The 44,757-nt window shown below is 35.6% G+C and carries 44 protein-coding genes and 1 tRNA gene; 10 read left to right on the top strand and 35 right to left on the bottom strand.

Going from position 1 to position 44,757, the window contains the following annotated elements; all coding sequences use genetic code 11:
* Nucleotides 1-383: 383 nt before the first annotated feature.
* Nucleotides 384-3,041, bottom strand: coding sequence for an ATP-dependent Clp protease ATP-binding subunit (locus tag KBF89_06335; GenBank protein MBP9115948.1), 2,658 nt, complete (start codon nucleotides 3,039-3,041; stop codon nucleotides 384-386).
* A gap of 232 nt (nucleotides 3,042-3,273) precedes the next feature.
* Here KBF89_06335 and KBF89_06330 point away from each other — a divergent pair, with 232 nt between their 5' ends.
* From KBF89_06330 to KBF89_06320, 3 genes are read left to right on the top strand one after another with little or no spacing between them, the layout of a single operon-like run.
* Nucleotides 3,274-4,311 carry a hypothetical protein gene (locus tag KBF89_06330; GenBank protein ID MBP9115947.1) on the top strand — a complete coding sequence of 346 codons (1,038 nt, stop codon included), beginning with the start codon at nucleotides 3,274-3,276 and terminating at the stop codon, nucleotides 4,309-4,311.
* A 56-nt stretch (nucleotides 4,312-4,367) separates the two neighbouring features.
* On the top strand, nucleotides 4,368-5,327 hold the full coding sequence (locus KBF89_06325; protein ID MBP9115946.1) for a polyprenyl synthetase family protein: 960 nt from the start codon (nucleotides 4,368-4,370) through the stop codon (nucleotides 5,325-5,327).
* 18 nt (nucleotides 5,328-5,345) lie between these two features.
* A complete protein-coding gene (locus tag KBF89_06320) occupies nucleotides 5,346-5,840 on the top strand; it encodes a DUF2505 family protein (GenBank protein ID MBP9115945.1) in 495 nt (164 codons plus the stop codon).
* Here the strand turns inward: KBF89_06320 and KBF89_06315 are convergent.
* From KBF89_06315 to folK, 5 genes are read right to left on the bottom strand one after another with little or no spacing between them, the layout of a single operon-like run.
* Nucleotides 5,833-6,573: a type III pantothenate kinase gene (locus tag KBF89_06315; protein MBP9115944.1), complete on the bottom strand. Its 741-nt coding sequence runs from the start codon at nucleotides 6,571-6,573 to the stop codon at nucleotides 5,833-5,835. The genes KBF89_06320 and KBF89_06315 overlap by 8 nt on opposite strands.
* Nucleotides 6,570-7,397 carry a carboxylating nicotinate-nucleotide diphosphorylase gene (gene nadC / locus KBF89_06310; GenBank protein MBP9115943.1) on the bottom strand — a complete coding sequence of 276 codons (828 nt, stop codon included), beginning with the start codon at nucleotides 7,395-7,397 and terminating at the stop codon, nucleotides 6,570-6,572. Before nadC ends, KBF89_06315 begins: the two co-directional genes overlap by 4 nt.
* Nucleotides 7,394-9,049 (bottom strand): L-aspartate oxidase, encoded by a 1,656-nt coding sequence (gene nadB, locus KBF89_06305; protein MBP9115942.1) that lies wholly within the window; start codon nucleotides 9,047-9,049, stop codon nucleotides 7,394-7,396. Before nadB ends, nadC begins: the two co-directional genes overlap by 4 nt.
* Nucleotides 9,046-9,951, bottom strand: a complete 906-nt coding sequence (gene panC / locus KBF89_06300; protein MBP9115941.1) for a pantoate--beta-alanine ligase — start codon at nucleotides 9,949-9,951, stop codon at nucleotides 9,046-9,048. Before panC ends, nadB begins: the two co-directional genes overlap by 4 nt.
* Nucleotides 9,948-10,508: a 2-amino-4-hydroxy-6-hydroxymethyldihydropteridine diphosphokinase gene (gene folK / locus KBF89_06295; GenBank protein MBP9115940.1), complete on the bottom strand. Its 561-nt coding sequence runs from the start codon at nucleotides 10,506-10,508 to the stop codon at nucleotides 9,948-9,950. Before folK ends, panC begins: the two co-directional genes overlap by 4 nt.
* A gap of 88 nt (nucleotides 10,509-10,596) precedes the next feature.
* Here folK and pyk point away from each other — a divergent pair, with 88 nt between their 5' ends.
* Nucleotides 10,597-12,000: a pyruvate kinase gene (pyk, locus tag KBF89_06290; GenBank protein ID MBP9115939.1), complete on the top strand. Its 1,404-nt coding sequence runs from the start codon at nucleotides 10,597-10,599 to the stop codon at nucleotides 11,998-12,000.
* 56 nt (nucleotides 12,001-12,056) lie between these two features.
* On the opposite strand, the gene folB is transcribed toward pyk, so the two are convergent.
* The 14 genes from folB to topA all read right to left on the bottom strand — a co-directional run bounded on the left by folB (nucleotide 12,057) and on the right by topA (nucleotide 25,436).
* Nucleotides 12,057-12,422, bottom strand: a complete 366-nt coding sequence (gene folB, locus KBF89_06285; protein MBP9115938.1) for a dihydroneopterin aldolase — start codon at nucleotides 12,420-12,422, stop codon at nucleotides 12,057-12,059.
* Nucleotides 12,423-12,427: 5 nt separating this feature from the next.
* Nucleotides 12,428-13,855 carry a hypothetical protein gene (locus KBF89_06280; protein ID MBP9115937.1) on the bottom strand — a complete coding sequence of 476 codons (1,428 nt, stop codon included), beginning with the start codon at nucleotides 13,853-13,855 and terminating at the stop codon, nucleotides 12,428-12,430.
* Nucleotides 13,856-13,899: 44 nt separating this feature from the next.
* Nucleotides 13,900-14,763, bottom strand: a complete 864-nt coding sequence (gene folP, locus KBF89_06275) for a dihydropteroate synthase (protein ID MBP9115936.1) — start codon at nucleotides 14,761-14,763, stop codon at nucleotides 13,900-13,902.
* Between the two features lie 11 nt (nucleotides 14,764-14,774).
* Nucleotides 14,775-15,308 carry a hypoxanthine phosphoribosyltransferase gene (hpt, locus tag KBF89_06270; GenBank protein ID MBP9115935.1) on the bottom strand — a complete coding sequence of 178 codons (534 nt, stop codon included), beginning with the start codon at nucleotides 15,306-15,308 and terminating at the stop codon, nucleotides 14,775-14,777.
* Nucleotides 15,308-16,300, bottom strand: coding sequence for a tRNA lysidine(34) synthetase TilS (gene tilS, locus KBF89_06265; GenBank protein ID MBP9115934.1), 993 nt, complete (start codon nucleotides 16,298-16,300; stop codon nucleotides 15,308-15,310). The genes hpt and tilS overlap by 1 nt, the downstream gene beginning before the upstream one ends.
* The gene (locus tag KBF89_06260; protein MBP9115933.1) at nucleotides 16,300-16,554 is read right to left on the bottom strand and encodes a hypothetical protein; all 255 of its coding nucleotides are present in this window, start codon (nucleotides 16,552-16,554) and stop codon (nucleotides 16,300-16,302) included. The genes tilS and KBF89_06260 overlap by 1 nt, the downstream gene beginning before the upstream one ends.
* 36 nt (nucleotides 16,555-16,590) lie before the next feature.
* Nucleotides 16,591-16,953 (bottom strand): hypothetical protein, encoded by a 363-nt coding sequence (locus KBF89_06255; protein MBP9115932.1) that lies wholly within the window; start codon nucleotides 16,951-16,953, stop codon nucleotides 16,591-16,593.
* Nucleotides 16,950-17,564, bottom strand: a complete 615-nt coding sequence (locus KBF89_06250) for a sigma-70 family RNA polymerase sigma factor (GenBank protein ID MBP9115931.1) — start codon at nucleotides 17,562-17,564, stop codon at nucleotides 16,950-16,952. Before KBF89_06250 ends, KBF89_06255 begins: the two co-directional genes overlap by 4 nt.
* Before the next feature lie 173 nt (nucleotides 17,565-17,737).
* Entirely contained in the window at nucleotides 17,738-19,096 is a 1,359-nt protein-coding gene (locus tag KBF89_06245) for a LemA family protein (GenBank protein ID MBP9115930.1), read from the bottom strand.
* Nucleotides 19,097-19,183: 87 nt separating this feature from the next.
* Nucleotides 19,184-19,256, bottom strand: a tRNA-Thr gene (locus tag KBF89_06240).
* A 38-nt stretch (nucleotides 19,257-19,294) separates the two neighbouring features.
* Nucleotides 19,295-20,329, bottom strand: a complete 1,035-nt coding sequence (locus KBF89_06235) for a hypothetical protein (GenBank protein MBP9115929.1) — start codon at nucleotides 20,327-20,329, stop codon at nucleotides 19,295-19,297.
* Nucleotides 20,326-20,943 (bottom strand): dTMP kinase, encoded by a 618-nt coding sequence (tmk, locus tag KBF89_06230; protein ID MBP9115928.1) that lies wholly within the window; start codon nucleotides 20,941-20,943, stop codon nucleotides 20,326-20,328. Before tmk ends, KBF89_06235 begins: the two co-directional genes overlap by 4 nt.
* On the bottom strand, nucleotides 20,944-22,575 hold the full coding sequence (locus KBF89_06225; GenBank protein MBP9115927.1) for an MFS transporter: 1,632 nt from the start codon (nucleotides 22,573-22,575) through the stop codon (nucleotides 20,944-20,946). It lies immediately after the preceding gene.
* A 26-nt stretch (nucleotides 22,576-22,601) separates the two neighbouring features.
* Nucleotides 22,602-25,436, bottom strand: coding sequence for a type I DNA topoisomerase (topA, locus tag KBF89_06220; GenBank protein ID MBP9115926.1), 2,835 nt, complete (start codon nucleotides 25,434-25,436; stop codon nucleotides 22,602-22,604).
* Nucleotides 25,437-25,567: 131 nt separating this feature from the next.
* Between topA and KBF89_06215 the strand changes: the two genes are divergently transcribed.
* Entirely contained in the window at nucleotides 25,568-26,284 is a 717-nt protein-coding gene (locus KBF89_06215; protein ID MBP9115925.1) for a VTT domain-containing protein, read from the top strand.
* A gap of 32 nt (nucleotides 26,285-26,316) precedes the next feature.
* On the opposite strand, the gene KBF89_06210 is transcribed toward KBF89_06215, so the two are convergent.
* The 4 genes from KBF89_06210 to KBF89_06195 form a co-directional block, all read right to left on the bottom strand.
* Nucleotides 26,317-27,195, bottom strand: a complete 879-nt coding sequence (locus tag KBF89_06210; GenBank protein ID MBP9115924.1) for an EamA family transporter — start codon at nucleotides 27,193-27,195, stop codon at nucleotides 26,317-26,319.
* 236 nt (nucleotides 27,196-27,431) lie between these two features.
* A complete protein-coding gene (locus tag KBF89_06205) occupies nucleotides 27,432-29,801 on the bottom strand; it encodes a sodium-translocating pyrophosphatase (GenBank protein ID MBP9115923.1) in 2,370 nt (789 codons plus the stop codon).
* A gap of 94 nt (nucleotides 29,802-29,895) precedes the next feature.
* Nucleotides 29,896-31,176, bottom strand: coding sequence for an MFS transporter (locus tag KBF89_06200; protein MBP9115922.1), 1,281 nt, complete (start codon nucleotides 31,174-31,176; stop codon nucleotides 29,896-29,898).
* Between the two features lie 63 nt (nucleotides 31,177-31,239).
* Nucleotides 31,240-33,105, bottom strand: coding sequence for an APC family permease (locus KBF89_06195; protein ID MBP9115921.1), 1,866 nt, complete (start codon nucleotides 33,103-33,105; stop codon nucleotides 31,240-31,242).
* Nucleotides 33,106-33,207: 102 nt separating this feature from the next.
* On the opposite strand from KBF89_06195, the gene KBF89_06190 reads away from it, so the two are divergent.
* Both KBF89_06190 and KBF89_06185 read left to right on the top strand, forming a co-directional pair.
* Nucleotides 33,208-33,882, top strand: a complete 675-nt coding sequence (locus KBF89_06190) for a TrkA family potassium uptake protein (protein ID MBP9115920.1) — start codon at nucleotides 33,208-33,210, stop codon at nucleotides 33,880-33,882.
* Complete coding sequence (locus KBF89_06185; protein MBP9115919.1) at nucleotides 33,879-34,556, top strand: NAD-binding protein; 678 nt, start codon at nucleotides 33,879-33,881, stop codon at nucleotides 34,554-34,556. Before KBF89_06190 ends, KBF89_06185 begins: the two co-directional genes overlap by 4 nt.
* Before the next feature lie 124 nt (nucleotides 34,557-34,680).
* Here the strand turns inward: KBF89_06185 and KBF89_06180 are convergent, their stop codons facing one another.
* On the bottom strand, nucleotides 34,681-35,040 hold the full coding sequence (locus KBF89_06180) for an OB-fold nucleic acid binding domain-containing protein (protein ID MBP9115918.1): 360 nt from the start codon (nucleotides 35,038-35,040) through the stop codon (nucleotides 34,681-34,683).
* A 56-nt stretch (nucleotides 35,041-35,096) separates the two neighbouring features.
* Between KBF89_06180 and KBF89_06175 the strand changes: the two genes are divergently transcribed.
* Both KBF89_06175 and KBF89_06170 read left to right on the top strand, forming a co-directional pair.
* Nucleotides 35,097-35,639 (top strand): hypothetical protein, encoded by a 543-nt coding sequence (locus tag KBF89_06175; protein MBP9115917.1) that lies wholly within the window; start codon nucleotides 35,097-35,099, stop codon nucleotides 35,637-35,639.
* The gene (locus tag KBF89_06170) at nucleotides 35,636-36,589 is read left to right on the top strand and encodes an LCP family protein (protein ID MBP9115916.1); all 954 of its coding nucleotides are present in this window, start codon (nucleotides 35,636-35,638) and stop codon (nucleotides 36,587-36,589) included. The genes KBF89_06175 and KBF89_06170 overlap by 4 nt, the downstream gene beginning before the upstream one ends.
* Here KBF89_06170 and KBF89_06165 read toward each other — a convergent pair whose 3' ends face one another.
* From KBF89_06165 to KBF89_06135, 7 genes are all read right to left on the bottom strand, one after another.
* Complete coding sequence (locus KBF89_06165; protein ID MBP9115915.1) at nucleotides 36,590-36,931, bottom strand: flp pilus-assembly TadE/G-like family protein; 342 nt, start codon at nucleotides 36,929-36,931, stop codon at nucleotides 36,590-36,592.
* Nucleotides 36,928-37,293 carry a pilus assembly protein gene (locus KBF89_06160; GenBank protein ID MBP9115914.1) on the bottom strand — a complete coding sequence of 122 codons (366 nt, stop codon included), beginning with the start codon at nucleotides 37,291-37,293 and terminating at the stop codon, nucleotides 36,928-36,930. The genes KBF89_06165 and KBF89_06160 overlap by 4 nt, the downstream gene beginning before the upstream one ends.
* A gap of 61 nt (nucleotides 37,294-37,354) precedes the next feature.
* Nucleotides 37,355-37,558, bottom strand: coding sequence for a DUF4244 domain-containing protein (locus tag KBF89_06155; protein MBP9115913.1), 204 nt, complete (start codon nucleotides 37,556-37,558; stop codon nucleotides 37,355-37,357).
* Nucleotides 37,559-37,615: 57 nt separating this feature from the next.
* Complete coding sequence (locus KBF89_06150) at nucleotides 37,616-38,140, bottom strand: type II secretion system F family protein (GenBank protein ID MBP9115912.1); 525 nt, start codon at nucleotides 38,138-38,140, stop codon at nucleotides 37,616-37,618.
* Entirely contained in the window at nucleotides 38,128-39,000 is an 873-nt protein-coding gene (locus tag KBF89_06145) for a type II secretion system F family protein (protein MBP9115911.1), read from the bottom strand. Before KBF89_06145 ends, KBF89_06150 begins: the two co-directional genes overlap by 13 nt.
* Nucleotides 38,990-40,111: a CpaF family protein gene (locus KBF89_06140; protein MBP9115910.1), complete on the bottom strand. Its 1,122-nt coding sequence runs from the start codon at nucleotides 40,109-40,111 to the stop codon at nucleotides 38,990-38,992. Before KBF89_06140 ends, KBF89_06145 begins: the two co-directional genes overlap by 11 nt.
* The gene (locus tag KBF89_06135) at nucleotides 40,111-41,121 is read right to left on the bottom strand and encodes a hypothetical protein (protein MBP9115909.1); all 1,011 of its coding nucleotides are present in this window, start codon (nucleotides 41,119-41,121) and stop codon (nucleotides 40,111-40,113) included. Before KBF89_06135 ends, KBF89_06140 begins: the two co-directional genes overlap by 1 nt.
* 145 nt (nucleotides 41,122-41,266) lie before the next feature.
* Here KBF89_06135 and KBF89_06130 point away from each other — a divergent pair, with 145 nt between their 5' ends.
* Nucleotides 41,267-42,085: an HAD-IB family hydrolase gene (locus KBF89_06130; GenBank protein MBP9115908.1), complete on the top strand. Its 819-nt coding sequence runs from the start codon at nucleotides 41,267-41,269 to the stop codon at nucleotides 42,083-42,085.
* 7 nt (nucleotides 42,086-42,092) lie between these two features.
* Here KBF89_06130 and KBF89_06125 read toward each other — a convergent pair whose 3' ends face one another.
* From KBF89_06125 to KBF89_06115, 3 genes are all read right to left on the bottom strand, one after another.
* Nucleotides 42,093-43,424: an FAD-dependent oxidoreductase gene (locus KBF89_06125; protein ID MBP9115907.1), complete on the bottom strand. Its 1,332-nt coding sequence runs from the start codon at nucleotides 43,422-43,424 to the stop codon at nucleotides 42,093-42,095.
* A gap of 111 nt (nucleotides 43,425-43,535) precedes the next feature.
* Nucleotides 43,536-43,703, bottom strand: a complete 168-nt coding sequence (locus tag KBF89_06120; protein MBP9115906.1) for a hypothetical protein — start codon at nucleotides 43,701-43,703, stop codon at nucleotides 43,536-43,538.
* A gap of 46 nt (nucleotides 43,704-43,749) precedes the next feature.
* Nucleotides 43,750-44,757 (bottom strand): sigma-70 family RNA polymerase sigma factor (locus KBF89_06115; GenBank protein MBP9115905.1); only part of this gene is annotated, 1,008 nt, incomplete at its 5' end.

The following is a 44,757-nucleotide window of genomic DNA, read 5'->3' as shown; positions in this document are numbered from 1 at the left end:
TTTGCAAATGTCAGTGTTAACACATCTGCTGATACGCTTGGCGTGCCACCAGTTGTAAGAGTGATTGTACCTGCTGTGTCTGTTCCAACAACACTTATTGTTGGCGATGTTCCAGCACCGACATCTGACAAAAACTCGATTTTTTTCGAAATCTATATACGTACTCGAAAAGTACTCAATAGGAATCAAAAGAAAAATAACTATTAAAAATAATACGTATATTGCACCGCTATCTGGTTCAGATCGTACAAGCAAAAACAATAACACGAGCACTGGAAGAAGAACCAGATTATAAATGAGGTTAGTTCTAAGACTTGGATAACGTCTTTTCTTCAGCAAATATCAATCCTTTACGAATTACTCAGATATTGGACCTTTACGAATTACTCAGTTATTGGATCAGTGGTCGCAGTACCTGTTCCACCGGCTTTAGGTTTTTTAGTTCCTGCAGCTTTAGAAATACCGCTACTAGCTTTTGGGCTTTGTGTTTCTATGTCTTCTTCATGTGCTTTTAAAGAAGGTGCTTCTTCAGTCGTTATAGTTGGCATGGATTTAAACGTAATCGTTTTTTCACCAACAATAACATTTCCATCTTCACCAAGCTTGTCTGTCACATCAACAAGAATCGTTTCTCCAGCATGAAAATCCTTTTTAAGAATCATTTCTGACATAGGATTTTCTACAAGTTTTTGAATTTCACGACGTAACGGACGTGCACCCATAGTAGGATCATAACCTTTTTCCGCAACATAAAGTTTAGCTTCTTGAGTTAACTCTAAGCCTAGACCTTGAGAAAGTAGTTGCACACGAAGACGGTCTAAGAACAAGTCAACAATTTGTATAACTTCATCTTTAGAAAGCTCAGCAAATACAATAACTTCATCGACACGGTTAAGGAATTCAGGACGGAAATGGCCTTTCAGTGCATCCATAGCCTTATCCTTCATTTTCTCGTAAGAATAGTTAGCATCACCACCACCGAAACCTACATTGGATTTACGCAAGTCTGCAGTACCCAAGTTAGAAGTCATAATGATGACAGTATTTTTAAAGTCAACTTTACGACCTTGAGCATCTGTTAAATGACCATCTTCTAGAACCTGCAAGAAAGTATTAAATACCTGTGGGTGAGCTTTTTCAATTTCATCGAGCAATACAACACTAAATGGTTTACGTCTTACAGCTTCAGTCAATTGTCCACCTTCATCGTATCCTACGAAACCAGGAGGCGAACCGAATAAACGAGAAACAGTATGTGAATCCATATACTCAGACATATCTAGAGTGATCAGTGCATTTTCATCACCGAATAAAAATTCAGCCAAAGTTTTAGCTAATTCAGTTTTACCAACACCAGAAGGACCTAAGAAAATAAATGAAGCGCTAGGACGTTTAGGATCTTTTATACCTGCACGCGTACGACGCATTGCTTTAGAGACGGCTTCTACAGCTGCATATTGACCAATAATTCTGTGATGAAGCTCATCTTCCATACGAAGTAGTTTCGCTGTTTCTTCTTCTGTCAATTTATAGACAGGAATACCAGTCCACATTGCAAGAACCTCTGCGATAGATTCTTCAGTTACTTCATTGAAAAGATCGACCCCTTCTTCTTTCCATTTGACTTCTTTTTCTTTTTTAGAAGCAAGTAATTCTTTTTCTTTGTCGCGCATTTGGGCTGCACGTTCAAATTGTTGACCTTCAATTGCTTGTTCTTTTTCCGTACGAATTTTCGCAATTTCATCTTCAAGCTCTTTATAATCACCAGGAGTTTGCATTCTATGGATACGCATACGAGAACCAGCTTCATCAATTAAGTCAATAGCCTTATCTGGCAAGAAGCGATCAGAAATGTAACGATCCGCCAAGTTTGCAGCAGCAACAACAGCTTGGTCGGTAATTGTTACCTTATGGTGAGTTTCATAACGGTCGCGTAGACCTTTAAGGATTTCTATTGTTTCACCAACTGAAGGTTCTTCAACTTTTACAGGCTGAAAACGTCTCTCTAATGCAGGATCTTTTTCAATATGTTTTCTATATTCATCAAGAGTTGTAGCACCAATTGTTTGTAATTCACCACGTGCTAGCATTGGCTTTAATATAGAAGCAGCATCAATAGCTCCTTCTGCAGCACCAGCTCCTACAAGAGTATGCATCTCATCGATAAATAAAATTATGTCACCACGAGTTTTAATTTCTTTTAGAACTTTTTTCAAACGTTCTTCAAAGTCACCACGATATCGCGAACCTGCAACCAAAGCACCAAGATCAAGAGTATAAAGTTGTTTACCTTCCAATGTTTCTGGAACATCACCAGCAACAATTTGTTGTGCCAGACCTTCAACAACGGCTGTCTTACCAACACCAGGTTCACCAACTAATACTGGATTATTTTTTGTACGTCGAGATAAAACTTGCATAATGCGTTCGATCTCTTTAGCTCTACCAATAACAGGGTCCAATTGTTTTTCACGCGCGAGTTGGGTTAGATTTCTACCAAACTGATCAAGCACTTGTGAACCAGCAGCAGTTCCACCTTGCTCTTCACCACGACTAGTAGCTCCAGCACCCGGTTCACGACCAGCTTGTGCTCCACCACCTTGGCCATAGCCACTGAGCAATTGAATAACCTGTTGTCTAACCCTTGAGAGATCAGCACCAAGCTTTACAAGAACTTGAGCAGCCACACCTTCGCCTTCACGGATTAATCCGAGCAAAATATGCTCTGTACCAATATAATTATGTCCTAATTGAAGTGCTTCACGCAGTGATAGTTCGAGTACTTTTTTGGCTCTAGGCGTAAAAGGTATGTGACCGCTAGGAGCTGATCCACCTTGACCAATAATTTCTTCTACTTGACCACGCACAGCGTCTAAAGATATGCCTAATGACTCTAGAGCTTTCGCAGCGACACCTTCACCCTCATGAATTAGTCCTAATAAAATATGTTCTGTCCCAATATAATTATGGTTTAATAGTCTGGCTTCCTCTTGTGCCAGCACAACAACACGACGGGCTCTATCTGTAAAACGCTCAAACACTGTGATTCCTTACCTTTCGAAGAATCTTATGAGATTTCTATCAATCTCAAAAAGTTATCTCTGATCTTAGTTAATAATTTCGGTAAAAACACATGATAACTAAAGATCATTAAATGAGATAACACCCTGAGTGAAAGCAATATTCCACACAATATGTTTACACATCATGGTCTATTTGCACATATAGGACAATACGACTAAAATTTATTAAAAGTTAGTTGAAAGATGATTCATGCCGACAAGCAAAAGAATAAATCCAAAAGTATTTAAAATTGGGGATGAAGAATATACTATAAGTACACATCTAAAAAGTGGCCACAGAGCTTCTATGGCAGATGAATTAGCCTCAGTCAAAATCCCAAATGCACCAAGAAAACTCACTGAAAATATACCTTTAAGACGCTTGATAGCAATTGATGGAGTTACGCCACGAGATAGTAGTCTCGCTCCTTACGATTTAGCTACATTTGCCTCTGCTGTCACAAAAAATGGATTAGTACAAAGCGCAAATATTCCAGAGGCGTTATTGCGAGTAAACAATAGACTTCATAACTTTGACTGGAAAACTTTTAGCCCACAATCAATGCTTGTAATTGGGGATATTTATGTAGATCCAAACTGTGACCAATTCGAATTAGTCGGTGAATTTTATGCATCAGGCGACAGCGAAATTTATGTGCTCAAGCCTAATGGGTGGGAAATGTTACATGGGAAACAGATGCTGTCGATCGAGGCTCAAAAAGAATTTAATATTTTATTAGAAGAAGTTCGAGTCTTTTGGGATGGCGCTGACGAAGCCTTTAAAAATGATTCACTAGACGAATTTGTAAACGATTTAGTGAGAAATAATGTAAATGAATTTCCGATTCTTAATGGACTCTACGACATACTTGCAGGAAAAAACAACTATACAAAACTAGGTCTTATTAAAAAAAGAATTACAGAAGCAATGTTAATTCCACGCGAAGAACAAATAACTGCTAATCGAGATTCATATGTATCACCACCGCTTGGACGTTATACAAATGAAGAATTATCTTCAGATGGATTCAAACTCGTCTCCCTTACAAATACTGAACAAACTGGACCACATGTTTCCGGATTTGAAGCTGTTGTTTTATGTACCGATGGAGTAAAAGTTGATACTGATATTTTGAATGATCAGACCACAAGAAATATTGCAGCCAACAGACCTAGAGGTATAGTGCCTATAGAACTTTTTGAGCAAGCTCATTCGGGTGCTGACCTCGCAGTTGTTACACTTTATTGAAGTTAAATGATTTTCCAATTGCACACTAATTTAATATTTAACTTAGAATATTAGCTATGAAACCGACTGATTTAAAACTTGCACCACTTAAAGGTGATTTGGAACGTTTTGAAGATGTACTGTCAAAAAATGTTAATAGTGAACATAAATTAATGGAGAGTGCATCTCGATACACTTTATTGGCAGGAGGAAAAAGACTACGACCTGCTCTAGCAATCGCTTGTTCTTATGCAATCAATGGACTAGAACCTGTTAGTCAAGAAATTTTAAATGGTGCATGTGCAATTGAATTGGTTCACGCAGGTTCTCTTCATCATGATGATGTAATTGACAACGCGACGACAAGACGAAACCTAAAAAGTATTAATGTTCAATTTTCAAATACAACAGCAATACTAAGTGGCGACTATCTACTTGGCCAAGCATCAATATTAAGTGCAGAACTCGGTTCAGATATTGCAAAAATACTTGCAGAAACAATAATGGAATTATGTGTTGGACAAATAATTGAACAACAGAATCTTTTTGATACAAATAGAACTGTAGAACAATATTTAAAAGCAATTGAAGGAAAAACAGCTTCACTATTTGCAAGCACATGCAAAATTGGAGCATCATTGAGTGGTGCGGCCATACAAACTATAGAAGCATTAGAAAAATTTGGTTTTCACTTAGGTATGACGTTCCAAATAATTGATGACTTATTAGATCTGACTTCAACAAGTAAAATATTAGGAAAACCTGCAGGTAATGACATTAATGAAGGAAACTATACATTGCCGGTAATATTTTCGCTTCAAGATAATTCTGAAATTAGAGAAATGCTCCAAGATCCAATTCATTTGAATGATATTTTAAAGATAGTTAAACATAAAAAATATGTAGATCCAACAAAAGAAATAGCTTTAGAACATGTGAATTTAGCAACCGATTTTCTCAATAGATCTGAGATAAACAGGGAAGTAAAACAGTCTTTTCTAAAACTACTCAAAGGATTGACACAACGCACTACATAGTAAAGCTAGAATAGATAAATGGACTTTTCTAATACACACACATACCCTGCAAGTTTCGAAAAAGTAGTAGAGACAAACTATTCAAAAGAATTCATAGAGCAGTTAGACACAATCGAAGATGTTTTAGTTCCTGAACTTCAAGAACACTCCAGTGAGGATACTAAAATCAGCTGCAAGACATCATGGCAATTTTCTGGGAAGCTTGACGCTATTGCCAATGCTTTATTAATGGGGAAACCTCTAACTTGGGTACAAACAATCGAGATCGACAAGGACACAAAAACAGGCACCATTGAAGTCGTTTATATGGGTGGTAAAATTCCAAGCAATTGTTCGGCTACATTAACATTTACTGATAATGAAGATGGAACGTGCACTCGAGAACTAAAAGGTTCCATTTTTGTAAAAATAATGATGGCTGGACCAACTATTGAAAAAAGATTAGTAGAGGGACTAGAAAATAGATTTGCTAGTGAAGCAGATGCACTAGATGCATACTTAAAGTCTAAATAACTTTAGCCAAGCCTAAACCTTTTAAAGTAAAAAAATCATCATGAATAAAATCTGTTTCTAAAATAGATTTCAAAATGTGAGAATTTCCACCCGTTAAGACAAAAGTATTATATCCATTTTTTGCCGAAATTTTCCCTACAACAGAATCTATCATTGAACTAGATCCAAAAATCACTCCACTTTTAATACAGTCGATAGTGTTAGAACCCAAAATATCATCAGGGACTGATAACTCTACTTCAGGTAATGCAGGAGCTGATTGAGTCAAAGAATTACGTTGTGTTTCAATACCCGGAGCAATAACTCCACCAACAAAAATACCGTTTTCATCTATTGCATCGATTGTAATTGCAGTTCCACAATCAACAACAATAACATTTTTTTTATAAATCACTTGTGCTGCAATTGAATTAGCTACACGATCTGGACCTATAGTTTCTGGTGTTTCATAAGAAATCTTTGCACCACACAAATTTGAACCGTATACAAAATGCACAGGAATAGTGCTAACTGAAGCGTAGTCATAAACAAGCGCTCGAATTCTTGATACACCAGCACACACAACAATCTCATCAAGTTCATTATTGCTTTCTTTAAGAGCACTAATAACTAATTCAGTAATATCTTGTGTGGTTTTTATTTCATTGCTTCGTATTCTTTTCGGGTTAACCAAGCCGTCATCATAGAGCGAATAACTAATTGTTGTATTACCTATATCAAAAACGAGTCTCATATTAAATCAAATCCTATATCCAAAATAGGTGCACTGTGAGTTAATGCACCTATAGCAATGTATTTTACATTCGTTTTTCCGTAGAGTGAAATATTAGAGATATTTATACCACCAGAAACTTCAAAGGGTATATCTATTTTTAATGCCAGAGCTTCAGTAACCATTTCTGGAGTGAAATTATCTAAAAGTATCAGATCAGGTTTGGCTAATGCAACAATTTTTAATTGTTCAAGTGAATCAACTTCAACTTCTAAAGGAAGATCGCTATTATATTCTCTACATTTTTCGACAACAGAATCTATGGTTGAACCTGCGAGATGATTGTCTTTCACTAGGAATGCATCATATAATCCCATCCGATGATTGACACCACCGCCGTGAACAACAGCAGCTTTTTCTAGAGCTCTATATCCTGGAGTTGTTTTTCTCGTATCACGAATTTTAGTTACTGAGCCAATATAGTCAAGCTTAGAAACAAAACAATTAGTATAAGTTGCGACCCCACTAAGATGACACAAAAAATTAAGAACTGTTCTTTCAGCTTTTAATATCGAAGCTAAGGGACCGTCAATAGTTGCAAGTCTTTGACCTGACACACAATGCTGGCCATCATCTATATGCCATTTAATGTTTACTGAAGGATCAACTTTTTCGAGAACTAATTTGGCCAAAGTACAACCAGACAACACTCCATTTGATCTTGATACTATTGCTATCTCTCCAGATTTGGTTTGATCAAATAAAGCAAGCGAAGTAACGTCACCTAAATCATTGAAATCCTCTGCAAGCGCCAACTCAACTAAATTTTCTATAATATCAATCATTTTTCCACTTCTAAAAATTTCATAAACTTTACATTTTCTCTACTAAAAAATATTACACGGCCTAAAAATTCATCTAATTCTTCAGTGTAATCTGATCGTACATGACATCCCCTAGATTCTTCTCTAATAAAACCAGCTTTTATCATTGCATTTGCCAAAATCAAAAGATGTTCAAATTCGTATTTTGAAAATACTGAACTATCATCATCTAGATTTATGCTATTGGAGATTACTTCAAGCTCTTTCCTTGCTAATTCTATGGATTCACGCGATCGAACAACGCCGAAATTTAAAGTCATTGTTTTTTGCAATAACTTACGTGCTTGACTGATTGTGACATGATTAGGTTGAAGCTCTGAACCCAATTTATCCACATGTGGATAAATTACTTTGTAGGGTCTGTCCTTGCACGACAAGTTATCCACAGCTTCAGATACAAACTCCGCAAAAATTCCAGACTTGGTATAATTTTTTTTGGAAGAGATAATTGATTGAGCAACCCTTTCACCGAAGACTAAACCTTCTAATAAAGAATTACTAGCCAAACGATTTGCACCATGTATACCAGTACATGCAACTTCGCCAGCAGCATAGAGTCCATCAATTGAAGTAATTCCATCAAGATCTGTCACAACACCACCACAATAATAATGTGCGGCAGGAGAAACGGGTAAATAATCTATTGAAGGGTTAAGACCGGCTGATTTACAAGCATCAAAAATTGTTGGAAAACGATTTTCAAAATCCTCGATCATTGTTGCATCTAAAAATACATACTCAATATTATTCATAGCTTGTATTTTTGCGATTTCCTTTGAAACAACATCACGAGGAGCCAAGTCTGCAAGTTCATGGCTACCAAACATAAATGCAATCCCTTTTTCATCTCTAAGAATTGCGCCTTCACCCCTAACAGCTTCAGAGATCAGCGGTCTGGGCATCAAAGGCACATGGAGTGCTGTTGGATGAAATTGCATAAACTCTAAGTCTGCACAAATTGCACCAGCCTCTAGTGCTAGGGCTAGCCCATCAGCTGTAGCCAAAACTGGGTTAGTTGTAGTTGCAAAAATTTGACCAGCTCCACCAGTTGCTAAAACAACAAAATTGCATGACTTGGTAAAAATGTCGCCTTCTGTATCACAAAATTCTATTCCCTTACAAACATTATTCTCAACAATTATTTTTGTTGCCATGTGGTGTTCAATGATTTCTAGTTGATCAATAGAAATATTCTCCGCTTTTTTCACCAAAGCTCGTTCAATTTCCTCGCCTGTTTTATCTCCACCAGCATGGATAATTCGAGGATTATGATGCCCACCTTCTCTAGTTCGTGCATAGCTACCATTGTCCAAACGATCAAATTGCGCACCGCGAGAGATTAATCTTTGTAATGCGCTAGCACCTTCAGTAACAAGTGTTTTTACCGCATCACCATTGCATAGCCCTACTCCTGCAATAATTGTATCTTCAAAGTGAGATTCAATACTATCGTCGGTAAACATAGCTGAGGCAACTCCACCTTGCGCATACCATGTTGCGCTATCAATAGCTCTAGCTTTTGTAATCATCGTTACACTATGACCATTTTCTAACAGTGTGAGTGCACAACTAATTCCAGCAACACCTGATCCTATAACAACTACATCACTCATATAGTCTCACAAACTTTTCCACGATCAATAAATATTTCATCATTATCATCTACATATATAAAAAAATTATCTATTAATCTTTTTGATCCACATTTAACAGCAACTACTAAAACATATTGGCCAGTTGTTAATTCATATACCTCATCAATAGTTTCAAAATCAATAATTTTTAAATATTGTACTTCTAAATTTGAAGATTGTAGTTTAATTTTCCCATTAGAAATAAGATTGCTATATTCTTGATTTCCGTTTTCTATCTCACTGCCAATAATATCTAAGGTTTCGTAAATAGCTTTTGCATTTTCTTTATCTTCTTTTGATAGATATGAATTTCTCGATGACATTGCTAAATGCGATGCTTCACGTATTATAGGACATGGAACGATTGTGTTATTCATAAAAAGTTCTCTAACCATGCGATATATTATCGAAACTTGTTGAGCATCTTTCATTCCTAAAAAACAACGAGACGGTCCCACAATATTTAATAACTTTGCAACAATAGTACTCACACCATCGAAGTGAGTAGGCCTAAATTCACCATCCAGTTTACTCTTTAGACCCTGGACACTTACAGTCGTTGTATGAGTATTGTCTAAACCATAGAGATATTCTTCTTCTGGTAGAAAAAGAATATCTACACCAAGTGATTCACAATATTTTGTGTCAGAAACAATATCACGAGGATAAATTTCTAAATCTTCAGTTGGGGAAAATTGGGTTGGATTAACAAATATTGAAACCACACAAAAATCACTGTCATTTTTTGCAGCTTCAATTAATGAACCATGACCTTGATGCAAATAACCCATTGTTGGTACAAAACCAACTTCAAGATTCGTAGATCGAACTTCATTTAATATAGAAGCTAATGATACTGGATCTTTCACTATTTCCATCATGTGCTACTTTTCTGATGGTTTTTTATTACTAGATCTTGTAAATACTGATCTAAATCATATTTTGTCAATGAAACACCTTCAATCGTATCGACCAATTCATATTGCATAATATTTCCAACTTTTTTTGTTGCTATATCATTCAATGGAACTAATACAAAAGCTCTTTCATATATTCTTGGATGGGGTATAACTAGTTCATTGGTATATATTTCTTCATCATTATAAAATAAAATATCTATATCTATGGTTCTAGGACCATTTTCGATAATCTTTGTTCTTCCACTTTTTAACTCTATGTCTAATTTACAGAAACGCAAAAGTTCTATGGCTGTTAATGTTGTTTGAATTTCTATAACACAATTAAGAAAATTAGTTTGATCAAGATATCCAACTGGCAATGTTTCATATACTTTCGAACATTTTAGGACATGGATATCCTCATTTTCTTCTAATTGTTTAATAGCAAAACACAGAAATTCAAATCTAGTTTTAAATGCATTATCGACATTAGCACCCAGAGCTAAATATGCTATATTAAACTTTTCTGAAATCGACATAACACCCTTTAATTGCTAAAGAACAATATTAGTTAATAGTTAGCAGTTGATTCACATGCCAAGGCCTATCTCGCCTATGATTTTAGTAATGAGAAGAGTAAAAATTGTTGCAACAATAGGACCCGCCACTGACAACATAGAGACCTTGACCAATATTGTCCATGCAGGTGTAGACGTTATCCGCATTAATGGCGCTCATGGTGATATTGAAGAGATTCCAGGCAGAATTGAATTAGTTAGAGAAGTATCAAAAAAGCTAAGTAAAGCTGTAGGTATTCTGATTGATTTACCAGGACCAAAAATGAGAAATGGCGATGTTGAAGACGGTTTAGTTGTTTTACATGCTGGCGATCTTTTAACTATAAAAAATGATCAGGTTTTGGGAACATGTGAAACTATTTCTACATCTGTTCGAGATTTATATACAATGATGGATATTGATGATCCAATAATTTTGGCGGATGGACAAATACGTGGTGTAGTTGTCGACATTAAAGATACTGATATTATTATAAAAATTACAATCGGTGGTTCTTTAAAATCTAAAAAAGGATTCTTTCTTCCTAATGGCGAAAATAAAATATCTCCATATTCTGAAAAAGATCACAAGATTATTGATATTGCAATTAAACATAAAGTTGATTTTCTTGGATTAAGTTTTGTGAGAAGAGGAAGTGACGTAAAAGAAATTCGTGATCGTCTACCAAAGAATTGTTATATTCACTTAATTTCAAAGATTGAAACTAAAAGCGCTGTTGAGGAATTATCATCAATTCTTGCAGAATCTGATGCCATAATGGTTGCTCGTGGCGACTTAGGAATACAAATGGAAGTTGCACGTGTTCCTTTATTGCAAAAAGAGATTATTCGAGCATGTAATCAAGCTGGACGCCCAGTAATCACTGCAACAGAGATGCTTGATTCTATGACTACATCGCCAGTACCAACCAGAGCAGAAGTTGGTGACGTTGCCAACGCTGTTTTAGACGGAACTGATGCCGTTATGCTTTCTGGCGAAACTGCAGTAGGACTTTACGCTCAAGAGACTGTAGAGACAATGGCTGAGGTTGCTATGAGTGCTGAAGAATGGCGCAAGCGCCGCGTTCCTGATGTTTGCGTACTAGGAGAAGACCCAGTTGCATGGGCTGTTGCACACGCTGTTGTTCAAGCAGCTCAAGATTTAAATGTTGCAGCAATATTATGTCCTACAAGAACTGGCGCCACAGCACAAAGAATTGCTGCTTATCGTCCTTCTACAAAAATCATTGGGATTTCAAAACATGAAGGTGTATTGAGCCGACTTTCATTAAATTGGGGTGTTGCCCCCTTATTAATGGAAGATAAAGTTGATCAAGAACATGAAGTAGACCAAATAGTTAAGCTGAGTATTTCTGCAGGTTATATAAATAGTGGAGATCTAGTAGCTGTAGCGTCCGGTTCGCCAGGTAAACGTGCAGGTGGAACTGACGCGATTAGAATAGTGCGCGCATAGCGATATAGTTCTGACTATTTTTACTATAAACTATTATTAAATTTTGAAAATACTTTTTATTTACGCGAACGATATATACATACACCAGCAGTAGTTATATCAGCTTGTAGAGGTGGACGAACTTTTTTTAATGTGATCGAGATGCCATCTATTTTTTTATCAGTTTCAAAAAGTATGTCTAATATTCTTTGTGCCATTCTTTCAAGCAACGAGAATTCTTCTTTGTTCGCCAATGAAAGTATTGCTTCACATATTAACTCATAATCTATAGCATCAATTAAAGAATCGCTTTGGCCTGCATTAGTTTGGTCTGACTCTATGTCAAGATCTATTTCAAAAGGTTGAAGCTTTACACGCTCAACTTCATAAGCTCCACAATGAGCAAGTATCTTTAAGCCTCTTAATTGAACTTGGTCGGGCATTTAAATTATTTCTTCTTTGCTTTGGCTTTTGGTTTTGCCTTAGTTGCGCGCTTCGTAGAAGTAGTTAATTTACTTTGTTTAGAATCTGTCTTTTTAACTGGAGTTTTCTTAGCAGTAGTATTTTTAGCTGCAGTTTTCTTAGCAGGAGCTTTTTTTACCGGAGCTTTTTTTACTGGAGCTTTTTTTACTGGAGTTTTCTTAGCAGCAGCTTTCTTAGCAGTAGCTTTCTTAGCAGTAGCTTTCTTAGGAAGGGGTTTATTCTTCACGCTAGTTTTCTTAACTGGCATCTTTTTAGATGCCACTTTTTTAGCTACAGCTTTTTTAGTAGGAGTCTTCTTAGATTTTGCTTTAAGATCTGTCGCCTTTTTCAATGCTATTTTTTCTTTTGCAAGACGTGCTTTCTCTTTAGCTTTCTCTTTAGCTTTTACTGCTCGTAATCGTTCTTTTTCTTTAGCAATCTTCGCTTTTTCTGTAGCCACTTGTTTAGCTTCACGTTCTTTTTCTTTAGCAATCTTCGCAGCTTCTTTAGCTTTTAATATCGCAGCTTTTGCAGCTTCCTTAGCTTTTTGTTGTGCCTCTATTTTTGCTTCGCGAACTTTTTGAGCAGCCTCCTTTTTCTCTTGAGCAGCTTTTTTTATTGCATCTTTTTTCGCTTGGATTATCCTAAGTTTATTTAATCGTTTTTTCTCTTCGGCAGCTTTCTTCTTTTCTGCTACAAATGCAACTCTTGCAATTTCTGCTGCTGCCAAAGTCTGTGCACGTTTTCTTGCAGCTTCAACTTGCGCACGTTTTTGAGCATCTAATTGTTGTTTACGAACCAAATCAATTCTTGCCAAACGTTGTACTTCAGCATGATTCTCTCGTTTTTCAAAATGTTCTTTTGCGAAATCTTTCATCAATCGATTTTCAATTGTTATCGAAATAATTTCTCGTCCTTCAGCTTGCAATTCCCTAGAAGTAATCGATTCAATAATTTGGATTGCTTCAGGACCGCTTGAGGCTAAACCTGAGTAGATTAAATAACCACCCATTAATCCAAGTATTCTATCACCAAATTCTTCATGATGTACCAAAATTTTGTGGCGAGAATCAGATATGAACCTGTCTAGTTGCATATAAACAAATAAAAGTCGGTCAGGGTATTCATCTGGTCGACTTAAGGGTATATGTTCGAAATGTAACTTTGCATCATTGTATGCATGTAAATTATGTGGTGATTCCAATAATGATACAACACGGGTAAATCCGTGGATATCCAACCAAATAAGCTCTTCTTGACGGCGAATTTTTCGATGATTTCTCGCAAATCCACCAGGTCGCTCAGAAACAGCGATTCTATCTTTAATTATCCAAATGAAATTTCTGGGCATCAATCCTTGTGCCCACCTGCCTTTTACCATAACCATAGATTGTACAGGAATTTTGAAATTCATGACCTGCATAAGTCATGATTTTTTATGATATTTTAAGCAGTATTTTACCATTTGTCTGAAAAGTTTTTTGCAAATCTTATCGCATTAATTGTAAAACCTGGCTCATGAACTCTTAATGCATCAACCCCATGCTCATAAAGATAGATGCTCATGTAGTGAGTTGCCCACTCTACCATGTCCGATTCGTCCATGTTTTGAATAGAGATAATATATTTGGAGATAAAGCTCTTCCTACTCAAACCAACAAGCACTGGAAATCCTAATCTATTTTTAATAACATCAATATTTTTTATAATATTTATACAATCTTGTGGTGTCTTAGCGAAGCCTATACCAGGGTCGACCATAATTTTCGATTCATGAATACCAGCTTTAATTGCGTAATCAATAGTGACATTTAATTCTTCACATACATCATCAACAATATTTTCATATTTAGTTAAAGTTTGCATAATCTTTGGATTGCCCCTCATATGCATTAATACACAAAGAGATTTAGAATTAGAGATAACTTCAAACATCTTTTCATCGTGATTACCACCTGAGACATCATTGATAATATTTATCCCAGAAGATAAACATTCTTTTGCCACATTTGAATTCCTAGTATCTATAGAAAAATTTCCATTATATGAAGTTGAGATATTCTCCAAATATTTAAATGCAGGTTTGAGTCGTTTCATCTGATCTTCATATGATATTTCTTTTGCTCCAGGTCGGGTTGACTCTGCACCAATATCTATTACATCTGCACCATTGGAAATTAATAATTCTAATTTCTCGAAAATTGTTTTTTCTTTTAAATATTGTCCACCGTCAGAAAATGAATCTGGCGTGCAATTTAAAACACCAAATATTAATGGACGGTCTTTAAGTAATAGCTTTTGCCAAGTTAGACTTTCGGCCATAGTCATATATTTTAGTCTTTATATTCAGCTAAATATTTTAGACCACGAAGATTTTCACGTGCATCTAAACCATAGCCGACAACAAAATCTGGTGGAATGAAGAAACCTTCATATTTACATTCTATTTTTGCTTTTTGTAAATCTTTCTTAATAAACATCGCACAAATTTCTAAAGATGCAGGTTTTCGGGCTAATAGGTTCTTTCTTAAATAAGAAAGCGTAAGACCAGAATCTATTATATCTTCGACCAAAATAACATGACGATCTGTTAAATCGGTATCTAAATCTTTTATAATTCGCACAACTCCAGAACTCTTTGTTGCAGCCCCATAAGAACTAACTGCCATAAAGTCAACTTCACAATCAATAGGTATTGCGCGAATTAAATCTGCCATAAAAATGAATGCACCCTTAAGTACACCTATCATTAAAGGAGATTTACCTTCATAGTCAGTTGCTATAGCATTTCCCATTTCGATGAGTTTGGCTTTTATTTCCTCTTCGGCAACTAAAATATTTCCAATCTTTCCATTTGAATCTTTCATTAATTCTCCAGCTTCTTGTTCTTTAGGTCTTCTAATAATTTTGTTGTTTCACTCTGATATATCTTTGCATCTTTACGCCAAATAGTTCTATTTCCAGAGATTTGAGTTTTTGTAATTTCATGATTTACAACATCGAGAATATTGGACATCTCTTTGTCGGATGGTTTATCTCCTATGATCCAAGAACGTAAGGCATGATTTTGAAGCGAAATATCAAGTGCCCTTAAAGTTCGAGTGCTTGTATTACCGTCAAGTGGCCATGAACGTGCCCCTAAACTAGAAATAAATTTTTGATCTCTAGCTATATGATTACCCGCTTTTGATACTAATGGGGCAACATCACGATTCGAAATATCATCCATGAGCGGGATTAATTCATTTCTTACCCTATTTCTTACAAAGCAATCAAGGTCATTTGATGGATCAGAAAAATACTCGATTTCACACTTCTGAACGATTTCTTCGAGTTGGATTTTCCGCCAATTTAATAATGGTCGAACAAGATTTCCTCTTGCAGAGCTAAGTGCAGCAACGCCAGATCCCGAACCTCTCATAAGATTTATAAAGAATGTTTCTACATAATCGTCTAGATGATGTGCGGTTAAAATAAAATCGTAATTATTTTCTATACGTACCTTTTCTAATGCTTGATATCTAGCATCACGTGCACGAGACTCTATATTAGATTTATTATTTTTAAGATCAAGATCAACATGTTCAACAAAAAATTCAACTTTTAATTTTTTAGCCAAGTCACTAATTATTGTTTCGCATTCGCGAGTAGTTGGATTAATATTATGTTCTATATATACAAGAGCGAAATCAATATTTTGACTATATGAAATTAATGCTAAAGCTATTGAGTCTGCCCCACCCGAACATGCAATGAGAATCTTTTTGTTTTGTAATCTGGCAAAATTCCTAAATGTTTCTTCTTCGTTAGCATCTAATAAAGAAATAACTTGTGATGTTAATTCTTTAAAATTGATCACTATGAAATTTTACGGCCACGTTTTTTTGGGCCTAGAACATTTTTCCAATAATAATACGACATTAAAGCTATAACCGAAATTACTAGACCACCAAAAGCCCAACCTGGCCAAAAGAACCATCTAAAGATGCCTTTTTCTTTCGTAACATCATTTGTTACTACCTCATCGACAGCAAAAGCAGAGGTTATATTACTAAATATCATAATTAGAAATATTGAAATAACGTAAAACGATTTTGAGATTTGTTTTTTCATAGCAAATAAATATTAGTCGGCTTGAACACAAAAATCTTAGCCAGTATGATCATTTTTGCGAAAAAATTTGAAAAAATGATGCTTATTATTATGTTTTTCGTTAGATAAGGCAGATGGAAGCTCATTCATCCCTGGAAATCCGAAAGACATCAGCATTTTATTCTTCAAGTCTTGTGGCATACATTCTGGCTTAACGGACTTAATTCTTGCTCGAAATTTTTCCTCGAACACAATTCCATCCCTACAAACAATACAATCTTGTGTGTGCGTAGTTATTAATAACGTTTCATCGTCATCGGCACATCCATCAATGTATTTGTTTACAATTTCTAGAATCTTTTCACAATCAGAGCCGGGCCCACATGGATCATCTTCAATTCCCTTTATATCAAAGTTCACGACTTTTCCCCAGTACCTTCAGAGCCAGACATTTCTGCCTTAACTAATTCACTATTTTCAGTTTTTGAACTTAACGGGTATATGCCATTTTCGTTCGCATAATCAATTAACGCTTTTTGTAATGATTTTCTTCCCCTATGGAGCCTTGACATCACTGTTCCAGCTGGAATCTTTAACATTTCAGCAATTTCAGCATAACTTAGGCCCTCTACGTCAAATAATAATACAACTTCTCTAAATTGCTCTGGAAGGTCTTCAATAGCTTTAGAAATTTCAATGTCAGTAATTGAATTCAAGAATTCGTCCTCAACACTTTTTGAAACATCAGTTGCTGTTGAACCTCTTAATTTGTGATACATAAACATTTGTTCTGTATTCTCAATATCCACTTCTTTTGGTCTACGAGATTTATATCGATAGATATTTATATAGGAATTAGTCAATATACGAAAAATCCAAGCTTTTAAATTAGTCCCAGCTTCAAATCTGTCGTATGCCTTATACGCCTTTAACAATGTTTCTTGTACTAGGTCTTGTGCATCAGCAGGTTTCTTCGTTAAACGCAATGCTGTTGAATACAAAGAGTTCAGGTACGGATCAACATCTGCCATAAATGTTTCTTGTGATGCCATAATTAACTGATTCCTTTAATTAACTAATTTTAGTTAATACGAGTCTAGATACTGTAATAGATGTGAGTTTTTCTAACTTTTGCTAACTATTTCTTATAATTCATGAATATCTTGCATCTAAAACACTATAAACATATAAAAATGATATGGAATTACTTTTCTCTATCAATCTTTTTGAAAAATGGTGAATACAATATTCCAACGAAGGTAGCTCGTAAATTATTATAATTTAATACTGAATCATTCAAAAATGATCGGGCCATTGCAATCTTTTCTTCAGTTCGGCCTAATTCGAATTGTAGTTGCATGAAATTTACTGATACTTTTAAACTTGGATATGCTTCACCTAAAGCAAAAATAGTCTTTGTGAACTCGTCATCATTTTTTGATCTAAGTTCAGCTGCAGCCTGTTGCAAATTAGCTTCGTGACCAGCTGCCCCATCAACAATATCTTTTAATTGTGGTATTAAATCACTGCGCCGTTTAAGCACAGTATCAATTGTAGATTTAGAAAGATTTACCTGTTGTTTTAATCTTATAAACCGATTAAAAGTACGTCCGAATTTTAAAATAAAAAAACTTAAACAATACGCTAAAGCAAGCCAAATATACGGCCAAATTGTTAAGTTGAAAGATGAAATTTCGTATTTGTCTGATTCGCTACTAGGCTTGATTGTTGCGTTATTTAAAATGATTAGCAATGCACCCACAATCATTCCGACAATAGCTAAAACAGCCCTGATCCTTTTTTGACTAGTTAATGCAGTTTTTTCTCCAGTCGAAGAAACGAATAACCCACCAAATTTATTACCTTTGTCAATTTTTAATTCATTTGAAGATATATTCCCAATTGGAAAACTTACATAACCATGTGCATAAATATCCTGCATAGGGGTAACAATTGTTTCAGTTACTCTTAAATCATTTTGAGTTAATTTATCAAATACAGATTTTATACCACTAATGAACGATTCGGATTTTGATGAGATATCTATGCTTGTCCATACTTGTTTCGTGTCATCGAAAAATTGTGTCTTGTCTGGGGAAACATAGGTAGTTGGAATATATTTTCCGACATTGACATGATACATATAAAATCCATCAGGAGAAGTTTGCCATTTTTTCACTTCCTGCTCTATGGAAGATAGAACTGGGCCATCCATTAAATATTTTGCTTTGCTGATAGCTTCAACTGATTTATTTTTTTCAGTGGATTTAGTCAAATATTTCTTTGCATGAGATGCGTTAATAAATATGCCGCCATATCCATCAACAATTCTAAAACCATCTGATGGCTTCTTTTCGAATATTTTTTTCCATTCTTTTGAATCATCTTTTTGTACATACTCTTCAACAATTACTTCGTACCATACACAATCAGTATTCATGATTGGACTTTTTATCAATGGTTTCAATTTTGCAAAGGCATCTAACTCAGTCGATGCTTTACCAATAATTTCACACATGCCTACTATTGCACCTGACGGCGAAACACTTGGTGTGTCAAGCATGTCCCAAATCCTCTTAGAAGTATAAAAGCATGCAACAAAACACACAAAACCTATAACTATCATTATTGCTATGTATATTGTCATAAGAGCCGAGAATGGGAATTGAACCCACGACCTACGCGTTACGAGTGCGTTGCTCTGCCAACTGAGCTATCTCGGCTTTTGAACTGTTTCGTCATCTTTGACAAATAAGTTTACTTATACTTTAGACATTAAAAGTGTTGCGAATAATGATTCCAAAAAGAGTGTTTCATTAGGGTTATAAATCAACTTTTCTCGGAATTCATCGATTATCGATAGCTGATATTGAATTATCCCTGTATTTAATTTCGATAGTTCAAAAAGTTCTGTCTGAAAGTAATCTAGAAAGTCTTCTATAAGTTCAGATTTCAATCTTTTCTCTATTGAATCAAATCTAACTTTTGATGCTGACAAAACAGATTTTTGAACCTTTTCTGAATATCCTGAATCTTTCATTTCTTTTTTTATCAAATCTAACTTTGATTTATTTTCAGTGATCAAACTATTTGATATCTCATCAAAAATCTCTAAAACTTGCGACGTGGAATTACTTACAATGCTTGCATTCAAAGTTAGAGTTGAGGCCAATTTTTGTGCTTTTTTTACCAAAGCCCTATTTCGTTTGGACATATTTAGAGCACGGTCTAACCTACCTCCACTATTGTTTGCAACCGACTTTGCAAGTTCTTCATTAACATTATTTTTTATCAAATAGTCAAAGACTAATTCGCTTGGCAAGGTAGAGAACTGTATTGGAAAACAGCGAGAATGAATTGTAGGCAAGACTAAGTCACGCTCCGGTGCAATTAATATCCAAACTAAATTTTCTGGAGGCTCTTCAAGTGATTTCAACAAGGAATTTGCACTATCTGAGCGTAATCTGTGAGCATCATGAATAATTAAAACTTTTTTTGAACTTTCTATTGGTGATTTAAAAAGTTCAACCAACATTGATTCGCGTACATCTTCCTTAATACGATAGCTAACACCAACAGGCTCAAATTCAATTACATCGGGATATAATCGATCTTGTATTCGCTGGTCTAAGACACCATTGTTTTCGATAATTCGTGAAGCAAATATTCGTGCACATTCTTCAATATTGGTACCACGATTTCCATAAAAGATGTAACTGTTGACTGGCTGCTTTAATGCATTCTCTAATTGAACAATTGCTTTTTCTTGTCCTTTGATACTTCCAAAACCATTCATGAATTAGACACAATCTTGATATCAATAATTTTTTTTATACGATCAAATACTTCATCTACTGAACCGTTTGCATCTATTTTTTCCCAATTATATTTTCCAGTCAGCATCCTATAAGCATCACGAACTTCTTGGTGAAAATCTGTACCTTCACGCTCTATTCGATCGGGATTTTTATCAGCACGCGCAATTGCTTTTTCATCTAAAATATCAAAGCATAGTGTTATATCTGGAGTATGTCTTCCTAATGCAAATTTACTTAATTCAAAAACTTGCTCAATCCCAAGTCTGCGTACAATACCTTGATATACAAGTGACGATGGAATAAATCTATCGCTAAGAACAATATCTCCACGTTCGATTGCGGGCATGATAATTTCATGTACGTCTTGAGCACGGTCGCTAGCCATCATTAATGCCTCAGCGTGTGGATCTATATTTAAATTTGTTTCCAATAATATTTTACGCAACATTAAACCTACTTCAGTGCCACCAGGTTCACGAGTTAAAACTACTTTGTGGCCTAGCTCTTCAAGATATTTTTTTGTTAATGCAATTTGAGTTGATTTCCCTACAGCATCAGGTCCTTCAAATACTATATGCACACCGTTACTCATTTATTTAACTTCTGTTCTGTCTTCATTAGGTAATTCCAACTTATTAGTAACGTCTGCGACTGGGTTCGCTACATTTGAATTCTCGATTTCGGTATCTGACATTTTTTCAGCGCTTCGCGATCGTTCCAAGATGTCAGAACCTTCAGCCTTGCTTTCAGATTCAGTGTTAGATAAATTAGCATTGATGATATCTTCATTTTTACGAACGGCTTTGTGTACTACTTGTGAACGGGCTAAGAATCCACCTACAACAATCACTAATCCACCCATTAATAATGTAACCCTTACACCTGGAAAATTATATGAGAAAGCACCAATAGAAAGTTTTGTTGTGCCAAAAATTTTTATTAAAATCCAATCATAAAAATCAGAGAATAATGGAGAAACGGCCAAGGCAAAAATCATACATATTCTCACTATTGTATAAAGTGCAGCAAATGTTCGTCCGCGTAAGTTATCTTCAACTTCTTCTTGTAATACAGTAAACCCTGTCACATATCCACTACCTGCAAATGCGCCAACTCCGCCAATAGCAATAACAGAAATCCAAGTATAGCTGGAAAGCGCTACTAATACTAATGACACTCCGCAAAGTACTATCGCGCTCCAAAATACTGTTCCTCGTTTAAGATATTTTTGTATGAACAACAAGGTAATAATTCCAACAGCAGCTCCAGTTCCCAAACCAATCATTAATAATGAATAGGTGCCCGAGCCACCACCCAGAACTGTAGATGCATAAATATTACCTAGTGGTACTAAAACGCCTCCACCGATAATACCAACACCTAGACCCAGCATCACTCCACGAACCAAACGTTCTTTTGCAATAAATTTATAGCCATTTTTTATTTCTGCAAACGTAGCAGCAATGTCTATGCGCTTTTCCGATAAAGCAGAATCAGAATTGTTTTCTTTTTCTAATTTCTCCTTTTCCATTCTTTCTAACTGAGAGGAACGTATATCTCGAAATACGCGAGTCAAACTAAATATTGCAATCGCAGAAATAATGTAAGTAAGCCCGTCAGCCCAAAGAGCAACGAACTCTTGATCAATATTTCCACCAAAAAAGTTTTTTGAATTTATGAATACTGCGACACTCGCCATTGCACCAAATACCATTGCCCCAATAGGAAAAGTTCCATAGGCACATGCGAGACCAAGAGAATTAGCTGTATCTAAATGGTTTGGTGTAATTAAATAAGGAATAGAAGAATCTTTTGCAGGACCCCATAATAACGTGAACATTTCCAAGAAAAAAGATATTACAATAAGCCCGATAAGTGAATTCCAGAATGGAAGCATGAATAAAAGAGCAGCTCTAGATAAATCACAAATAACCATTATCTTTCGTCTGTCTAGACGATCTACGATCAGTCCGCCAATAGAAGCTAGAAAAAGACCAGGAACAATTCTCACAAGCATGGGTAAAGCAACCGCATAACCTGAATTATTAGATACACGTGATGCGATTGCAATAATTGCAAATATCCCGATCCAGTCCCCTAAAGATGAAACGAATTGAGCTATGAAGACTCTCCAGTATCCATATTGGCGAAATGCCGCCCAAATATTCTTAGGAATTGGATCATCTGTCACTTGTATAGGTACAAACGGTGCCTCTTTATTCATAATACAATATCTTAGTATTAATCTTCTTAACTTTTTTCGCCGTCTTTAGCTTTTTTAGTAGTAGTTTTCTTTTCCGCTGCGTTCTGCTTATCGGAAGTAGGACGTTTTGAGTCAGTAACCTTAGGCTTCTTTAATACTTTCGCTACTGGCTTCTTTTTCGCTACTGGCTTTTTTTTCGCTACTGGCTTTTTTTTCGCTTTCTTTGTTACGCCACCATTTAAAGCGATTTTCTCTGCTCTAGCGATCAAAAGTTCCACTGCTTCATCCATAGTCAATGTCTCTGGAGTTTTACCTCTAGGAATGGAGGCATTAATTTCACCATCAGTTACATATGCTCCGAATCGACCATCCTTTACAAGGATGGATTTCCCTGAATCTGGATGTGCTCCTAAATCAAGTAATGGTCCTTTAGCTGTCGCAGCTCCCCTACGGCGTGGCTGTGAAAAAAGTTCAAGTGCTTGTTCTAAAGTGAGATCAAATAATTGAGTCTCTTCAGCAAGAGTACGAGAATCGCCTTTACCATCAACTGTTCGTGAAATATATGGACCATAGCGGCCATTCTGTACTGAAATTTCATTTCCATTTTCATCCTTACCAACTATGCGCGGTAAAGAAAAAAGTTTTATTGCATCCTCAAATGTGATATCTGCAATATTCATATATTTTAAAAGTGATGCAGTCTTAGGTTTTTCTAATGGTTTACCTTTTTTATCTTTCTCTACATCTTCGGGTAAAACACAAGTAACATAAGGACCAAATCGCCCATCTTTTACAACTATCATCTGATCGTTTTCAGGATAGATACCAAGTTCTCGTCCATCTTGTGATGCGCTTTCAAAAAATTCTTCCGCTATTACTGGGTTTAATTCATCTGGTGTTGTTCCATCTGGAATATTTGCACGTTGTGGTTCGCCATTAATATCACGTTCCAAGTAAGCACCATAGCGACCTACACGGACAACTATGTCTCGCTTTTTATCATCTTGGCCAATAACAATAGAGTTAATGGCACGTGCATCAATTTCCGCAACACGTTCATCGCCAACTAAAAACTTTAGACCTTCTTCAGGATCGAAATAAAATTTATTAAGCCAAGCAATAGAATCTTTTTCACCAAGAGCAATTGCATCTAAATCTTCTTCCATTTTTGCGGTAAATTCATAATCAACTAAATGCGGGAAGTGTTTTTCTAGTAATCCAACAACAGCAAAAGCAGTCCAGCTTGGTACCATCGCACTTGATTTTTTCCAAACATATCCACGATCTTGAATGGTTTGCATTACTGCAGCATAAGTAGAAGGACGGCCAATACCTCGTGCTTCTAGCTCTTTAACCAAAGAAGCTTCTGTGTAACGTGCTGGTGGAAGTGTTGAATGTTCTTTAGCTTCAACGCTTTTACATTTGGTTTTATCTCCAACAGCTAACGGTGGCAAAATAGATTCTCGGTCTTCTAAATCTGAATCAGGATCATCAGAGCCTTGAACATATGCTCGTAAAAAACCTGGAAAAACAATTGTTCGACCATGAGAAGTAAATGTTGCATTGTTTAAAGATGCCTTATTTTCATCAACGACGTCTTTAAGCGCAATATTAAATTTAACTGTTACTCTCTTGCCACGTGCATCACACATTTGTGAAGCAATAGTTCGCTTCCAAATGAGTTCATATAACTTAGTTTCATCTGTATCTAACTCGCTAGATAGAGAATCAGGTATTCTCATGTCATCACCAGCAGGACGTATAGCTTCATGAGCTTCCTGAGCATTTTTCACTTTTCTCTTATATTGACGAGGCGCATCAGGAACATATTCTTTGCCATAGAGTGACTCAATTCTTTTTCTTGAAGCTTTAATGGCCTGGTCAGATAGAGAAGTAGAATCGGTACGCATGTAGGTTATATAACCGCGTTCATATAACCTTTGTGCAATCGCCATTGTACGTGCTGAAGAAAACCGTAATTTACGTCCAGCCTCTTGTTGCAAAGTTGAAGTTATAAATGGAGGATATGGAGATTGCTTCCAGTCATTTTCTTCAGAAGAGCCGACTTCAAAATCTTTTCCAGAAACACTTTCTGCAATTTTTGATGCTGCGACTTCACCTATAGTAACTACAGTTGTTTTATTTAATTTACCTGTTTTTTCGTCAAAGTCTTTTGAGGAAGAAATCCTTTTGTCGTCAACATGTGTAAGTGTAGATTCAAATTCAATCTTTGTCTTTTCGTGCTTGAGTTCAGCAACAACATCAAAATATTTTGCGCTAACAAAAGCCATTCGAGCGCGCTCACGATCAACTACTAGACGCGTTGCAACACTTTGTACTCTACCTGCGCTGAGTTTTGGCATAACTTTGCGCCACAAAATTGGTGATGTCTCATAGCCTACTAATCGATCTAATATTCGTCTACCTTCCTGAGCAGCAACTAATTTTGTATCGAGTTCGCGGGCATTAGTTATAGCCTCATTAATTGCGTCTTTTGTTATTTCATGAAAAACCATTCGCTTTACAGGGATTTTTGGTTTCAAAATTTGTAGTACATGCCAAGCAATTGCTTCACCTTCACGATCTTCATCGGTTGCGAGATATAATTCACTTGCATCTTTTAATTTTCTCTTTAATTCTGCAACAACTTTTTTCTTTTCTGCTGGAACTATATATATAGGTGTAAAATTATTTTCTACATCAATCCCCAAACGTCCTGCAGGTGTTTTTTTAAATTGTTCTGGAATGTCAGCTGCTGTTCTTGGCAGATCTCTAATATGACCAACACTTGATTCTACAGTGTATTTACCTTCTAAGAATTGTGTTATTGTCCTGGCTTTTGCAGGTGATTCAACGATTATTAATGGTTTGCCCACGGACATCTCTCTTCTATTAATCTTTTGGCTTTAGCCTATGTAGCAACGCATATTTGCATTATGCGAGACATGTACTTTACTCTCTCGTACTACCTGAACGTAATATTTAGAAAAATAACTGACTAGAATCAATATTTATGTATATAGCTTCTATAATTTCATTCTTTAAAGATCTCTTAGACCCTTCTAAACTCGGTACTTTATTGGATAACCTAAGCCCATGGCAGTATATTGTACTTTTTGCTATTATATTTGCCGAATCAGGGCTTTTAATAGGCATATTCTTGCCTGGCGATACTTTACTTTTTACAGCAGGATTCTTGGCGTTTAAAGGGGATTTAAACATTTGGGTTCTTGTGCCACTTTTCTTTATAGCCGCATTTGTTGGTGACCAAACTGGATATTTGGTTGGAAACAAACTTGGTGAAAGACTTTTTAAAAAAGAAAATGCAAAAATACTAAAGAAATCACATATCGACAAGACTCATGCATTCTTTGAAAAACACGGTCCCAAAACTATTTTACTAGCTAGGTTTGTTCCAATAGTGAGGACAATCGCACCTACTATGGCTGGTACTGCCAAGATGAGTTACAAGACCTTTGTAAAATTCAATGCTGTTGGTGCAGCTCTTTGGGGTGTAGGTATTTCACTGCTTGGATATTTCTTAGGTTCTGCTATCGGAGAAAAGAATATTGATAAATATTTATTACCAATTATTGCATTGATATTTGTTATCTCGTTTATTCCACCAGTAATAGAATTTATAAAGCATAAAAAAGAACAGTCAGATGATTTAAATTCTGTCGATCCTAAAATAAAAACAGAAGAATTAAATACTGATACTAAAGCTTGATATTTTCTGTCTAGGTTTGGTCTTTAGAAAGATTATGTAGAACCTAAAGCAATGACTCCAATACCAATAATTGCAAGTATGAATCCGTAGTATTGATTCTTTGATATATGTTCATCATTCTTAATCTTTGCAAGAATAATGGTAACAGCTGGTACCAAGCCTATTAATAGTGCAGATATTATTAAAGAAACTCTTCTTTCTGAAAAATTAAAGAACCAAATTCCGCACATATAACCGGTACTTGATATTACTATTATGTGAACATACTTTAATACTGGTTTAATGGTGTCTCGCTTCACCAATAGATAGATAGTACCGACAATACAGGCTGGGATGGAAAGTATAAATATGCGTGTAATTATTGGAGTTTCTACTTTACTAATGCCTGTTAACCAAAGACTAAAACATAACCCTGAAATTGTTCCAGCGAATATTGAAAGTTTCGTTGAATTTTTTATTTTAGAATCTTCTGGTTCTTTAGTAATTGTTATAAATATGATTGCGATTATAGAAACCATTATCCCCAACCAAGTAAGTCTCGAAAGCGTTTTATTGTCTACAAATATTGAAAAGATTAGAGGAAAAACTAACTGTAATATTGCGGCAAGCGGCGCGACAATAGAAATTCTTCCTTTTGCCAAACCATAAACAAAAGTTAAAAATCCAATATTTCCAGAAATTGCAACTAATAAAGTTTTATTATTCTCGCCTATTGTTCCATAATCTTTTTGAAAAAATAATAAAGTTCCGAGCAAACAGAATTCAAATATATATGCAACTGCAGTTGAAGCAAATACCGAACTCTTGCTAGCTACATGACCGACATAAAAGTCACCTGAACCAAATAGTATTGCAGCGAAAATACCAGCACCAATCCCAAATACATAAGTTGAATCGAGCACTGCAAGCATTTAATAATTCTAGATTATCTTTTTATAGCTCCAAGGTTTAGCCCTGTTGAGATTATACCTTTGAGGAAAAAGGGAATAGCTTCGCGGGTTCGACCTAGGAAAGAAATGTCTTGACTTTATGGGAGTCTCATGAGATGATCTCTTTAGTCAAGCCCTGGGTTTTTGCGAACCGCAGGGCTTAGGTTTGCCCAATTTTATTTTTACTAAGCATAATATTTTCCAGTTTGTATATTGTCTTATCCTTTTGTATCAGATTTAGCAGATAACTCTTCTACCAAATCATCGCCAAAACCTGAAGGTCTTGTTTTTGAATATGTTATTGCACTTAAAATAATCACAATAGCAATACCTGCAACTATATAGCGAGCATTGTTATCACTCATTGAAATTACAGCTGGAAGAACAAGAAGTGAAACTAAGTTCATCACTTTGATCAATGGGTTTATAGCTGGTCCTGCTGTATCTTTAAAAGGATCACCAACAGTGTCACCAATAACTACAGCTTTATGAGTGTCTGAACCTTTACCACCATGGTTTCCAGATTCAACAAATTTCTTTGCATTATCCCAAGCACCACCAGAGTTAGATAAAAAGTTAGCCATCAATTGACCAACAACAATTGCTGATGCCAAATAAGCTCCAAGTGCAAATGCCCCGAGACCAAAACCAACAGCTACTGGTGTCAGCACAGCTAACAATGCTGGAGTTGCAAGTTCGCGTAGAGAGGCTCCAGTACAAATATCGATAACTTCTTTATAGTCAGGCTTTTCAGTACCTTCCATAATACCTGGCTTGTCATGAAATTGTTTACGAACAGCTTGAACTATAGTTCCTGCAGTACGAGACACTGCCAAAATAGCTAACGATGAGAACATGAACACTACAGATCCACCGATTAGTAATCCAATAAATGTTTTTGGATCGGCAACGTTAAACGCGACTGTTTCAAATGCTGATTTTCCAGATTTAATTCCTGCAGCAACAATTGGATATTTATCTGCACCGTCATTGAAAATAGTTTCAACAAATGAAGCAAAAAGAGCTACCGCTGCAATTACAGCTGAACCAATAGCAAAACCTTTAGTAACAGCTTTTGTAGTATTACCTACTGTGTCGAGACCATCAAGAATTTCTTCTGTTTCACCTTCAAAAACTCCGGACATTTCTGCAATACCTTGAGCATTATCGGCAACAGGACCGAATGTATCTTCAGCAACAACTATTGCTGTAGTGCTTAATATTCCTATACCTGTAAGTGCAACTAGGTAAAAAGAAAAGGAAGTGTTTCCTCCACCTAAAGAAATTGCAACACCAATAGCGCCACAGATAGCAAACAAAGCCCAAACAGCAGATTCAAGCCCCGATGAGATACCGCTAAGCACAACTGTTGCAGGACCAGTTTTTCCAGATTCCGCAATACTTAAAACTGGTTTGAATTCACTAGATGTATAATATTGAGTTATTCGAGAGGCAACTTGTCCTAAAACTACTCCAGCAAAAATTGCGAAGAATAATCTTGTTCCAGGAAGACTAAGAGCTTGTGGTCCACTTCCAGTTTTGTTTCCAATGTAGCCAAATGAGACAATAGCTGCACCTATAAGAGTGAGTATTGAAGCGTAAGTGAGTCCTCGGTTTATTGGCTTCAGAGCATCTTTTTCCCCTTCTTTAGCTTTAACTAAAAAGATAGAAATCATTGAAGCTAATAGACCAACAGCCATAATTGCTATAGGAAAAATAAGTCCTTTAGATGATGAACCTTCTAATCCAATTCCAGCAAAAGCGCTCACACCTAAGATGATAGAAGCAACAAGTGTCACACCAAAACTTTCGAAAAGATCTGATGCCATACCAGCACAGTCACCAACATTGTCGCCAACGTTATCTGCAATAGTTGCAGGGTTACGAGGATCATCTTCGGGAATTCCCTGTTCAACTTTACCAACAAGGTCAGCACCAACGTCAGCTGCTTTAGTAAAGATACCTCCACCAACACGCAAGAAAAGAGCTAGTAGTGAACCACCAAAACCAAAACCAACAAGAATTGCTGACGCACTATTTTGAAAGATCATAACAATAGTTGTTGCGCCAAGAAGTCCAAGACCAGCAGTAAAGAGACCACAAACACCACCAGCTTTAAAAGCTACGCCTAATGCATTATTCATTGAACCTTTAGTTGCACAATGTGCAGTACGAACATTCGCACGAGTTGATAACCACATTCCAAGAAAACCAATACCACCAGAACATAGAGCACCAACAACAAATGCTGCAGTTCTAAAAGTTCCGCTTTGAGCAAAACTTAGCGCTGCAATACCTGAATCTTTCGATATAGCTTTAGAAGTGAAAAATACAATTGCTCCTACTGGAACAACAATTGTTGCAATAGTTTTAAATTGTCGCATGATATATGCCATTGCACCATCTTGAATAGCTTTTGCTATCTCTTGCATTTTTTCTGTACCGGTTTCTACTTTAAGTACAGTTTTAGTCAGCAGTGTACCTACTACTAAAGCAACTATTGCTGTTGCGAATGCAAACCATAACCATTTCCAGTCTGAATTACTCAAAACGAAGTTTTGGTAACCCCCCTCAGCTGCAATAATCATCTTTCCTCATTTCATAATCTGCGATTTAATAATAAATCGTAATGGCAAATACTACATGGGATTTGATGAAATTTAGAAATTTTAAGAAATATACTTACATATCTGGGATCGGTTCAAGGAGTGTGTCTAAAGATTCACTTAGATCTGGTTCTACAACAGTTTCTATTACATCCGGTATTTTCCATTTTGATGAATAGAGACCAATAATGATTTGGGTAAGAATATGGCAAATGGCTAGAACACTAAAAGCGATTTTTGAGCCATATGCATCTATAGCATAACCAGAAATTAAAGTTGCCATAAGAAAAAACAGTCCTAGAATACCAGAGAAGACAGACGCAACCTTTCCTTTTAAATCAGGTGGTGCAATCATTTGTATTTCAGTAAGTATTCCAGTTAACGTTCCTAGATGCGCCCATCCATAAAAACCAATAGCAATACAAGCCCAAAATAAATTAGGGGCAAATCCATATGCAAAAACAGTGAAGGGAACCATGCGTGCAAGTAGCAAAATAGTTTTATTCTTTCCGTATTTATGTGTAAGCGAAGAATACAAAACAGTAATTAGAATTGCGCCAATAGCCATCGAAACATTAAATGCAGATGTTCCAAAAACGCGTGAATGGTATACCTCATCTGCAACATTAGGAATAGCTGCAATAAGCCCTCCAGCAAAAAATACCGAAGCACTATGAGTTGCAACAACACGTGAAAGCTTTTTCTCTTTGAACATCCAACGTACTCCATCAGCCCAAGTTAACCTCGAAGTAGATTCTCTAGGATGTGAAAGTGTTTTTATCGATAGTAAGGTGACAATTACGGCCCAAAAACTTGCAGCATTAACATAGAATGCAAATTCAAAATGGTCATTCCCGACTAATAAACCTGCAACTACAGGACCAATAATTCGAGCCATATTCCATTGAGAGAACATTAAGCTCATAGCAGCAGAGTATATTTTTGAAGGAACAAGTTCTGACAGAAATGCTTGATAAGTAGGAAAACTAATTGAGTCCACAACACCGGTTAATCCAACGAATACAATTAACATCCATGGTTTAATTGATCCAAACGATACTAATACACCTATCGAAATAGCTATTAAAGATGAAGCAAAATTTGTTAAGATCAATAATTTTTTACGATTAAACCTGTCTGCACACCAGCCACCTAGAGGAGCAATAAAAACGTTTGCGCCAAACCTCATAGCAAAAGCAATACCAACATATATAGCGCTATGGGTTAGCACCTGCATGAAAATCCCGATTACGACAGTCTCAACCCAAGAGCCAACATTAGAGATTAACGATGCAGCAAAAACTTTTTGATAATTACGATTTTTTAACGCATATAAAGATCGAGGGAGTTTTACCACGATGCAATTCTAACAAATTGGCTGCGGATAAAGCCCTCTGCAAGGACGGACCTTAAAAGAGATTTAGTCTATTTGATAAGGAACAGAAGTTACGACTGTATTTTTCCTAAATAGTAGACGACCCTTTAACATCAAAGCACTTTGGTTATGAAGCAAATGTTCCCACCAATGATGTACAACAAATTCCGGGATCACTACAGTAACGATGTCATTGTCATAGCGTTTATCTAAATCTTCAACAGCACTAAGAATTGGTCGCAAAAGCTCTCTATATGGGGAATATATAATCTCAATAGGAATATCCATTTTGAAGCTATTCCATTGAGCTAGAACCTTCTCACGTTCTTCTTCATCGCTCACAACTGTAATTGCCACAAGATGATCAGGTGTAAGCGAACTCGCGTATTCAATGGCTTGTAATGTACCACGATGCATACGACCGACTAATACCATTACTGTATGGTTCATACGTTGAGGTTTATAGTCACTAGGAACTGCTATGGAACTTTGAACATGTTTATAATGTCTATGTACAGATTTAAAAAGTGAATAAACAACAAGGACTACAAGGATTGAAACCCATGCGCCGCGAGTAAATTTTGTTATGGCAACAACAAGCAGAACAACAAATGTAGCAAGGGTTCCGATTGACGAAATGATCATTCCACTAATAGATCGATTTTCTGCTTTCTTCTGATACATAACCATACCGAGTTGCGACAATGTGAATGAGGTAAATACACCAACAGCATAGAGTGGCATTAGCGCAGTTTCTACACCACCAAATATCCAAACTAAGAATATTGCAGCTAGTCCAAGGACTATAACGCCGTTAGAGAAAACCAGTCGATCTCCCCTATTTGTAAATTGGCGCGGTAAAAACCCATCTTTAGCTACAATTGAACTAAGTCTTGGAAAATCTGCATATGCAGTGTTTGCTGCAAGCATTAAAATTAGAGCTGTAAAAATTTGTAGTAAAAAATAGATGATTCCTTCACCAAAAACTTGACGTCCCATTTGAGAGAAAACACTTTCGCCTTGTTCTAATGGGACAGGATGTAACCTTGATGCCAGTAGAGAGACACCGAAAAATAATGTACCTAATATTACAGCCATCATTATTAAAGTACGACTAGCATTTCTTGGTGAAGGTTTCTTAAATGCTGGAACACCATCACAAATAGCTTCAACTCCAGTTAGAGCTACAGCACCTGAAGCAAACCCTCTAAGCAATACTATTACCGCTAATCCACCTCCTGATTCTTTTAAACCTTCCTTTGCAGACTCAGCAGAAAATTGAGCAAAATCAATTTTTGAAATACCTCCAAACCAATCGAAGTAACTTTTTGTTAAACCATAAAAAATAAGTGCGGAAACAACTGCTATATATACATATGTTGGTACTGCAAAAATTCTGCCACTTTCCTTAACCCCTCTTAAATTCATTATTGATATAAATACTATTGCTCCTATACACATAGCAACTCGGTGATCGGCCCAAGTGGCAAAAGCAGGTATTGATGTAACTGCTCTAACGCCCGCACAAATAGAAACTGCTACTGTAAGTACGTAATCTGTAAGTATTGATGCTGCTGCAACTAGCGATGCGTTCTCTCCAAGGTTTTCTTTTGAAACGATATAACTACCACCACCATGTGGATATGCATATATAGTTTTTCGATATGATGTAACAACAATAGCTAGTAGTAGCGCAACAACTATTGCCAGTGGAACTAATTTATTTAACCCTATAGCTAGCGATGAACCAAAGAGTGCTGTTACTAGAAGTATCTCCTGTGTAGCATACGCAGTTGATGAAATGGCATCACTAGAAAATACTGCAAGTGCAGTAGTTTTGTTTAATGTTTGATGTTCCGCTTCATTACTCGCGATTGGTTTGCCTAAAAATACTCGTTTTATAATAGTCATTAGAACAGTCTTATCTTTATTTAGTGCCGACTCAAGTATTTAGAAGCATTAATTCTTCTTTTTGAGCTAAGTATAATATTGAATATAGGGTAAAATTTCTCTATGCATTATTTAATTGTTGGAGCAGGACGAGTTGGTCGAGAACTAACCAAAGAACTCTTAAAAAGAGATAACACTGTTTGTTTGATTGATAAAGACCCAACATCCTTTGCAAGGATATCTGAACACCCAAACTTATCGACAGTTACGGGGGTAGGTTTTGATAGACAGGTTTTAGAAGCAGCCCATATTGAGGATACACATGGCTTAGCTGCCGTAACGAACGGCGATAATAGCAATATAGTAATTGCACGAATTGCCAAAGAAATTTTTCATGTTGATCATGTAGCTGCACGAATATATGACCCACGTAGAGCAAGTTTATATCATCGTTTGGGTATTTCTACCGTTGCTACAGTTTCCTGGGCATCAAAAGAATTTATCAAAAAGCTAACGCCTGATAATGATAATCAAGATTGGGTTGATGGCACAGGCGAAATAGTTATAATAGAAAAGCTATTGCCAAATATTTGGGCAGGTAAATCTTTGAATCCATTGTTTGAATCTGAAGATTATGTTCCAATAGCTTGGAGTCACCTTGGTGAAACAAAAATAATTAAACCAGGAACTAAAGGTCAAGAAGATGCAAGAATCTATTTTTCTTGCATTAAATCAAAAATAGATGAGCTGAACGAAAAATTAGCAAATCCCGAGTATACTGCGGGTGAGATTAAATGAAAATTCTTATAATAGGTGCTGGAACACAAGGAAAATTTATTGCAAGAACTTTAGCTAATGACGATAACTTTGTAACTGTTATTGATAGAGATTTTAAAGCCGAAGAGTTATTATCTTTTGCTTCGAACCCTCATGTCAACCTTGATGTGATCATCGGCGACGGTTGTGACTACGACATACTAGAAAGAGCAGGATGTGATTCTGCAGATGTCGTTTTTTCTTGCACAGGTGATGACGAGGATAATTTAGTTGTCTCATTACTCGCTAAACAAGAATTTGGAGTACCTAAGGTATTAGCTCGCATTAATAACCCCGAAAACAAATGGCTATTTAACGACCACTGGGGAGTAGATCGGGGTGTTAGTGGGACCCATATTTTAACTTCATTAGTTGAGGAAGAATTAACTAGCGATCATATAGTTGGTTTATTAAGTTTTGATGATGGCAAAGTCGAACTAGTTGAAATTAGAATCTCGCAAACATCAGCTCTTGTAAATAAGCAATTATCAGATATCGAACTTCCAAAAGAATGTTCTATAGTTGCTATTCTGCGTAATGGACATGTTGTTTACTCAAGAGATGATACAACTCTTTATAAGGATGATGAAATTATTATCCTAACTAATACAGTTGCGAGTGAAGAAGTTCGTGAAATTTTTGAGGCTTCACTTTAACATTTCCATGTTGGCTGTCAGAGCTGTTAGCACTAACACTCATTGACGCTATTACAGCAAGCATTCAAAACATTTGCATTGATACATGTTCATATGAACATCTATGGCAGTCAATGTGAAAAAATCAAAGTATTTGATAGTGAGGATTTGCAATAGTCAATTCACCTTCATCAATTTGAGCTAATCCCTTCATAAGCACCAAACAGCCTAACGATATACCCTTAATTTCCTTACGTCCAAAAAACCATCCATCCATTTTCCCAGTCCCATCGTCGATGATAACTTCGTACCAATAGCTATTAGCCTTAGGAACAATTCTTGTGGAAACTACGTTGCCAACAACAATAACTTTTGTCCTATTTTCTACTTTCGATATATCAATAGCATCAAATCTCATTTTGGCTGTCGTTAAAGTTGGACCTGCTGTAACAACCTCATAATTCGGGTTGCTATTATTCGTTTTACGTTTAAAGAATGGAATCATATCTACATTTTAAGTGCATCACTGAATGAATGCTGGTTTTCTGCAAAAATGTCTAGGTGACAAAACCAAGAATATTTAAAACGTTTATCTGTATTTTGGCTATTATACCTTTGCTTTCTTTAGCAAGTTGTTCTAATTCTCAAAACTTAAAGGATAAAAAAAGTAAATCTAGCAATAGCAACAATTCGATAACAATAAGATTTAATTCTAAAACTACAACCGAAAATGGTAAAACAGTTGATAATATCGAAAAAGCTTCTTTAGATAAATACACTAAAGCATTGTCTGATGTATTCTCAAAAGGTTCTAGAATACCAGCATTGTTTAAATCAGAAATCTTTACTCAAGCACAATCTATTTTCGAACCGCCTAAAAATGCAACCAAAGAGAATGTAAATGTAGATTTAAATATATTGAAAAGTGAAACTGCCACTGACAATATTGGTGTTGCGCATATCAAACAGTCCAAAACTGAAGCAGGTAAGGCAATCGAAAGAAGCGGTACTATTTATTTTAACAATGAAGGTATTGTTATAGGCTATAAATTAGATTTATTTCCAATTGCCACAACAACCGATTCGAAAGTTGAAAAATCATGAGTATTGTATTTCCAGTAAAAAGAATTGCAAGTCTTTTCTCTGGATTAATTATCTGCATAGTGACATTGTCACTATTAAGCATTGGTTTCCTAAGCGCAGTTACAACTGGTCAAATAAATTTAGCAAGCCCAAAAGGAAAACTAATAATCACTGCTAGGCACCTTCAATCAAATAGAAACCTCGCAAAAAATAGTATTGTACTCCCAGTTAGATCTGATGTGTTCTATTTATTAGTTATTGGTAATGACTACCGTCCTGGTGTTGAAGGCAAGCGTGCTGATTCTTTACATTTGCTTGGAATAAACCCTGGAGAAAAGAAAGTATCGATGATAAATTTCCCCAGAGATACCAATGTTGCAATACCCGGTCATGGCACTAATAAAATTAATGCTGCAAATGCATTTGGTGGCTCTGAATTAACTGCACAAACTATAGAACAATTAACCGGAGTATCAATTAGTTATACACTAGAGGCAGATTTTGCTGGTTTCACTTCACTAATTGACTCACTTGGTGGACTTGAAGTTACAGTAGATAAAGAAATGCATGATAAAAATTCGGGAACAGATTTTTCTCCAGGTACTATAAGGATGGGTGGTGCATCAGCTTTAGCTTTTTCGCGTGATAGACATTCATTTTCTAATGGTGATCTACAAAGGTCCCAAAACCAAGGTCAATTATTAATATATGCATTAAGAGAGATGCAGAATGTTAAAAATAGCACTCCAAATAAATTTGAGTCTGCATTTGCCATTACCCAACATATACAATTAAAAAATCTCTCATTAAGTGATATATTTTTTATGATGGAGTTAGCAACAGAGATTAACATTGACAATATTTCAAATATTACAGTTCCTTGGCAAGGTTCAAATACTTTGGCTCCAAGAGCTAGTGATCTATTTAATGATTTTAAAGATAATGCAATTATTGATACTTACGTTCCATAATTATTTAATATCTGCTTTAGCTATTGCTTTAATTATCTCCCCATCTTGATCTATCGAAACAATAACTTCTACATCATTGTTTGTATATTTACACGATTCCAACACTGCGCCATTTTTTTGTGCAGCTATCCTTGCTGAACTACAAGCCTTAGATATTGAAAAATGAGCTATTTCATATGCTGCACTTAAAGAAGCTGCGTCAGCTGCATTCTGAGCTTTTCCTTTTACGCTGACCACTCCACCCAATCTTATTAAGCCCATTGCTAAAACTAATGCTATTGAACAAAGTCCTAACCCAACAATTGTTATACTTCCATTTTCATTAAAGTTTTGAGTTTTCATTTTTCAATTCTCATAGAGGTTTTTGAGCTAACGGTAACATCGGGAAATATAACACCCAATATTGGCATATTTGATTTAACTACTTTTGAAACTGTTACTGTTAAATATTCGCCTTGTGTACTTGGTCTAGAAATACTAACATTTGCATCTTTTAAAATCTCTTGTGCTTTTGCGACTGCTCTTTCTGAATTATTCTCAACACTTAGAATCCTTGCGGCTTCACGTGAAGAGTTTGTAACCAATATCTTTTTTTCAACCACTAATCCTACTTGTACAATAAGCAATAGAAATATTGCGATCACAGGTATTACAAGAGCGAACTCAACAGTCGCCTGCCCTTTTTCATCATATTTTATTAACATTTCAATCCTTTAATAAATGTTTGAGACCTATATAGGGGTATTGGCCTCAAACATGTTTTGACTATATGTGGCTCATTACGGTTTGTATTACTTTGTTAAAAACTGAAGTTATTGCACCACCACCAGCAAATGAGATGAATATTCCGGCTAATGCTGCTGCACCAACTATAACTAATCCATATTCTGCCGTTGATTGCCCTTTTTCATCCAGACCTAAAAACCTAGAGTTTAATTTCGAGTGTAATTTTCTGAGAAATTTCATCATGTTCCTTCTTAATTTATTGATTAACTTGTTTTAAGGGAAGTGCAGGGAAATTTAATTTTAAATTCCAATATTGAATATTCCATTAGCCAATGTAGGAATCACACTTAACAGCATGAATGCGGGTAATATACATATAACCAAGGGAAATAACATTGAAATAGGTAGTTTTTTTATCGCAGATTCTGCTTCACGTCTGATCTTGTTCATTGAATCTTTGTGAAGTGAATCTAACGTGGGTAATACATCTGTTCCACAATCACATGATTCAGAAATCACATGTGCAAAAATTCTAAATTGCGGATTGTTTTCTAAGTTAATCAAAGAATTTTGTAATGATCTACCGGCATCTATTTCTTTTATTACATTATTAATATCTTCTTTACATGACTCAGGACAATATCGAGCAATTTTGCACATCACGTTTAATATTGGCATCCCCGATGAAATTCCTACACTAAATAGACCATAAACCATTGGAAGGTCTCTAATTAATATTTGTCTTTTTAATTTATTTTCTTTTTCTACTTTTGCTCGTAATTTTAAATCTTTTAAAATTGTTTTTTGTTTTTCTATGATATCCATATCCCTATACCTTTTCTTATCATCCTTCTCATCCACATTATTCCTATTACTTCCATGCCGATACCTGTTATTAGACACATGATTCCTAATGGGTTATCAAATAGAAAAGTACTACCACCTAAACCCATTATTGTAGAAAGTCCTAAAAATCCTATTGGTAAAATACTTATCACCATTGCTGACATTTTCACTTGGGCTATTGTTGATTTGGTATCACCTAGAAGTTCGTATGTGTGGTGAAAACAGTCACCGATTCTTTCAAATATTCTTGCAGAATTTCCTCCCATTTGATGAGCTAGAACTATTGTGCCACATAACATTTTTTCTGATTCATTCTTAATGATTGTATTATTTGTGATTGTTTTTTCTATAGCAAGTTCTACAGAATAGCCATTATCTATATATTTATTTATATATCGTACTAATTTAATTTTTTTATATTGTTTTTGAACATTTTTTAAAGCATCAATCAATGATTCCCCGCTTCTAAGTCTTCGTGCAATTGAGTAACAAAGCTCATCATTAATTTGTTGTAACGAAATAGATAATAATCGTTCCTTATATAATAAATATGCATATAACCCTATGATTGCGAACACTGGGGAAATAAATACACCCAAAGGATTAATGCTAAATCCAATCATGCCAGCTACAACGATATAGTAAAGCACAAGTTGTCGAATTTTTGGATCTTCATATTCGAAGCCAGCGGCTTTTACTTTGACGAAAATATTTTTCCAAAGGACATTGTTAGAACTTTTTAATTTTCTAACTTTTTTATTATCTAAATTCATTAAGAAAAATATAAGTGAAAATAACAATATCAACGAGAGTAATAAATTTATAGTATTAACCAACATTTGTTTTCTCTATATCAATTTGAATTATTTCTCTTTTACCATTATCGCGATTAATTTGACTGATTGATTCGATTATCCTATTTCCATTATTTAAACGTTTTACATAAACTATTAAATCAACACCAAAATATACTTGTGTGACTAATGCTTCGAATGGAATTTGAGCACCTGAAAATAAGGCAAGAGTCGCAATACGTTGTATTACCTCATTGGGTCCATTTGCATGCACACTACATAATGATCCATCATGGCCAGTATTTAGTGCTTGTAATAGATCTAAGGCTTCACCAGAACGTACTTCACCGACAATAATTCTATCTGGTCTCATTCGCATACTTGCTTTAACTAAATCACCCATTGTTATAGTACCTACTCCTTCACTATTAGAAGTTCGAGCTATTAGACGAACAAAATGTTCGTGTGATGTAGCAAGTTCAGCTGTCTCCTCTATTGAAACTATACGCTCACTTGAAGGTATTAAATGTATAAGAGTATTTAATAATGTGGTCTTTCCACTACTAGTGCCACCGGCAACTACAATATTTTTAGATTTTTTTATTGCATCTATAAGTATTTCTTTTTGAATTCTAGTTGGATAAAATTGATCTAGGTCTAATGATTGTTCTATAAATTTTCTTATTGTTAAGTATGGGCCATCGGCTGCAATAGGTGCCATCACACCATGGAATCGCGAGCCATTATCAAGCCATGCATCTACAATTGGTGATGCTGTATCAAATCTGGCACCCACACCAGCCGCTATTTTTTGAATTATTCGAATTAATTCGTCACTCGTTGTTTCAATAGCTACTTCATCAATTTTTCCTTTTCTGTCTATGAACATTTTTGTTGGTGAATTAATCATTATTTCGTTAATCGTTTCATCTCCAATGTATATGTCTAATAATCCATAGCCACTAACATCACTCATCATTGATTCGTATAGCAGTTCGCTAGCTTTCTTATCTAGTAGTGGGAATCCTAAATCAATTTCGGATTTTACAATATCTCGTATTGACATTTGACCATCAAGATCATTTTGATGATTTTGCACTCGAGATACAACCCTTTCATGTAATGTTTTCTTAGCATCCGAAATTAAATTTGACATCAACTCCTTCCTTTGTCTTTAATACCATCAAATACGTCGTGTAAGTGAGAAGTGTAAGAATCATTTATTGCTCTAGTTTGAATCTTATTTTTTGTGTTTAGAGATTTTTCGCTAATTATATCGACCCCATCTCTATTTCGAGATTCGGTTTCTAGGACATCCCAGAAATTTCGATTATTATGTTCTTCTGCATCATTAAAAATATCGAATGTATCGTTTGATAAGCTTTGAATCCTGTTATAGTTTTTATTTTTTGCTTTGCTTACATTTTGATCATTAAAATTTGTCAACATTGTTTCAAAATATTTATTAACGTCGTGCATAAATTTATCAATTGCACTTATCATGTATTTTGGTGTTCTAAAAAGCAAAACACCCGCATCGATAACTTTTGCAAAATCTCTTCTGGCTTCTATCTCTATAATACATTTGAGTTTTAACACAGTACCCATTTGTTTGGCTGTTATTGATCGGCCAGATTCTGCAATATAAATAGCGACATCACTTTGCTCTAAGTATGGGTGCTTTGTTGCCCTGCTAAGTGTGATATAGCATCCTCTAAGCACCATAAATACAAAATCAGAACTTTCTATTAGTGCATTATTGAGCTCATTAATATTGGTTCCAATATCAATAATATAATTAGATTCACTTGTTGATAAAGTGGAAATGATTTCTTGGATTTTAAACTTATTATTTCCATCGCTTTGCACACATTTATCTATGTAACAATTCTCTTTTATTGAACTGTAACTTACATATGAAAAATTATCTTCAATAAAATTTGAGATCTTTTCTAGACTATGTGATGTCGGTGTTGCAGATTCTAGCCACTGAATGAAGCCATATTTAGATTCTGAATTGAATCCAACAATGGTCTCAATATCACCATTTGCTGCATCTATAAGAACTGTTTGCTTAGCTAGTATCATAGAGCAACTTTTCGCTAACAAGGCCGCACATGTTGAAGTACCTGAACCACCTTTTGGTGAAAAAACTGTAATGAGCATCGTATAACCCTTTATATCAGTAACGTAGCAAGAGATGCATATACGCTTATTTAAAGGGAAGGATAATTGATCTACTAGACATTTAGTAACCAACAAAACTAAAATTAATACAAATTAAAACATTAGTCAAGAGATTGAATAATAAATGACAAAAAAAATTGATAACAAATTAATATCTGGAGCTTTCTTTGATTTAGACAAGACCATTATTGCTAAATCGTCTATGTTGGCATTTTCAAAAACGTTTAGAAAAAATGGATTATTGAGCCGAAGAGCCCTAGTTCAAGCTGCTTATGCTCAAGTAGTATTTCAGTTAGTTGGTGCAAATGAAAATAAAATGGAACGACTTCGAGGAATAGCTTTAGAGTTGACTAAAGGCTGGAATCATGATCATGTGAAAGATCTAGTTAATGAAACAATCCATGATGTTGTTGTACCAATTATTTATGAAGATGCAATTGAGCTCATTGATAAACATAAAAGTGAAGGCCACCTAGTATTTATTGTTTCTAGTGCGCCAATAGAAGTCGTAGAACCCATTGCTTCTCATTTAGGTGTTACAGATTTTATTGCTACTACAGCTCGACTAGATGAAAATGGAAATTATTCAGGTGAATTAGATTTCTATTCCTACGGAAGTTATAAGCCACAAGCGGTATTGCGTCTTGCTAAAGAATATGATCTAGATTTAGAACATTCATTTGCTTATAGTGACTCAATTACAGATGTACCTTTACTTGAATGCGTTGGTAATCCTATTGCTGTTAACCCTGATAAAGAATTATATAGAGTCGCAAAAGAGCGCGGCTGGGAAATAAAGTATTTTTCAAGGACTGTTTCATTGTGGGATAGACTCCCAGTTAGATTTTTCCAAAATGGTTGGGTACGAATTATCTCGGGAACAATTTTTACTTTAGGTATAAGCGTATTGCTAATGCCAAAATCTATTATTAAGAAAAAATAATTTATTACTATAAACCTATTGGTTCTATCCCATAATTGAAAATTGTGCTTATTGCAGTGTTATAAAGTGTTAAATCCTTTATATCTCCCCAGCTTTTTGCAAATACTGCTTCTACATCGAACCCTAAGTGTTGCAATATCGCCATTGAAATCAATGGCAGTTGGGTTGTACCTGCTTTTCCTGCGCCTGTTATATCAACTAAATTTTCTTTAAATTTAAAAGTAGATAAACCATTGTCTGAATATGGGCGTAAACATCCTGAGATATCATCAATACCCATTCTTTGTATTTCATCAATGTCGAAGTATTCTTTTATTGCATCCAAAAAGGCTTGTTTGCCTGCTTGTAACATAGCATCGCCCATTGCTCCAAAATAGCCTATCTGGTTTAACCCTCCAGATATTGATAATCTGCCATTTGAGTTTGGCGTTACATTTACATATCCAATTGGAGGATCTAGTGCAAGTTTGAATGGCTTTGTAATTCCAAGTTTCGTATTATCTACACTTGCCCAATAGCCTCCAAGGCTTGTTAATCGTTGTTGGCCGATGTTTCTATGAACTCCATTATTTGCAAGTATGACTAATCCCTGAGTATTTTTAATTTTGGATATTCGCCTATTAAAATTAATTGTTACATTTTCTTTTCTAGATAATTCGTTTAATAATGCCAACGCAAAAGATCGTGAGTCAACTGAGGCTCCGGGCAGCACTAGATGATTGTCATACACTGATCTTAGAAAAAATGGCTGTCCAGTATTTGAACTAGAAATTGTTTCACTATTAGTTCCATGCCAATAAAGTTGTTCTTCTGTTAATAGATCGGCATCAAAATTTTCTTTATTTATGTGAAATATATCTACTGTTTTGCAAGAAAATAAGAATTTAGATAAATTCGCATTTGATAGAGCTAGCCACAATTCTAGACTTGCATAATTGATTTGTGAATGTAAACTATTTTTTTCAACATCATACACAGGTTCAAAATAATTCATTGCTCCATCGATTTGAACAAATGTATCGCGTCTTACATTCTGTCCATTATCTGGGGCAATGACCAACTTGTCAACGAATGGATTGCCAGGAAGTGCTTCAAAGTGCATAGCATCTGCTCTTGGCAGGACAAGTCCTTCGGTGCCGGTAATTTGACGTATACAATTAGCAAGTGGGTCACCGCCAAATGTTGGGGAATTATCTTTAGAACGCAAACTTTTTCTAGGATCCGGTTGAGCATCATAAATAACAATATCAATATTTGGATCTGCTTGATTAATAAACCAAGCGATCATAAGCCCTGTAATACCTGCGCCTACCAAATCAATACTTGGTATAGGTTTCATCTCAATTTCATCCCTGTATTTTGAATAAAAAAACTGCAGCTATACTTGTAATTCTTCTTGAATTATTCAAAATTACTTTTGGCTAGCTGCAGTTTTTATAGTGCTAAATGATTATGACATAAACAGTTGTTTAAAAAGTGCGTTAAAACTTTCTTCTGACTGTGGATCATTTTCTGCGTATGGTTCTATGATAAGTTTAAACTTAGCATCATAAAGATAATCTTCAAGCGCGATCACTTCTCTTTCAACTTCTACATCGTCGTGTATATATAATGACATTTAACTTTCCTTTTCGTATTTCGTGTATATATTTCGTGTTAATTATTTAAACAGCAAGTAAGTCGCGAGCACCAGTATCAGCTGATGGGTGACGAAGTTTGCTCATTGCGCGTGCTTCGATTTGACGAATACGTTCACGAGTAAGGTTGAAGTGTTCTCCAACTTCTTCAAGCGTACGTGCTTCTCCACGATCTAGACCAAAACGCAATTTCAAAATTTCACGTTCACGCTCGTCAAGAGGTGAAAGTAAAACTGCTATTTCGTCTGGCAATAAAGCAGTTGCAGCTGTTTCGAATGGTGATTCAGCACCACGGTCTTGAACAATATCGCCCAATTCTGCGTCGCCATCTTCACGAAGTGGTTCACTTAATGAAAGTGGTTCAGCTGCGAAACGTAATGCTTCAGTAACTTTATCTTCAGGCATTTCCACTTCAATTGAAAGTTCTTTAATAGTTGCTGGACGACCATACTTAAGTTCTAAACGTGAGCGTGCTTTTTGTAGACGGGCTAATGTATCACCAGCGTGAACTGGGAGCCGGATTGTGCGTCCTGTATTAGCAATACCACGTGTGATCGCTTGACGGATCCACCATGTTGCATATGTTGAGAATTTGAAACCTTTACGCCAGTCGAATTTTTCAACTGCGTGCATAAGACCTAGGTTGCCTTCTTGAATAAGGTCAAGTAATGGTAATCCTGATGCTTGATATTTTTTAGCAATAGAAACAACAAGACGCAAGTTGCATTGTACGAATTTCATTTCTGCAGCATCAGCTGTTCTTATCACTCTGCGTAGTCTGCGTTTTTCAGCTGGAGAAACAGTAACAATTTTTGCTTCCTGTGCTTCTTTTTTAGCCATGATCTTTGCTTTAGCAGCAGCACTTAATTTTGGTGCTTGGCCATCTTCACCGTCTTCTTCTGCTTCTTCTTCTTCAATCAAGTCTGCAAGACGTTTGCGTTCTCCTAACATGCCACGAGCTTGGGCGCCTTCTTCAATTGATTTTGCTAGTTTTACTTCGTCTTCTTTTGACAATAAAGGATATTGTCCAATATC

This window comes from Acidimicrobiia bacterium, from assembly GCA_018057765.1.
Taxonomy (GTDB): Bacteria; Actinomycetota; Acidimicrobiia; order IMCC26256; family JAGPDB01; genus JAGPDB01.
This window is presented reverse-complemented; position numbering and strand designations above follow the sequence as displayed.

What these genes read in the sequence shown, in the direction of transcription:
- KBF89_06215 (MBP9115925.1), top strand. Translation starts at nt 25,568, where the DNA reads ATGTATATAGCTTCTATAATTTCATTCTTTAAAGATCTCTTAGACCCT.
- KBF89_06280 (MBP9115937.1), bottom strand. Translation starts at nt 13,855, where the DNA reads ATGAATTTCAAAATTCCTGTACAATCTATGGTTATGGTAAAAGGCAGG.
- KBF89_06325 (MBP9115946.1), top strand. Translation starts at nt 4,368, where the DNA reads ATGAAACCGACTGATTTAAAACTTGCACCACTTAAAGGTGATTTGGAA.
- folK (MBP9115940.1), bottom strand. Translation starts at nt 10,508, where the DNA reads ATGTCGATTTCAGAAAAGTTTAATATAGCATATTTAGCTCTGGGTGCT.
- folB (MBP9115938.1), bottom strand. Translation starts at nt 12,422, where the DNA reads ATGCCCGACCAAGTTCAATTAAGAGGCTTAAAGATACTTGCTCATTGT.
- KBF89_06120 (MBP9115906.1), bottom strand. Translation starts at nt 43,703, where the DNA reads ATGTCATTATATATACACGACGATGTAGAAGTTGAAAGAGAAGTGATC.
- tmk (MBP9115928.1), bottom strand. Translation starts at nt 20,943, where the DNA reads ATGAGTAACGGTGTGCATATAGTATTTGAAGGACCTGATGCTGTAGGG.
- hpt (MBP9115935.1), bottom strand. Translation starts at nt 15,308, where the DNA reads ATGAAAGATTCAAATGGAAAGATTGGAAATATTTTAGTTGCCGAAGAG.
- KBF89_06190 (MBP9115920.1), top strand. Translation starts at nt 33,208, where the DNA reads ATGCATTATTTAATTGTTGGAGCAGGACGAGTTGGTCGAGAACTAACC.
- KBF89_06155 (MBP9115913.1), bottom strand. Translation starts at nt 37,558, where the DNA reads ATGATGAAATTTCTCAGAAAATTACACTCGAAATTAAACTCTAGGTTT.
- KBF89_06260 (MBP9115933.1), bottom strand. Translation starts at nt 16,554, where the DNA reads ATGAAAAAACAAATCTCAAAATCGTTTTACGTTATTTCAATATTTCTA.
- KBF89_06145 (MBP9115911.1), bottom strand. Translation starts at nt 39,000, where the DNA reads ATGTTGGTTAATACTATAAATTTATTACTCTCGTTGATATTGTTATTT.
- nadC (MBP9115943.1), bottom strand. Translation starts at nt 7,397, where the DNA reads ATGATTGATATTATAGAAAATTTAGTTGAGTTGGCGCTTGCAGAGGAT.
- KBF89_06135 (MBP9115909.1), bottom strand. Translation starts at nt 41,121, where the DNA reads ATGCTCATTACAGTTTTTTCACCAAAAGGTGGTTCAGGTACTTCAACA.
- KBF89_06225 (MBP9115927.1), bottom strand. Translation starts at nt 22,575, where the DNA reads ATGAATAAAGAGGCACCGTTTGTACCTATACAAGTGACAGATGATCCA.
- KBF89_06165 (MBP9115915.1), bottom strand. Translation starts at nt 36,931, where the DNA reads ATGAAAACTCAAAACTTTAATGAAAATGGAAGTATAACAATTGTTGGG.
- KBF89_06315 (MBP9115944.1), bottom strand. Translation starts at nt 6,573, where the DNA reads ATGAGACTCGTTTTTGATATAGGTAATACAACAATTAGTTATTCGCTC.
- KBF89_06320 (MBP9115945.1), top strand. Translation starts at nt 5,346, where the DNA reads ATGGACTTTTCTAATACACACACATACCCTGCAAGTTTCGAAAAAGTA.
- KBF89_06330 (MBP9115947.1), top strand. Translation starts at nt 3,274, where the DNA reads ATGCCGACAAGCAAAAGAATAAATCCAAAAGTATTTAAAATTGGGGAT.
- KBF89_06210 (MBP9115924.1), bottom strand. Translation starts at nt 27,195, where the DNA reads ATGCTTGCAGTGCTCGATTCAACTTATGTATTTGGGATTGGTGCTGGT.
- KBF89_06180 (MBP9115918.1), bottom strand. Translation starts at nt 35,040, where the DNA reads ATGATTCCATTCTTTAAACGTAAAACGAATAATAGCAACCCGAATTAT.
- pyk (MBP9115939.1), top strand. Translation starts at nt 10,597, where the DNA reads ATGAGAAGAGTAAAAATTGTTGCAACAATAGGACCCGCCACTGACAAC.
- folP (MBP9115936.1), bottom strand. Translation starts at nt 14,763, where the DNA reads ATGGCCGAAAGTCTAACTTGGCAAAAGCTATTACTTAAAGACCGTCCA.
- panC (MBP9115941.1), bottom strand. Translation starts at nt 9,951, where the DNA reads ATGATGGAAATAGTGAAAGATCCAGTATCATTAGCTTCTATATTAAAT.
- KBF89_06125 (MBP9115907.1), bottom strand. Translation starts at nt 43,424, where the DNA reads ATGAAACCTATACCAAGTATTGATTTGGTAGGCGCAGGTATTACAGGG.
- KBF89_06195 (MBP9115921.1), bottom strand. Translation starts at nt 33,105, where the DNA reads ATGACTATTATAAAACGAGTATTTTTAGGCAAACCAATCGCGAGTAAT.
- KBF89_06150 (MBP9115912.1), bottom strand. Translation starts at nt 38,140, where the DNA reads ATGGATATCATAGAAAAACAAAAAACAATTTTAAAAGATTTAAAATTA.
- KBF89_06245 (MBP9115930.1), bottom strand. Translation starts at nt 19,096, where the DNA reads ATGCTTGACACACCAAGTGTTTCGCCGTCAGGTGCAATAGTAGGCATG.
- KBF89_06160 (MBP9115914.1), bottom strand. Translation starts at nt 37,293, where the DNA reads ATGTTAATAAAATATGATGAAAAAGGGCAGGCGACTGTTGAGTTCGCT.
- KBF89_06205 (MBP9115923.1), bottom strand. Translation starts at nt 29,801, where the DNA reads ATGATTATTGCAGCTGAGGGGGGTTACCAAAACTTCGTTTTGAGTAAT.
- KBF89_06185 (MBP9115919.1), top strand. Translation starts at nt 33,879, where the DNA reads ATGAAAATTCTTATAATAGGTGCTGGAACACAAGGAAAATTTATTGCA.
- nadB (MBP9115942.1), bottom strand. Translation starts at nt 9,049, where the DNA reads ATGAGTGATGTAGTTGTTATAGGATCAGGTGTTGCTGGAATTAGTTGT.
- KBF89_06250 (MBP9115931.1), bottom strand. Translation starts at nt 17,564, where the DNA reads ATGGCAGATGTTGATCCGTACCTGAACTCTTTGTATTCAACAGCATTG.
- KBF89_06170 (MBP9115916.1), top strand. Translation starts at nt 35,636, where the DNA reads ATGAGTATTGTATTTCCAGTAAAAAGAATTGCAAGTCTTTTCTCTGGA.
- KBF89_06140 (MBP9115910.1), bottom strand. Translation starts at nt 40,111, where the DNA reads ATGTCAAATTTAATTTCGGATGCTAAGAAAACATTACATGAAAGGGTT.
- topA (MBP9115926.1), bottom strand. Translation starts at nt 25,436, where the DNA reads ATGTCCGTGGGCAAACCATTAATAATCGTTGAATCACCTGCAAAAGCC.
- KBF89_06130 (MBP9115908.1), top strand. Translation starts at nt 41,267, where the DNA reads ATGACAAAAAAAATTGATAACAAATTAATATCTGGAGCTTTCTTTGAT.
- KBF89_06235 (MBP9115929.1), bottom strand. Translation starts at nt 20,329, where the DNA reads ATGAATGGTTTTGGAAGTATCAAAGGACAAGAAAAAGCAATTGTTCAA.